General features: G+C 71.7%; 45 protein-coding genes (1 of these 45 running past the window's edge). 22 read left to right on the top strand and 23 right to left on the bottom strand.

Annotated elements, in window-relative coordinates; translation table 11 throughout:
* Positions 1-56 precede the first annotated feature (56 nt).
* The 5 genes from ACFWRT_RS07560 to afsQ1 all read right to left on the bottom strand — a co-directional run bounded on the left by ACFWRT_RS07560 (position 57) and on the right by afsQ1 (position 3,919).
* On the bottom strand, positions 57-272 hold the full coding sequence (locus tag ACFWRT_RS07560) for a PspC domain-containing protein (protein ID WP_380950515.1): 216 nt from the start codon (positions 270-272) through the stop codon (positions 57-59).
* A gap of 96 nt (positions 273-368) precedes the next feature.
* Complete coding sequence (locus ACFWRT_RS07555) at positions 369-941, bottom strand: VanZ family protein (RefSeq protein ID WP_380950514.1); 573 nt, start codon at positions 939-941, stop codon at positions 369-371.
* A gap of 124 nt (positions 942-1,065) precedes the next feature.
* The gene (locus ACFWRT_RS07550) at positions 1,066-1,701 is read right to left on the bottom strand and encodes a hypothetical protein (RefSeq protein ID WP_380950513.1); all 636 of its coding nucleotides are present in this window, start codon (positions 1,699-1,701) and stop codon (positions 1,066-1,068) included.
* A complete protein-coding gene (locus ACFWRT_RS07545; RefSeq protein ID WP_380950512.1) occupies positions 1,698-3,245 on the bottom strand; it encodes an ATP-binding protein in 1,548 nt (515 codons plus the stop codon). Before ACFWRT_RS07545 ends, ACFWRT_RS07550 begins: the two co-directional genes overlap by 4 nt.
* Positions 3,242-3,919 (bottom strand): two-component system response regulator AfsQ1, encoded by a 678-nt coding sequence (afsQ1, locus tag ACFWRT_RS07540; RefSeq protein WP_078533099.1) that lies wholly within the window; start codon positions 3,917-3,919, stop codon positions 3,242-3,244. Before afsQ1 ends, ACFWRT_RS07545 begins: the two co-directional genes overlap by 4 nt.
* Before the next feature lie 233 nt (positions 3,920-4,152).
* Here afsQ1 and ACFWRT_RS07535 point away from each other — a divergent pair, with 233 nt between their 5' ends.
* Together ACFWRT_RS07535 and ACFWRT_RS07530 are read left to right on the top strand one after the other, a co-directional pair.
* Positions 4,153-4,953: a SigE family RNA polymerase sigma factor gene (locus tag ACFWRT_RS07535; protein ID WP_380950511.1), complete on the top strand. Its 801-nt coding sequence runs from the start codon at positions 4,153-4,155 to the stop codon at positions 4,951-4,953.
* 208 nt (positions 4,954-5,161) lie between these two features.
* A complete protein-coding gene (locus tag ACFWRT_RS07530) occupies positions 5,162-5,296 on the top strand; it encodes a hypothetical protein (RefSeq protein WP_380950510.1) in 135 nt (44 codons plus the stop codon).
* A gap of 69 nt (positions 5,297-5,365) precedes the next feature.
* On the opposite strand, the gene ACFWRT_RS07525 is transcribed toward ACFWRT_RS07530, so the two are convergent.
* Positions 5,366-6,076 (bottom strand): uridine kinase, encoded by a 711-nt coding sequence (locus ACFWRT_RS07525; protein ID WP_380950509.1) that lies wholly within the window; start codon positions 6,074-6,076, stop codon positions 5,366-5,368.
* A 60-nt stretch (positions 6,077-6,136) separates the two neighbouring features.
* Between ACFWRT_RS07525 and ACFWRT_RS07520 the strand changes: the two genes are divergently transcribed.
* Complete coding sequence (locus tag ACFWRT_RS07520; protein WP_380950508.1) at positions 6,137-6,559, top strand: hypothetical protein; 423 nt, start codon at positions 6,137-6,139, stop codon at positions 6,557-6,559.
* A gap of 88 nt (positions 6,560-6,647) precedes the next feature.
* Here the strand turns inward: ACFWRT_RS07520 and ACFWRT_RS07515 are convergent, their stop codons facing one another.
* The 3 genes from ACFWRT_RS07515 to deoC are packed head-to-tail and all read right to left on the bottom strand — an operon-like array spanning position 6,648 to position 9,948.
* Positions 6,648-7,565: an aldehyde dehydrogenase family protein gene (locus tag ACFWRT_RS07515; RefSeq protein ID WP_380950507.1), complete on the bottom strand. Its 918-nt coding sequence runs from the start codon at positions 7,563-7,565 to the stop codon at positions 6,648-6,650.
* Entirely contained in the window at positions 7,555-8,994 is a 1,440-nt protein-coding gene (locus ACFWRT_RS07510) for an aldehyde dehydrogenase family protein (protein WP_380950506.1), read from the bottom strand. Before ACFWRT_RS07510 ends, ACFWRT_RS07515 begins: the two co-directional genes overlap by 11 nt.
* Positions 8,995-9,000: 6 nt before the next feature.
* Entirely contained in the window at positions 9,001-9,948 is a 948-nt protein-coding gene (gene deoC / locus ACFWRT_RS07505; protein ID WP_109167320.1) for a deoxyribose-phosphate aldolase, read from the bottom strand.
* Positions 9,949-10,183: 235 nt separating this feature from the next.
* Between deoC and ACFWRT_RS07500 the strand changes: the two genes are divergently transcribed.
* The gene (locus ACFWRT_RS07500; protein ID WP_380950505.1) at positions 10,184-10,840 is read left to right on the top strand and encodes a PH domain-containing protein; all 657 of its coding nucleotides are present in this window, start codon (positions 10,184-10,186) and stop codon (positions 10,838-10,840) included.
* Between the two features lie 76 nt (positions 10,841-10,916).
* Here the strand turns inward: ACFWRT_RS07500 and ACFWRT_RS07495 are convergent, their stop codons facing one another.
* The 3 genes from ACFWRT_RS07495 to ACFWRT_RS07485 form a co-directional block, all read right to left on the bottom strand.
* The gene (locus ACFWRT_RS07495; RefSeq protein ID WP_380950504.1) at positions 10,917-12,557 is read right to left on the bottom strand and encodes a phospho-sugar mutase; all 1,641 of its coding nucleotides are present in this window, start codon (positions 12,555-12,557) and stop codon (positions 10,917-10,919) included.
* Positions 12,558-12,842: 285 nt separating this feature from the next.
* Entirely contained in the window at positions 12,843-13,667 is an 825-nt protein-coding gene (locus ACFWRT_RS07490; RefSeq protein ID WP_380950503.1) for a purine-nucleoside phosphorylase, read from the bottom strand.
* 105 nt (positions 13,668-13,772) lie between these two features.
* Positions 13,773-14,210: a gamma-glutamylcyclotransferase gene (locus ACFWRT_RS07485; protein WP_015610940.1), complete on the bottom strand. Its 438-nt coding sequence runs from the start codon at positions 14,208-14,210 to the stop codon at positions 13,773-13,775.
* Positions 14,211-14,600: 390 nt separating this feature from the next.
* Here ACFWRT_RS07485 and ACFWRT_RS07480 point away from each other — a divergent pair, with 390 nt between their 5' ends.
* A complete protein-coding gene (locus ACFWRT_RS07480) occupies positions 14,601-16,040 on the top strand; it encodes an NAD(P)H-quinone dehydrogenase (RefSeq protein ID WP_380950538.1) in 1,440 nt (479 codons plus the stop codon).
* A gap of 219 nt (positions 16,041-16,259) precedes the next feature.
* Positions 16,260-17,237, top strand: coding sequence for a DeoR/GlpR family DNA-binding transcription regulator (locus ACFWRT_RS07475; RefSeq protein WP_380950502.1), 978 nt, complete (start codon positions 16,260-16,262; stop codon positions 17,235-17,237).
* A gap of 191 nt (positions 17,238-17,428) precedes the next feature.
* Here ACFWRT_RS07475 and ACFWRT_RS07470 read toward each other — a convergent pair whose 3' ends face one another.
* Both ACFWRT_RS07470 and ACFWRT_RS07465 read right to left on the bottom strand, forming a co-directional pair.
* On the bottom strand, positions 17,429-17,971 hold the full coding sequence (locus tag ACFWRT_RS07470; protein ID WP_463287805.1) for a TetR/AcrR family transcriptional regulator: 543 nt from the start codon (positions 17,969-17,971) through the stop codon (positions 17,429-17,431).
* A 218-nt stretch (positions 17,972-18,189) separates the two neighbouring features.
* Positions 18,190-19,944 carry an acetyl/propionyl/methylcrotonyl-CoA carboxylase subunit alpha gene (locus ACFWRT_RS07465; protein ID WP_380950500.1) on the bottom strand — a complete coding sequence of 585 codons (1,755 nt, stop codon included), beginning with the start codon at positions 19,942-19,944 and terminating at the stop codon, positions 18,190-18,192.
* Positions 19,945-20,790: 846 nt separating this feature from the next.
* Here ACFWRT_RS07465 and ACFWRT_RS07460 point away from each other — a divergent pair.
* Complete coding sequence (locus ACFWRT_RS07460) at positions 20,791-21,228, top strand: hypothetical protein (protein WP_380950537.1); 438 nt, start codon at positions 20,791-20,793, stop codon at positions 21,226-21,228.
* 30 nt (positions 21,229-21,258) lie between these two features.
* On the opposite strand, the gene ACFWRT_RS07455 is transcribed toward ACFWRT_RS07460, so the two are convergent.
* The 4 genes from ACFWRT_RS07455 to ACFWRT_RS07440 all read right to left on the bottom strand — a co-directional run bounded on the left by ACFWRT_RS07455 (position 21,259) and on the right by ACFWRT_RS07440 (position 24,039).
* On the bottom strand, positions 21,259-21,870 hold the full coding sequence (locus tag ACFWRT_RS07455) for a nucleoside triphosphate pyrophosphatase (protein WP_380950499.1): 612 nt from the start codon (positions 21,868-21,870) through the stop codon (positions 21,259-21,261).
* A 145-nt stretch (positions 21,871-22,015) separates the two neighbouring features.
* Positions 22,016-22,144 carry a morphogenic membrane protein MmpB gene (gene mmpB / locus ACFWRT_RS07450; RefSeq protein WP_356747198.1) on the bottom strand — a complete coding sequence of 43 codons (129 nt, stop codon included), beginning with the start codon at positions 22,142-22,144 and terminating at the stop codon, positions 22,016-22,018.
* A gap of 77 nt (positions 22,145-22,221) precedes the next feature.
* On the bottom strand, positions 22,222-22,428 hold the full coding sequence (locus tag ACFWRT_RS07445; RefSeq protein WP_015610948.1) for an acyl-CoA carboxylase epsilon subunit: 207 nt from the start codon (positions 22,426-22,428) through the stop codon (positions 22,222-22,224).
* A 30-nt stretch (positions 22,429-22,458) separates the two neighbouring features.
* Positions 22,459-24,039, bottom strand: a complete 1,581-nt coding sequence (locus ACFWRT_RS07440) for an acyl-CoA carboxylase subunit beta (RefSeq protein ID WP_317817885.1) — start codon at positions 24,037-24,039, stop codon at positions 22,459-22,461.
* Between the two features lie 247 nt (positions 24,040-24,286).
* Here ACFWRT_RS07440 and ACFWRT_RS07435 point away from each other — a divergent pair, with 247 nt between their 5' ends.
* The 5 genes from ACFWRT_RS07435 to hutH all read left to right on the top strand — a co-directional run bounded on the left by ACFWRT_RS07435 (position 24,287) and on the right by hutH (position 30,457).
* The gene (locus ACFWRT_RS07435) at positions 24,287-25,159 is read left to right on the top strand and encodes a biotin--[acetyl-CoA-carboxylase] ligase (protein WP_380950498.1); all 873 of its coding nucleotides are present in this window, start codon (positions 24,287-24,289) and stop codon (positions 25,157-25,159) included.
* Between the two features lie 248 nt (positions 25,160-25,407).
* On the top strand, positions 25,408-26,607 hold the full coding sequence (locus ACFWRT_RS07430) for an adenylate/guanylate cyclase domain-containing protein (RefSeq protein ID WP_030561533.1): 1,200 nt from the start codon (positions 25,408-25,410) through the stop codon (positions 26,605-26,607).
* Between the two features lie 137 nt (positions 26,608-26,744).
* Positions 26,745-27,557, top strand: coding sequence for an enoyl-CoA hydratase/isomerase family protein (locus ACFWRT_RS07425; protein WP_380950497.1), 813 nt, complete (start codon positions 26,745-26,747; stop codon positions 27,555-27,557).
* A 94-nt stretch (positions 27,558-27,651) separates the two neighbouring features.
* Positions 27,652-28,806, top strand: coding sequence for a GGDEF domain-containing protein (locus ACFWRT_RS07420; protein WP_317817881.1), 1,155 nt, complete (start codon positions 27,652-27,654; stop codon positions 28,804-28,806).
* A gap of 100 nt (positions 28,807-28,906) precedes the next feature.
* A complete protein-coding gene (gene hutH / locus ACFWRT_RS07415) occupies positions 28,907-30,457 on the top strand; it encodes a histidine ammonia-lyase (RefSeq protein ID WP_380950496.1) in 1,551 nt (516 codons plus the stop codon).
* Positions 30,458-30,605: 148 nt separating this feature from the next.
* Here hutH and ACFWRT_RS07410 read toward each other — a convergent pair whose 3' ends face one another.
* The gene (locus ACFWRT_RS07410; protein WP_380950495.1) at positions 30,606-30,926 is read right to left on the bottom strand and encodes a hypothetical protein; all 321 of its coding nucleotides are present in this window, start codon (positions 30,924-30,926) and stop codon (positions 30,606-30,608) included.
* A 153-nt stretch (positions 30,927-31,079) separates the two neighbouring features.
* Here ACFWRT_RS07410 and ACFWRT_RS07405 point away from each other — a divergent pair, with 153 nt between their 5' ends.
* Together ACFWRT_RS07405 and ACFWRT_RS07400 are read left to right on the top strand one after the other, a co-directional pair.
* Positions 31,080-31,484, top strand: coding sequence for a hypothetical protein (locus tag ACFWRT_RS07405; protein WP_380950536.1), 405 nt, complete (start codon positions 31,080-31,082; stop codon positions 31,482-31,484).
* A 236-nt stretch (positions 31,485-31,720) separates the two neighbouring features.
* Positions 31,721-32,992, top strand: a complete 1,272-nt coding sequence (locus ACFWRT_RS07400; RefSeq protein ID WP_380950494.1) for a L,D-transpeptidase — start codon at positions 31,721-31,723, stop codon at positions 32,990-32,992.
* A 96-nt stretch (positions 32,993-33,088) separates the two neighbouring features.
* Here the strand turns inward: ACFWRT_RS07400 and ACFWRT_RS07395 are convergent, their stop codons facing one another.
* Both ACFWRT_RS07395 and ACFWRT_RS07390 read right to left on the bottom strand, forming a co-directional pair.
* On the bottom strand, positions 33,089-33,661 hold the full coding sequence (locus ACFWRT_RS07395) for an ATP-binding protein (protein WP_380950493.1): 573 nt from the start codon (positions 33,659-33,661) through the stop codon (positions 33,089-33,091).
* Positions 33,658-33,954: a recombinase family protein gene (locus ACFWRT_RS07390; protein WP_380950492.1), complete on the bottom strand. Its 297-nt coding sequence runs from the start codon at positions 33,952-33,954 to the stop codon at positions 33,658-33,660. The genes ACFWRT_RS07395 and ACFWRT_RS07390 overlap by 4 nt, the downstream gene beginning before the upstream one ends.
* Before the next feature lie 242 nt (positions 33,955-34,196).
* On the opposite strand from ACFWRT_RS07390, the gene ACFWRT_RS07385 reads away from it, so the two are divergent.
* The 4 genes from ACFWRT_RS07385 (at position 34,197) to ACFWRT_RS07370 (ending at position 36,512) form a co-directional block, all read left to right on the top strand.
* Positions 34,197-35,081 carry a helix-turn-helix domain-containing protein gene (locus ACFWRT_RS07385; RefSeq protein WP_380950491.1) on the top strand — a complete coding sequence of 295 codons (885 nt, stop codon included), beginning with the start codon at positions 34,197-34,199 and terminating at the stop codon, positions 35,079-35,081.
* Complete coding sequence (locus tag ACFWRT_RS07380; protein WP_380950490.1) at positions 35,078-35,290, top strand: DUF397 domain-containing protein; 213 nt, start codon at positions 35,078-35,080, stop codon at positions 35,288-35,290. The genes ACFWRT_RS07385 and ACFWRT_RS07380 overlap by 4 nt, the downstream gene beginning before the upstream one ends.
* Before the next feature lie 119 nt (positions 35,291-35,409).
* On the top strand, positions 35,410-35,964 hold the full coding sequence (locus tag ACFWRT_RS07375; RefSeq protein ID WP_380950489.1) for a S1 RNA-binding domain-containing protein: 555 nt from the start codon (positions 35,410-35,412) through the stop codon (positions 35,962-35,964).
* A gap of 188 nt (positions 35,965-36,152) precedes the next feature.
* The gene (locus ACFWRT_RS07370) at positions 36,153-36,512 is read left to right on the top strand and encodes a DUF1330 domain-containing protein (RefSeq protein WP_380950488.1); all 360 of its coding nucleotides are present in this window, start codon (positions 36,153-36,155) and stop codon (positions 36,510-36,512) included.
* Positions 36,513-36,528: 16 nt separating this feature from the next.
* Here the strand turns inward: ACFWRT_RS07370 and ACFWRT_RS07365 are convergent, their stop codons facing one another.
* On the bottom strand, positions 36,529-37,008 hold the full coding sequence (locus ACFWRT_RS07365) for an RDD family protein (RefSeq protein WP_380950535.1): 480 nt from the start codon (positions 37,006-37,008) through the stop codon (positions 36,529-36,531).
* A gap of 228 nt (positions 37,009-37,236) precedes the next feature.
* Here ACFWRT_RS07365 and ACFWRT_RS07360 point away from each other — a divergent pair, with 228 nt between their 5' ends.
* The 4 genes from ACFWRT_RS07360 to ACFWRT_RS07345 all read left to right on the top strand — a co-directional run bounded on the left by ACFWRT_RS07360 (position 37,237) and on the right by ACFWRT_RS07345 (position 40,484).
* Positions 37,237-37,590 (top strand): hypothetical protein, encoded by a 354-nt coding sequence (locus tag ACFWRT_RS07360; protein WP_380950487.1) that lies wholly within the window; start codon positions 37,237-37,239, stop codon positions 37,588-37,590.
* A gap of 147 nt (positions 37,591-37,737) precedes the next feature.
* Entirely contained in the window at positions 37,738-39,141 is a 1,404-nt protein-coding gene (gene gdhA / locus ACFWRT_RS07355; protein WP_380950486.1) for an NADP-specific glutamate dehydrogenase, read from the top strand.
* A 159-nt stretch (positions 39,142-39,300) separates the two neighbouring features.
* On the top strand, positions 39,301-39,684 hold the full coding sequence (locus ACFWRT_RS07350) for a helix-turn-helix domain-containing protein (RefSeq protein ID WP_380950485.1): 384 nt from the start codon (positions 39,301-39,303) through the stop codon (positions 39,682-39,684).
* 38 nt (positions 39,685-39,722) lie between these two features.
* Positions 39,723-40,484 carry an isocitrate lyase/PEP mutase family protein gene (locus ACFWRT_RS07345; protein WP_380950484.1) on the top strand — a complete coding sequence of 254 codons (762 nt, stop codon included), beginning with the start codon at positions 39,723-39,725 and terminating at the stop codon, positions 40,482-40,484.
* A 42-nt stretch (positions 40,485-40,526) separates the two neighbouring features.
* Here ACFWRT_RS07345 and ACFWRT_RS07340 read toward each other — a convergent pair whose 3' ends face one another.
* Positions 40,527-40,823, bottom strand: the 3' portion of a protein-coding gene (locus ACFWRT_RS07340) for a VOC family protein (RefSeq protein WP_380950483.1). Its footprint extends 138 nt past the window's final position; only the last 297 of its 435 coding nucleotides appear in the window; the start codon falls outside the window, past its right edge; it ends in the stop codon at positions 40,527-40,529.

Here is a 40,823-nt window from a genome sequence, read left to right as displayed (position 1 = left end):
CCCGGATCCGGGTGTGCGCCCCACGGTCATGTACGGGACCGCCTCGGCCGGCCGTGTCACCAGGCCGTCGCGGACGAGGAGGACGAGGAGGACTTCTCCGAGGGCAGCAGCGCCCACAGGGCCAGATAGAGGAGGAACTGCGGGCCGGGCAGCAGACACGAGACGACGAAGATGACGCGCATCGTGGAGGCCGAGGTGCCGAAGCGCCGTGCCAGCCCCGCGCACACACCGCCGATCATGCGGCCTTCAGTGGGGCGGACCAGTGCGGCCATGGTGGGCTCCTTCGCGAACCGTAGCGGTGGGAGCGGCTCTTTGTTCTGCTCCCGATGTATCCATGGTGCATCCGCGAAGAGGGACAAAGCATCGCTCTACGGGGCGATGCCGACCCTGGTAATCGTCGGGGTCGAACCCCCAGGGGCCTCGTCCCGCAGAAGGGTCTCCTGCCGGTACCGGGGGAGGTCCCGTACGCCCGGCACCCCCCGGCGGCGCAGCCGCGCCCGGCACACCGGGACGACCAGCAGATGGGCCAGGACCACTCCGGCGGTGTTCAGCAGCACCGAGTCGATGTCGACCACCTGGCCCGGCACCCCGGTCTGGCCCAGCTCGATGGCGAGCGAGATCAGCGCCCCGGCCGCCACCGTCCGCAGCAGCGACACCCAGGGGGAGACGAAGATCCGGCCCCCTGCCATCGGCAGCAGCACCCCGAGCGGGGCCAGCAGGAGCAGCGCCCCGCCGATCCGGCGGGCGGCCTCGGCCGGGCCGAGCGCGAGGTCGGCCCTGATCGAGGCGAGCGGCTCGAAGTTGGCGGCCGTGATCCAGGGCACGTCCAGCGGGCGCAGCGTCAGCCACCCGACGAGCAGCAGATGCGCGAGGAGGAGAGTGACCCCCGCCGCGCGGAAGTGGATGACGGTCTGACCGTCCGAACCTTGACGCACGTCCACGAAGACGCCACGACCGGCAGGATCGGTTCCGTGACTTCTCCGGGGGCCTGCTGCGGCCCCTCAGCTCCGTGTGGCCCCCCAGCTCCGTGCGGGCCCTCAGTCCAGATCAGCTCCGTGCGGGCCCTCAGTCCAGATCGAGCACGTCCGGAGTCGTCCCGTCCTGCGGCCGCGCCTTCGTCTGCGAGGTGCAGAGATAGCCGCGCGGCGGGTACTCCCCGGGGCCGCCCAGGACCACCGAGCCCTTCGTGACCAGCGCCTCGTTCTCCGCGTACGTGCACACGAGCTGGGCCAGCGCCTCCTCCGACAGGTCCTCGGGCTGGCTGCTCAGCCGCAGGGTGCCCGCCGGGTCGCCGGCGCGCGAGGGCTCCACCCGCAGCCCCGCCGGGACCGCCGTGGAGAACCCGGCCCGGCGCTCGCTCTCGGGCGGCACCTGCCGCACCTGGTCCAGCAGGGCGCGGGCGGCCACCAGCGCGCCGGCCCCGGAGGCGCCCGCCGGTACCGGCCGGTCCACGGTCACCAGTTGCGAGGCGCACACCAGGTACACCGGCGCCGCCACGCTGTCCGGGGACCGGGTCGTGACATCCGCCGAGGGCAGCTTGCACGGCACCCGGGACGGCGCGGCCCCGGCGTCCACGGGCACGGACGTCGTCCGGATCCCGCACCCCGAGGCCAGCGCGGCGGCCGCCAGGACGGCGCCCAGTACGGCGACGGCACCACGCCGCCGCGCCGCACGCGGCATCGGCCGGAACGCACCGGTCATGGCGCCCCACCGTCCTCACTGTCGTCGTCCCCGCCCCGCCCGCTGCCGCCGTCCGCCCCGTCCTCGGCCGGCTCCGAGGCGCCGCGGGGCAGCCGGAGGACGAAGACCGCACCGCCGTCGGGCGAGTTGGCGGCCGTGATGTCACCCCCGTGGATGTGCGCGTTCTCCATCGCGATGGAGAGCCCGAGCCCGCTGCCCTCCGAACGCGGCCGGGAGGCGCTGGCCTTGTAGAAGCGGTCGAAGACGTGCGGCAGCACCTCCTCGGGGATGCCCGGGCCGTGGTCCCGTACCTCGATGACCAGCTCCTCGCCCTCGGTCCGCACCCGGACCCCCACCGGCGAACCCCCGTGCTTGAGGGCGTTGCCGATCAGGTTGGCCAGGATCACGTCCAGCCGGCGCGGGTCGAGGCGGACCATCATGCCGCGCTCCGCGTCCAGGTCCACCGCGTCCAGCCAGGCCCGGGCGTCGATGCACGCGGTGACCTGGTCGGCCACGTCCACGTCGTCCAGGACCAGGCGCGCGGTGCCCGCGTCGAAGCGGGTCACCTCCATCAGGTTCTCCACCAGGTCGTTCAGCCGCCGGGTCTCGCTCACCACGAGGTGCACGGCGGGCGCGATCATCGGGTCGAGGCTGTCCGCCTCGTCCTCCAGCACCTCGGCCACCGCCGTGATCGCGGTCAGCGGGGTGCGCAGCTCGTGCGACATGTCGGCGACGAACCGCCGGCTGGACTCCTCCCGCGCGCTCATGTCCGCGACCTTCTTCTCCAGCGAGCTCGCGGTCCGGTTGAACGTACGGGAGAGGTCGGCGAGTTCGTCCGTACCGGAGACGGTGAGCCGGGTGTCGAGCTTGCCCTCGCCGAGCTTGCGGGCCGCGTCACCGAGGCGCTGAACGGGCCGCAGCACCGTCGTGGCGGCCGCCTGCGCCAGCAGCGCCGAACCGATCAGCGCCAGGGTGGTGGCGATCCCCAGCGACCAGGCCAGCGAGTTGAGGTCCTGCCGCTCCTGGTCCAGGGACTTGAGCATGTACCCGGTCGGCCCGCCGCCGATGATCCGCGTACCGGCGACGAGGTACGGGGTGCCCGCGATGCTCGTACGCTGCCAGAACAGGTGGTACTCGTGCTCGTTGTCCGAGGTCAGCGGCTGCTTGCGGGCCACCTGCTGCTGCAACGAGTCCGGTACGTCGTCCAGGGTGAAGTCGTCCAGGTCGGAGAAGCCGGTGATCGGCTTGCCGCGCTCGCGCTCGTCCACCAGTAGCACGTTGTAGCCGGGACCGCCGGAGGCCATCTGCCCGGCGGCCCGCTGGAGGTCGTCCTTGGTGGGCCGCACCGGCAGCGCCGCAGCCGTGTCCTGCATCTGCCGCCGGAAGTCGTCGAGCGCGGTGTCCTGCGTACGGGTCAGCACCGCCTCGCGGTTGAGCCAGTACGCGATCCCCGAGGCGGAGACCGCGGCCGTCAGCGCCACCAGCGCGAACACCACGACCAGCCGCAGCCGCAGACTGGTCCAGCGCAGCCCCGCCCGCAGGGACCGCTTGGTCCTCTCCGTCACTGAGGCGAGTCCAGCCGGTAGCCCACGCCCCGCACCGTACGGATCAGGGTCGGCGAGGACGGCACGTCCTCCACCTTGGCGCGCAGCCGCTGGACACAGGCGTCCACCAGCCGGGAGTCGCCCAGGTAGTCGTGCTCCCACACCAGGCGCAGCAGTTGCTGGCGGGAGAGCGCCTGGCCGGGCCGGCGGCTCAGCTCCAGCAGGAGCCGCAGCTCGGTCGGCGTGAGCTGCAGGTCCTCACCGCCCTTGGTGACGGTCATGGCGGAGCGGTCGATGACCACGTTGCCGAAGGTCGCCGAGTCGGTCGACTCGCGCTCCCCGCGGCGCAGCACCGCCCGGATCCGGGCGTCCAGCACCCGGCCCTGGACGGGTTTGACCACATAGTCGTCCGCGCCGGACTCCAGTCCCACCACGACGTCGATGTCGTCGCTGCGCGCGGTCAGCAGAATGATCGGCAGTTGGTCGGTGCGCCGGATGCGCCGGCACACCTCGAAACCGTCGATCCCGGGCAGCATCACATCCAGCACGACCAGGTCGGGGCGCTGCTCACGCAGCAGCTCCAGGCCGTCCTCTCCCGTCGCCGCGGTGGCCACACGGTGGCCCTGGCGTGACAACGAGAGTTCGAGGGCCGTGCGGATGGCGTCGTCGTCCTCGATCAGCAACAGGAAAGGCACGAGCGTCATTCTGGCCCATGGGGGCGCTTCAGTTCGACCTGTGGCCCGGTCCCGTTGCCCGGACACGGCCGCGACCGCTGTCGGGCACGGCCGCAACTGCCCCTGTGACAGGCCTGTGACAGTCGGGGGACAGCGCCATGAAACTGCCCCGGCAAGCTCTTGGTCAGCAGGAAACGCAGGAAAACGCAGGGAACGAACGGACTTCACCGATCTCCACCGATAGGGGGCGCGAGATGAACGCACTGCACAGCACCAGTTCAAGCGCGGTTGTGACGCGTCTCCACGATGTCGGCCGGAGTGCGGAGAAGTCCGGTGCGGTGAACGCGATGAACGTACGGGGGTGCGTTCGGAGCGCCGGGCGTCAGCACCTGCCGTCACCGTCGACTGCGGAGCAGGCGCGCACGTCGTACATGACGGTGGTCGACGCCCCCACGGGGGAAAGCGCGGGGAACCACGGGGGAAGCGCGTACGGGGAGGTCACGGGGGACCGCACCCGGACGGAGACCGCGGAGGCCGAAGCGGCGTTCACGGCCTACGTCCAGGAGCGGCGGGCCTCCCTGTACGCCACCGCCTACCACCTGACCGGCGACCGCTTCGAGGCCGAGGACCTGCTCCAGAGCGCCCTCTTCTCGACCTACCGGGCGTGGGACCGGATCAGCGACAAGGCGGCGGTCGGCGGCTATCTGCGCCGCACCATGACCAACCTGCACATCAGCGCCTGGCGCCGGCGCAAGCTCAACGAATACCCGACCGAGGAGCTGCCGGAGACGGTGGGCGACACGGACGCGATGCGCGGCACGGAGCTGCGGGCGGTGCTCTGGCAGGCGCTCGCCCGGTTGCCCGAACTCCAGCGCACGATGCTGGTCCTGCGGTACTACGAGGGCCGCACCGACCCGGAGATCGCGTCGATCCTCGACATCAGTGTCGGCACGGTGAAGTCGAGCATCTGGCGGTCCCTCCGCCGGCTGCGCGAGGACGAGGTCCTCAGCTTCGGACGTGACGAGCAGGAGTCCTTCGGCGAGCTGGTGGCCTGAGGGGACGGGGGAAACAGGGGGAACGGGGGAAACGGGGAACGGCCGCTGCTTCGGGGGAGGCAGGGGCTGCGGGGGAGCAGTGAAACGGGTCCGAGGGGGCCTGGGGGAACACGGGGGAAACGGTCCGTCGCTTCGGGGGAGGCGCCGGCCACGGGGGAAACGCAGCGGGGTCGTACGGGCCGGGGGGTCCTGTACGGCCCCGTTCGCTGTGCGCGGCCAGGCTTCGATCCCGCGTACGGGTGGCGGCATCGCGGACACGGACAAACTCATCGACGGCTGGGCCGAGACCCGCGAAGCCAAGGGCGGCGACGCCGCCGAGAACGCGTACATCGCCCCCTCATGAAGGCCGCCGCCAAGAGTCATGAAGGCCGCCGCCAAGACCTTCGGCTGCACGGCCGGCTGACGACCGGCCCTACTCCGGCGCCCCCACCGTCGCCCGGCGGCACCGTCCCGCCGCCGCGGCGGCGAAGCGCCCCAGCGCCTCCTCCTTGCCGCACGGGTACGCCCCCAGCGCCGTCTGGCGGGCCACGATGCGCCGCTCGGCCCGCATCAGGCGCCAGCCGCGCCGGAGCAGGAACGGGACCGACTTGCGGCCCTCGCGCAGGTCCCGGACCAGGCGGCGGCGGAACGTGGTGGAGGGGCGGCCGCGCAGGCAGAGCGCGTCCGCCAGCAGGCCCAGTTCCTGGCAGCGGCCCACGATGTCCGCCGCGAAGATGCCCTCGGCCACGAAGAGCGGCGAGCGCTCGATGTGGAAGGCCTCCCGGCCCGTACGGGAGCTGGTGGCGATGTCGTACACCGGAACGTCCGTCCGGCCGGACCGGCACAGCTCGGCGATGGCCGCCACCGCCGCGTCCGCGTCCCAGGACGCGGCGGAGTCCCAGTCGATGTCCGCGGAGCCGGGCACCCGGGGCAGCGTCGGGTCGTCGTGCTCCTTGTAGAAGTCGTCCAGGCGCAGCACCGGGAGGCCGGTGCGGGCGGCCAGGACGGACTTGCCGGAGCCGGAGGGGCCCGCGAGCAGCACGACGCGGGTCGGGATCGGTTGGGAACGGGAACTCACAGAACAGAAGTGTGAGGCATTGACCCGCGCAGGGGACCACCCGGGCCTCCTGTTGGTATCCAGCATCACACCTCAACTACTCTGCGCGTACGGACGATTACCCGACCAGGTCGATCAGGTGGAAAAATGGCACTTCACGCACGCAAGCCCGAACGCCGCGCCCTGCTGCGCGCCGGTCTGACCGTGACCGCGCTGGGAGCGGCCCTGGGGGCCGGTGCGGGCTCCGCCCAGGCGGCCCCCACGCTGCCCCCGGTCGCCGAGATCCCCGAGCAGGGCACCGCGGCCGTCCAGGCCGTCACCGAGAGCGCCGGGCCCGCGGTGACCAGCGCGCTGGGTACCTCGCTGACCAACAGCATCCGGCCCATCACCGAACTCCAGCTCCACCCGCTGGCCAAGACCGGGGTGGACCCGCTGGACAACGCGGTCGGCACCCAGGTCGCCGACTTCCAGCCGGTGTCGACGGCGATCCTCACCGACCCCCTCACCAGCGGCGGCGCGATCGCCGACCTGCCGGTGGTGGGGACGGTGACCCGGCTCGTTACGGGCTGACGACGCCTTCCCGTACCACGAACGGGGCCGCCTCCAGCGTGTGGAGGCGGCCCCGTTCGCGTACGACGGCGTACGACGGCGAAGGACGTCAGTACGACGAGCCCGAGGCCCCCAGCGCACCCGTCGGGTGCCAGACCGTCTTGGTCTCCAGGAAGGCCGTCAGCCGGTGCGTGCCGGGCGCGGCCAGCCAGTCGGTGGAGGCGTCCGAGCCGTCCGCCTCGGCGGACAGCGGGCGCAGGACCCGCTTCAGGTTGTCCGCCGCCGCGATCTCCAGCTCCTTGGCCAGCTCGGCGCCGGCGCCGGTGAGGTCGATCGCGTTGACGTCCTGGTGGGCGGCGAGCGGGGCCGCCAGCTCCGCCGTGGCGCCGGACAGGATGTTGACCACGCCGCCGGGGACGTCGGAGGTGGCCAGCACCTCACCCAGCGAGAGCGCGGGCAGCGGGGCGTCCGCCGAGGCGATGACGACCGCCGTGTTGCCGGTCGCGATGGCCGGGGCGATCACCGAGACCAGGCCGAGGAGTGAGGACTTCTGCGGTGCGAGGACCGCGACCACGCCGGTCGGCTCGGGGGTGGAGAGGTTGAAGAAGGGGCCCGCGACCGGGTTGGCCCCGCCGGAGATCTGCCCGATCTTGTCGGTCCAGCCCGCGTACCAGACCCAGCGGTCGATCGCCGCGTCGACGACGGCCGCCGCCTTGGACTTCGACAGGCCCTCGGAGGCCGCGACCTCGCGGACGAACTGCTCCTTGCGGCCCTCCAGCATCTCGGCGACGCGGTAGAGGACCTGGCCGCGGTTGTACGCGGTCGCGCCCGACCAGCCGCCGAACGCCTTCCGCGCGGCCACGACCGCGTCCCGCGCGTCCTTACGGGAGGACTGCGGCACGTTGGCGAGCCACTGGCCCTTGGAGTCGGTCACCTCGTACACCCGGCCGCTCTCGGAGCGGGGGAACTTGCCCCCGACGTACAGCTTGTAGGTCTTGAAGACGCCAAGTCGGTTGTTATCGGACATCGAGGTACGCCTCCAGGCCGTGGCGGCCGCCCTCGCGGCCGTAGCCCGACTCCTTGTAGCCGCCGAAGGGCGACGTGGGGTCGAACTTGTTGAACGTGTTGGCCCAGACGACGCCCGCGCGGAGCTTGTTGGCCACCGCGAGAATGCGGGAGCCCTTCTCCGTCCAGATGCCGGCCGAGAGGCCGTACTGGCTGTTGTTGGCCTTGGCGACCGCCTCGTCCGGGGTGCGGAACGAGAGCACGGAGAGGACCGGGCCGAAGATCTCGTCACGGGCCACCGTGTGGGCCTGGGTGACGTTGGTGAAGAGGGTCGGCGCGAACCAGTAACCCGACGACGGCAGTTCGCAGGGGGCGCTCCAGCGCTCCGCGCCCTCCGCCTCGCCGGTCTCCACCAGGGCGGTGATCCGGGAGAGCTGCTCGGCGGAGTTGATCGCGCCGATGTCGGTGTTCTTGTCCAGCGGGTCGCCGAGGCGCAGCGTCGAGAGCCGGCGCTTCAGCGCGTCCAGCACCTCGTCCTGGACCGACTCCTGGACCAGCAGCCGGGAGCCCGCGCAGCAGACCTGGCCCTGGTTGAAGAAGATCCCGGTGACGATGCCCTCGACGGCCTGGTCGATCGGGGCGTCGTCGAAGACGATGTTGGCGCCCTTGCCGCCCAGCTCCAGCGTGACCTTCTTGTCCGTGCCCGCGACCGAGCGCGCGATGGCCTTGCCGACGGCGGTCGAACCGGTGAAGGCCACCTTGTCGACGTCCGGGTGCGTGACGAGGGCCTCGCCCGCGTCCCCGTAACCGGTCAGGATGTTGACGACACCCTTCGGCAGCCCTGCCTGGCGGCAGATGTCCGCGAAGAAGAGCGCGGAGAGCGGAGTCGTCTCGGCGGGCTTCAGCACCACCGTGTTGCCGGTGGCGAGCGCCGGAGCGATCTTCCACGCGAGCATCAGCAGCGGGAAGTTCCACGGGATGACCTGGCCGGCCACACCCAGCGGCCGGGGGTTGCTCCCGTACCCCGCGTGGTCCAGCTTGTCGGCCCAGCCCGCGTAGTAGAAGAAGTGCGCGGCGACCAGCGGGAGGTCCGCGTCGCGGGTCTCCTTGATCGGCTTGCCGTTGTCGAGGGTCTCCAGGACGGCCAGCTCACGGCTGCGCTCCTGGATGATCCGCGCGATCCGGAACAGGTACTTGGCGCGCTCGGAGCCGGGCAGCGCCGACCACTTCTCGAACGCCTTCCGTGCCGCCCTCACGGCCCGGTCCACGTCCGCCGCGCCCGCCTGGGCGACCTCGGAGAGCACCTCCTCGGTGCTCGGCGAAACGGTCTTGAAGACCTTGCCGTCGGCGGCCTCGGTGAACTCACCGTCGATGAACAGCCCGTAGGACGGGGCGATGTCGACGACGGAGCGGGACTCCGGCGCCGGTGCGTACTCGAATGCGGATGCCATGGCGTATCAGTCCACCGTCACGTAATCGGGGCCGGAGTAACGGCCGGTGCTGAGCTTCTGGCGCTGCATCAGCAGGTCGTTGAGGAGGCTGGAGGCGCCGAACCGGAACCAGTGGTTGTCCAGCCAGTCCTCACCCGCCGTCTCGTTCACCAGCACCAGGAACTTGACCGCGTCCTTGGTCGTGCGGATCCCGCCGGCCGGCTTCACACCGATCTGTACGCCGGTCTGCGCGCGGAAGTCGCGCACGGCCTCCAGCATGAGCAGCGTGTTGGCGGGGGTGGCGTTGGTGGCCACCTTGCCGGTCGAGGTCTTGATGAAGTCCGCGCCCGCCAGCATCCCGAGCCAGGAGGCGCGGCGGATGTTGTCGTACGTGGAGAGCTCACCGGTCTCGAAGATGACCTTGAGGCGGGCGGTCCCGCACTCGGCCTTCACGGCCACGATCTCCTCGTAGACCTTCAGGAACCGGCCGGAGAGAAAGGCTCCACGGTCGATCACCATGTCGATCTCATCGGCCCCGGCCGCCACGGCGTCGCGGACGTCCGCGAGCTTGACGTCCAGCGCGGCCCGGCCCGCCGGGAAGGCGGTCGCCACGGACGCCACCTTCACACCGGAACCGGCGAGCGCGGCGGTGGCGGTGGCCACCATGTCGGGGTAGACGCAGACCGCGGCGGTGCGCGGGGTCGTGCGGTCGAGCGGGTCGGGGTGGACGGCCTTGGCGGCGAGAGCCCGGACCTTGCCCGGGGTGTCCGCGCCTTCCAGCGTCGTCAGGTCGATCATCGAGATGGCGAGATCGATCGCGTACGCCTTGGCCGTCGTCTTGATCGAACGGGTTCCGAGGGCGGCGGCGCGCGCTTCGAGGCCGACGGCGTCGACGCCGGGCAGCCCGAAGAGGAAGCGGCGCAGCGCACTGTCGGACGCCGTCGCGTCGGAAAATGCGGGAGCAGTGGTGGGCATGGTCACCAGGGGAGCATATCTACGCGCGTAGCGACCTGTACAGGGGGCCGTGCCAACCGTGCGCATCGCCACACGTGCGGTCGGGGCAGGTGACCCGTCCGCCGGAGCAGGTGACCCGCGCCCGCCGGGGCAGGTGACCCGTCCGCCGGGGCAGGTGGCCCGCCCTCCGTGCCACGTGGCCTCTCCTCCGGGCCAGGTGGCCCCTCCTTCGGGTCCGTCAGGCAGAATCGCCCCCATGACGAGCCCCACACCCCCCGCAGAGCCGCAGTTCGCCGACCGGACCTACCGCTCGACATCCGCGCTGGTCTGCGGGGTGCTGCTCCTCGCCCTGGTCGTCGTGATGGCCGGGGACGCCCTGCTCCGGGGCGAGGGACAGGCGCCGTGGCTGGCCCTGGCCGCCCTGCTCACCGCCGTGCCGCTGATCGTGGCGTTCACCCTGCGGCCCGTCGTCTCCGTGAACGACGAGAGGATCCGCGTCCGCAACCCGTTCCGCACGATCCAGTTGCCCTGGACCGAGGTCGCCGACGTCCGGGCCGGCTACTCCTCCGAGCTGATCGCCGCCGGTGGCACCAAGTACCAGCTCTGGGCCGTGCCGGTCTCGCTCCGCGACCGCAAGCGCGCCTCGCGCGCGGCGGGCCGCGCCCCGCACAAGGACGCCTACGGCCGCTTCTCACCGGGCGCGGGCACGGGCTCCGCCGCCCACCAGCACAGCGTGCCGCCCGTCGCGGCCGCCGACCGGACGATCACGGAGCTGCGGGAGCTCGCCGAGAAAGCGGGCCCCCCGGCGGGCGAGGCCACCGGAAGCACGGGTTCGGTGCGCTGGGCGTACGAGGTGATCGCGCCGGCCGTCGTGGGGGTGGTGCTGTTCGTGGTGCTGGTGGCGGTCGGCTGAGGAGGCCGTACGTGTAGCGCGAAGGGACCGGCCCCCTCTGGAGGGGGCCGGTCCCTTCGTTTTACGTCCGTACGCCTCAGATCCCGGCGGCCGCCGCCAGGTCCCGCTTGATCCCGGCGAGCAGCTCCGCGCCCCGAGCCCGTGCGGCGGGCAGCCCGGCGGCGTCCGCCACCGGGACCACGACCTCCAGGTAGCACTTCAGCTTCGGCTCGGTGCCGCTCGGGCGGACAATCACCCGCGCGCCCTCCAACTGGTAGCGCAGCCCGTCGGTGGGCGGCAGCGCGGGCGTGCCCTGCGACAGGTCCTCGGCCGAGGTGACCGCGAGGCCGGCCAGGGCGGTCGGCGGCTGCTCGCGGAGCCGGGCCATGGCGTCGGCGATGACCGTGAGGTCCTCCACCCGCACCGAGAGCTGGTCGGTGGCGTGCAGCCCGTGGGCGAGCGCCAGGTCGTCCAGCAGGTCCAGCAGCGTACGGCCCTGCTCCTTGAGTACGGAGGCGAGCTCGGCGACGAGCAGGGCGGCGGTGATGCCGTCCTTGTCGCGGACGCCCTCGGGGTCGACGCAGTAGCCGAGCGCCTCCTCGTAGCCGTACCGCAGGCCGTCCACCCGGGCGATCCACTTGAAGCCGGTCAGGGTCTCCTCGTAGCCGAGGCCCGCCTTCTCGGCGATCCGGCCGAGCAGCGACGACGACACGATCGACTCCGCGAACACGCCGGAGACGCCCCGCTCGACCAGGTGCGCGGCGAGCAGCGCGCCCACCTCGTCGCCGCGCAGCATCCGCCAGCCGCCCTCGGTGGCGGTGTCGGGCACGGCGACGGCGCAGCGGTCCGCGTCCGGGTCATTGGCGATGATCAGGTCCGGCGCGGCCCGGCGTGCGGTGGCGAAGGCGAGATCCATCGCGCCGGGCTCCTCCGGGTTGGGGAAGGCCACGGTGGGGAACGCGGGGTCGGGTTCGGCCTGCTCGGTGACGAGGACCGGCTCCGGGAAACCGGCCCGCTCGAACGCGGCCGTCAGCACGGAGGTGCCGACGCCGTGCATCGCCGTGTAGACGGTGCGGGCGGTGCGGGGGCTGCCGGGGGCCAGGACGGCGTCCGTACGGGCGAGGTAGGCGTCCAGGACCTCCTCGCCGAGGGTCTCCCAGCCGCCCCCGGGGCGTACGACGTCCGCCAGCGGGCCGACGGCGGCGATGGCGGCGGCGATCTCGCCGTCGGCCGGGGGCACGATCTGCGAGCCGTCGCCGAGGTAGACCTTGTAACCGTTGTCGCGGGGCGGGTTGTGGCTGGCGGTGACCTCGACGCCGGCGACGGCACCCAGGTGCCTTATGGCGTACGCGAGTACGGGGGTGGGGAGCGGGCGGGGGAGGACGGCCGCGCGGAGTCCGGCGCCGGTCATCACGGCGGCGGTGTCGCGCGCGAAGTCCTCCGACTTGTAGCGGGCGTCGTAGCCGATGACGACGAGGCCGCCGGCCTGGCCCTGGGCCTTGAGGTACGCGGCGAGGCCCGCCGCCGCCCGGATCACCACGGACCGGTTCATCCGCATCGGGCCCGCCCCCAGCTCACCGCGCAGTCCGGCGGTGCCGAACTGGAGCGTGCCCGCGAAACGGGCGGCGAGCTCGGCGGTGTCGCCCGCCTCGATCAGCGCGGCCAGCTCGTCGCGCGTCTCGGGGTCGGGGTCCTCGGCCAGCCAGGTCCTGGCCTGCGCGATGAGGTCGTGCTGCACGGGGTCCGCCTTTCGGGGGTGTGCGGGTGGGGGCGTACGGGGGTGGGTGCGGGTGTCCGGCGGGTGCGGGTGCGGGTGCGGGTGGGCTCGGCCGGGTGCGGGCCGGTGGGGCGGGGGTGGGCCGGTGGGGCGGGGGTGGGCGCTGCGCGGGCTGTTCCCCACCCCGCCCCTTCCCGAAACCGGGGCTCCGCCCCGGACCCCGGTCCTCAAACGCCGGACGGGCTGGAGAGGAAGCCGGTCCGGGCTGGAGAGGAAGCCGGTCCGGGAGGCCGGTGAGGACGGGCCCTAGATGCGCTCCAGCACCCTCGCCAGCAGCGCGCCCATCCGCGTCGCCGAGTCGCGGCCCGCCTGGAGGACCTCCTCGTGGTTCAGGGGCTCGCCGGAGAGGCCCGCCGCCAGGTTGGTGACCAGGGAGAGGCCCAGCACCTCGGCGCCCGCCTCACGGGCCGCGATGGCCTCCAGGACGGTGGACATGCCGACCAGGTCGCCGCCCATGACCCGGACCATGTTGATCTCGGCCGGGGTCTCGTAGTGCGGGCCGGGGAACTGGACGTACACGCCCTCTTCGAGGGTGTCGTCGATCTCCTTGCACAGCGCGCGCAGGCGCGGCGAGTACAGGTCGGTCAGGTCGACGAAGTTGGCGCCGACGATCGGTGAGGTCGCCGTGAGGTTGAGGTGGTCGCTGATCAGCACCGGCTGTCCGGGGCGCATGCCCTCGCGCAGGCCGCCGCAGCCGTTGGTCAGGACGACCGTCTTGCAGCCCGCGGCCACCGCCGTACGGACTCCGTGGGCGACGGCGGCGACGCCGCGGCCCTCGTAGTAGTGCGTGCGGCCGAGGAAGACCAGGGCGCGCTTGTCGCCGATCTTGTACGAGCGGATGGTGCCGCCGTGGCCCTCGACCGCGGGCGCCGGGAAGCCGGGGAGCGCGGTGACGGGGAACTCGGCCTCCGGCTCGCCGAGTGCTTCGCCCGCGGGCGCCCAGCCGGAGCCCATGACCAGGGCGACGTCGTGGGTCTCGGCGCCGGTCAGCTCGCGCAGGCGGGCGGCGGCCCCGGCAGCGGCTGCGTACGGGTCGCCCTGGATGTTGTCCGGAATAACTGATGCGTTCACGCGGAAGAGCGTAACCGCTGAATGCCTACGCGCGTAGATGTACCGGTGCAAAGACTCGCCGCGTGGCTTTGTGGCTTCGCACGAAGAGAGGCCGCCGCGCCCCGCTCAGCAGGGGCGCTTGCGCAGGCCCATCACGTAGTCGTGCGGGGCGCCCGCGGATTCGGCCGCGTCCGCGATCTCGCCCAGGTAGCGCGCGGAGGGCAGGCCGCCCTCGTACCCGTTCAGCACGTACATCCAGGCCGGCTCCTCGCCGTCCAGGGTGTGCACGCGGACGCGCATGCGCCGGTAGATGTCGAGGCCGACGCCCTCCCAGCGGTCCATGGAGTCCTCGTCCATCGGCGCCAGGTCGTACAGCGCGACGAAGACCTGGGAGCGCGGCGCCTCGACCACGGTGGCCAGCGCCCCTTCCCAGCCCATCTGCTCCCCGCCGAAGGTCAGCCGCCAGCCGTTGAGCCAGCCGGTGCTGCGCATCGGGGAATGCGGGGCGCGGCGGGTCATGAGCCGCGCGTCGAGGTTGCCGGCGTACGCGGCGTAGAGCGACATGGGTCCGAGGGTACGGGAGGGGGGCGCGGGAGTGCCGGTTCCTGTGACGAAGGCCCCGGTCGGGGGAGTGCCGAGCGGGGGTTCGAAGGGGTGTGCGGGCGGCCCCGTCTACGTACGGACGGGACTTCCTTCCCGTACGGAAGGGGCTTCCTTCCCGTACGCCGGGAGGCTCTGCTTCCGTACGGCAGCGGCCTCCGCGCCCGTATCTTCAGAGCCTCCGCGCCCGTGCCTCCGGAGCCCCGGCTCCCGTATGGAGGGCCCCGGGGCGAATCCGCTTGGCGCGTGCGGGACAATGGAGTACGTACTGCATTCCCCCGGGGCGATCCCCCGGACCCCCGGCCGGGGCGGCAGACGGCCGTGGGGATGACACCCACGCGAGGCGGACTTTTCGTGACCCGGATCGTGATCATCGGCGGCGGCCCCGGCGGCTACGAGGCGGCTCTGGTGGGCGCCCAGCTCGGCGCGGAGGTGACCGTCGTCGACTGCGACGGCCTCGGCGGAGCCTCGGTACTCACCGACTGCGTGCCCTCCAAGACCCTGATCGCGACGGCCGAGGTGATGACGACCTTCGACTCCTCGTACGAGGAGCTGGGGATCATCGTCGCCGACGACACCCCGCACATAGAGCAGGCGGCGAGGGTGGTCGGGGTCGACCTCGGCAAGGTCAACCGACGGGTCAAGCGCCTGGCGCTCGCCCAGTCCCACGACATCACCGCCTCCGTCACCCGGGCCGGCGCCCGCGTGATGCGCGGCCGCGGCCGGCTCGACGGGCTCCAGGCCTCCGACGGCTCCCGCCAGGTCGTCGTCACCGCCGCCGACGGCACCGAGGAGCGGCTGGACGCGGACGCGGTGCTGATCGCGACCGGCGGCCACCCCCGCGAGATCCCGGACGCGCAGCCGGACGGCGAGCGCATCCTGAACTGGACCCAGGTCTACGACCTCGACGAGCTGCCCGAGGAGCTCATCGTGGTCGGCTCCGGGGTCACCGGCGCCGAGTTCGCCGGTGCCTACCAGGCGCTCGGCTCCCGCGTCACCCTCGTCTCCTCCCGCGACCGGGTGCTGCCGGGCGAGGACCCGGACGCCGCCGCCGTGCTGGAGGACGTCTTCCGGCGCCGCGGCATGAACGTGATGTCCCGCTCCCGCGCCCAGTCGGCCAAGCGCGTCGGCGACCGGGTCGAGGTGACGCTGGCCGACGGCCGGGTCATCACCGGCTCGCACTGCCTGATGGCGGTCGGCGCGATCCCCAACACCGCGGGCATGGGCCTGGAGGAGGCCGGCGTACGGCTGAAGGACTCCGGCCACATCCTGACCGACCGGGTCTCGCGCACCAGCGCCCCCGGCGTCTACGCGGCCGGCGACGTCACCGGGATCTTCGCGCTGGCCTCGGTGGCGGCGATGCAGGGCCGGATCGCGATGTACCACTTCCTCGGCGACGCGGTCGCCCCGCTCAACCTCAAGACGGTCTCCGCCAACGTCTTCACCGACCCGGAGATCGCCACCGTCGGCTACAGCCAGGCCGACGTGGACGCGGGCAAGATCGACGCCCGGGTGGTGAAGCTGCCGCTGCTGCGCAACCCGCGCGCCAAGATGCAGGGCATCCGCGACGGCTTCGTCAAGATCTTCTGCCGTCCCGGTACGGGGATCGTGGTCGGTGGCTGCGTCGTCGCGCCGCGCGCCAGCGAACTGATCCACCCGATCTCGCTCGCGGTCGACAACAACCTGACCGTGGAACAGATCGCAAAGGCGTTCACCGTGTACCCGTCGCTGTCCGGATCGATCGCGGAGGTGGCCCGGCAGCTCCACACCCGCAAGCTGACGGACGAGGGCTGACGCCGGGTCAAGTCCTGGTGGAAGCCTTGCGGTTGCCGGGGAATTCCGACATTCCCCGGCAACCCCCGTCACTCCGGACGAGGGTGATGACCGCTCAGTGATCACACCCGGACAAGAGTGAAAGCCTCTATATCACGTGCGGGTACGCCGGATGTACATCTTCCGTTATTCGGCGCAAACTGCTGAAAACTCACCGGCGGCCAGGTTACTGTCAGTTTCGTGTTCGCTGCAGAACGTCGTCAGTTGATCCTCGAAATGGTGCGTGCCAACGGGGCGGTATCGCTCCGTGAGCTCGCCCGCGTCGTCCAGACCTCCGAAGTGACCGTACGGCGGGACGTGCGGGCACTGGAGGCAGAAGGACTCCTCGACCGCCGGCACGGCGGTGCGGTCTTGCCGGGCGGTTTTACGCGGGAGTCCGGCTTTCCGCAGAAATCCCATCTCTCCACCGCGGAGAAGACGGCCATCGCCGACCTGGCGGCCTCGCTGGTCGGTGAGGGCGAGGCCATCGTGGTCGGCGCCGGTACGACCACGCAGGAGCTGGCCCGCCGGCTCGCGCGGGTCCCCGGTCTGACCGTGGTCACCAACTCGCTGCTGGTCGCCCAGGCGTTGGCCCATGCCAACCGGGTGGAGGTCGTCATGACCGGCGGCACCCTGCGCGGCAGCAACTACGCGCTGGTGGGCAGCGGGGCCGAGCAGTCCCTCCAGGGGCTGCGGGTCTCCCGGGCCTTCCTCTCCGGGAGCGGCCTCACGGCCGAGCGCGGCCTGTCCACCTCCAACATGCTCTCGGCCAGCGTGGACCGGGCCCTCGTGCAGGCCGCCGCGGAGGTGGTCGTCCTGGCGGACCACACGAAGCTGGGCGCCGACACGATGTTCCAGACGGTGCCCACGGAGCTGATCACCCGCCTGGTGACGGACGAGCCCCCGCTCCACGACGAGCGCGCGGCCGCCGAGCTCCAGGCCCTGGCGGACCAGGGCGTGGAGGTCACGGTGGCGGGCCCGGACGCGGACGCGTCGCCCGGCGAGGCTCCCCCCGGGGACCGCCGCCCTCGCCGCGACATGCCGTTGCCGGGCCAGCGCCGGACGACGGCGGGGCGCGCCGGAGGCCTGGGGCCGCAGCTACGGAGCGCGTCGCCGCTGTCGGACCAGGCGTCGTCGTCGGGCGAGCGGGCGAGGGTGGCGGACCTGCGGCGGCGGTAGGGCCCGGGCCCCGGTCGGGGGCGCTGCCCCCGAACCCCCGCTCCTCAAACGCCGGAGGGGCTGGATTGGGCGGCGCCGCATTTTCAGCCCCTCCGGCGCTTGAGGACGAAAGGGGGCGGGGCAGCGCTCCGGTTTCGGGAAGGGGCGGGGCGGGGAGAGGCCCCGCGCAGCGGGCCCCGGGGCCGGGGGGCCTACTTCAGCCCCCGCAACGTCAACCGCAGCAACCGCCCCGCCAGCTCCGGGTCATCCGGCGACTGCTCAGCGGCCAGCGCGATCGCGTTCGTCAGTTGCAGCAGATCGTCGATCGACACATCGCCCCGCACCGATCCGCTCTCCTGCGCCCGCCGCAACAGCCCCGCCCCCGCCTCCCGCAACGGCAGATGGCACGGGGCGAGCGCCGAAGTCTCGTCCTGCGAGGCCGACATGAGCGCGCGGGCCAGCCCGCGGTACTCACCCGCGTGGGCGACGATCGCACCCAGCCAGTCCACCAGCGCCTGGCACGGGGCCTCGGCGCCCGCGAGTTCGCGGGAGCGGTCCAGGAGTGAGCGCAGGGCGTCCTGGAAGACCGCGTTCATCAGGGCGTGCCGGTGGGGGAAGTGCCGGTAGAGGGTGCCGATGCCCACGCCCGCCTGCCGCGCGATGTCCTCCAGCGAGGCATCCGTACCGTGCTCGGCGAAGGCCGTGCGGGCCACGCCGACGAGGCGTTCGTGGTTCCGGCGGGCGTCCGCGCGCATCGGCCGCTCCGGCGGCCGTGCCGTGCCCGGTTCCATCGAGATCGGCCCTGCCATGGCTCCCGCCCTCCCTCGGCCCCATAGGGCTGTCGGGATCCAGGATGCCACTGCACGGGAAGGGGCCCGGAACCCGTACACGGAGGGGCCCGGAACCCGTACACGGAGGGGCCCGGCCCGCGTCCTGACGACGCCGGCCGGGCCCCTCGGTACGAACGGAGCCGTCAGTCCTTGATCTCGCAGATCAGGGCGCCGGAGGAGACGGAACCGCCGACCTCCGCCGTGAGCCCCTTGACCGTGCCGGAGCGGTGCGCGTTCAGCGGCTGCTCCATCTTCATGGCCTCCAGGACGACGACGAGGTCGCCCTCCTTGACCTCCTGGCCCTCCTCGACCGCGACCTTGACGATCGTGCCCTGCATGGGCGAGGCGAGGGAGTCGCCGGAGGCGGCGGAGCCGGCCTTCTTCGCCGCGCGGCGCTTCGGCTTGGCGCCGGCCGCGAGGCCCGTACGGGCCAGGCTCATGCCCAGCGAGGAGGGCAGCGAGACCTCCAGGCGCTTGCCGCCGACCTCGACGACCACGGTCTCGCGACCGGCCTCGTCGTCCGCGTCCGCCTCGGCGGGCGCGGCGAACGGCTTGATCTCGTTGACGAACTCCGTCTCGATCCAGCGGGTGTGGATGGTGAACGGGTCCGCGGTGAAGGCGGGGTCGGCGACGACGGCGCGGTGGAAGGGGATGGCGGTGGCCATGCCCTCGACCTGGAACTCCGCCAGCGCACGCGCGGCCCGCTGGAGGGCCTGCTCGCGGGTGGCGCCGGTGATGATCAGCTTGGCCAGGAGGGAGTCCCAGGCCGGGCCGATGACGGAGCCGGACTCGACGCCGGCGTCCAGGCGGACACCGGGACCGGTCGGCGGGGCGAACACCGTCACCGTGCCGGGGGCCGGGAGGAAGCCGCGGCCCGGGTCCTCGCCGTTGATGCGGAACTCGAAGGAGTGCCCGCGCACGGCCGGGTCGCCGTAACCGAGCTCCTCGCCGTCGGCGATGCGGAACATCTCGCGTACGAGGTCGATGCCGGTGACCTCTTCGGTGACGGGGTGCTCGACCTGGAGGCGGGTGTTGACCTCCAGGAACGAGATCGTCCCGTCGGCCCCGACGAGGAACTCCACCGTGCCCGCGCCGACGTAGCCGGCTTCCTTCAGGATCGCCTTGGACGCCGCGTACAGCTCCGCGTTCTGCGCCTCGGAGAGGAAGGGGGCCGGGGCCTCCTCCACCAGCTTCTGGTGGCGGCGCTGGAGCGAGCAGTCACGGGTCGAGACGACGACCACGTTGCCGTGGGTGTCGGCCAGGCACTGGGTCTCCACGTGGCGCGGCTTGTCGAGGTAGCGCTCGACGAAGCACTCGCCCCGCCCGAACGCGGCGACGGCCTCGCGGACGGCGGAGTCGTACAGCTCCGGGATCTCCTCCAGGGTGCGGGCGACCTTCAGCCCGCGCCCGCCACCGCCGAAGGCGGCCTTGATCGCGATGGGGAGGCCGTTCTGCTCGGCGAACGCCACGACCTCCGCCGAACCCGCGACCGGGTCGGGGGTGCCGGCCACCAGCGGGGCGCCGGCGCGCTGCGCGATGTGGCGCGCGGCGACCTTGTCACCCAGGTCGCGGATGGCGTGCGGCGGCGGGCCGATCCAGGTGAGCCCGGCGTCCAGGACGGCCTGGGCGAACTCGGCGTTCTCCGACAGGAACCCGTAGCCGGGGTGGATGGCGTCCGCCCCGGAGTCCGCGGCGGCCTGGAGCACCTTGGCCATGTCCAGGTAGCTGGCGGCCGGGGTGTCACCGCCCAACGCGAACGCCTCGTCGGCGGCCCGGACGTGCAACGCGTCCCGGTCCGGATCGGCGTAGACCGCGACACTCGCGATCCCCGCGTCCCGGCACGCCCGAGCAACGCGGACAGCGATTTCGCCACGGTTGGCGATGAGCACCTTGCGCACGATGACTCCCTCCTGGAAACAAGCTGAGTTTAGGGACTACCGACACGGCGCTACGACCCGTCCCCAATGGTGAGCTTGCCCACACGGAGTGTGATTCGAGGCTTGCCTCAGTAGGGAAATCCCTTGTGGCACCACGGTACGCCGGGTTCTACAACCGCACAGTAACTACCCGGTGTGGTGCAGGTCTCTGTCTGAGGGGTCAACGCCTTACGGCGTTTCTTTGTGGAGTCCCTACGAACGGCCGGGGGATTCTTTGCCCGGCGTACGGACCCCGCCGCACCAGGGGCCACTCCGGCAGTGGGCCCAACCGGCCACTCATCCGCGGATCGTCCACGTCCGCCGGCTCGGTCAGCCGGATGCCGAAAGCGTTCTCGACGAGCGACAGCACTCCATGGAGAGGAGCCGGTGCGCCGGGGACGAGCCCACGCCCAGGTCCAGGGGCCGTCGACGCCGGTGGTGACGACCGGTTCCTCGTCGTCGTAGAGGTCGTCGCCGAAGTCGTCCGCGAGATCGATGCCGTCGCGCGGGGCGAGGCTCTCCGGGGCGACGCCCATACGGGAGAGCAGCTCGGCAGGGCTCGTGTCCCGTACGAAGGTCAGGGTGTAGAGGGGGAAGTCGCCCACGCGGAACATCTCCAGGCCGCGCTCCGCAGGTGTGTCCGTCATGCGGCGGATGCTGTCACGCCCCTCTGACAGCACGACGGGCAGTGCGACGGCCAGTACGACGGGTAGTACGACGGGCAGTACGACGACCGGACCGGCGGCAGTGGACCCCTTGTCCGGAGGAATACCGGTGAGTAAGGTCCGCGACACGCACGTACCGCAAGTAACAGGGGGTGGCGCCTTGCTGCGCAGAACGGTGGCGATCGTGACCGCGCTCGTGCTGTTCGGGGAGGCGGTGGGCATCTTCGTGATCAACGCCGCCCTCGCCACGGTCACCGAGAACCAGAACATGTCCCTGGCCGGGATGGACCCGGAAGCCATGACCGCCGGGACCTGGGTGATGGGCGGGGTCTCCGCCGTGCTGCTCATCGGGTGCGGGCTGATCGCGCTGCTCGCCGGGGTCCGGGACCGGGCGCCGGGGCGGTTCGGGCGGATCGTGCTGATCGGCTGCGCGGTGGTGCACGGGGTGCTCGGGGCGGTGACCGTGGGGCTCGTGGGCTGGCCCGCGTTCGCCTTCATGATGATGGTGCTGGCGCTTCTGGTGTTCACCCTGCTCGGGTACGGGCCCGAGGGCCGTGGCGAGGACCGGGTGAGTGACGAGGCGGCCCCGGCGGCCGTCTGAGCCACCGCCGGGAGCGCCGGGAAGCTCCGCTCAGACCCACAACTCCGTGACCGAGACGCCCAGTTCGCCGAGCAGGCGGCGCAGCAGCGGCAGCGAGAGGCCGATCACGTTGCCGTGGTCGCCCTCGATGGAGTCGACGAACGGTGCCGACCGGCCGTCCAGCGTGAAGGCCCCGGCCACGTGCAGCGGCTCGCCCGACGCCACGTACGCGGCGACCTCGGCGTCGCTCGGCTCGCCGAACCGTACGACGGTGGACGCCGTCGCCGAGGTGTGGCGGCCCGAGGCGGTGTCGATCACGCTGTGGCCGGTCTGCAGGATGCCGGAGCGGCCGCGCATCGCCTTCCAGCGGGCGGTGGCCTCCTCGGCGTCGGCCGGCTTGCCGAGCGCCTCGCCGTCCAGTTCGAGGACCGAGTCGCAGCCGATGACCAGGGCCCCCGCCGCCTCGGGGCGCTCCGCGACGGCCGCCGCCTTGGCCCGGGCCAGGACCAGGGCCAGCTCGGCGGGGGTCGGGGCGGTCAGGGCGTCCTCGTCGACCCCGCTGACGATCACCTCGGGGGCGAAACCCGCCTGGCGCAGCAGGCCGAGGCGGGCGGGGGAGGCGGAGGCGAGGACGAGGCGGCGCTGATCAGTCATACCGGCCATCGTAGAAGGAGCCCGCGCTCTCGTAGGACCGTGAGCCCGCGCTCTCGTAGGACCGTGAGCCCGCGCCCTCGTAGGACCGTGAGCCCGTGCCCTCGAAGGACCGTGAGCCCGTGCCCTCGAAGGACCCTGCAGACCTTGTGAGGGCTCAGCGGGTGCCGAGCACGAACATCGCGACCAGCATCGCCAGCGCGAGCAGGAGACCCGCTCTGCGCATCATGTCCTGGGCGTCGCGCAGTTCCTTCGGCGGCTTGTTCTCGGGATCGGACCACAGCATGCTTCCGATCCTGCCCCCGCCGGGCGCCGATGCACCTGAGTACGGGTACTCAAGCGCGCCGGCGCCCGGCGGGGGCCTCAGGCCGGCCAGTACGTCCTGGCCCAGGCCCGCGGGCCCGGCTGCGGGCGGCCCGTACGGGCGATGCGGCCCGGGTCGGACCACTGCTCGGGCGGGACGGGCGCGCCGGACGACACGGCGGCGCTCGCCGCGGCGCGGGCCTGGACCACCGCCAGGGCGGCGGCCAGCTCCTCGGGGGTCGGGTTGCCCCGTACGACCCTGATCATGGGCAGACCTCTCTGCGGGAGGGCGGGCGGCTACAGCGGGATGTTGCCGTGCTTCTTCGGAGGGAGGGATTCCCGCTTCGTACGGAGCTGACGCAGGCCCTTCACGATGTGGGCCCGGGTGTCGGACGGCATGATCACCGCGTCGACGTAGCCGCGCTCGGCCGCCACGTACGGGTTGAGCAGCGCGTCCTCGTACGCCGTCATCAGCTCGGCGCGCGTGGCGTCCGGGTCCTCGGCGGCGGCGATGGTGCGGCGGTGCAGGATGTTCACCGCGCCCTGGGCGCCCATGACGGCGATCTGGGCGGTCGGCCAGGCCACGTTCAGGTCGGCCCCCAGGTGCTTGGAGCCCATCACGTCGTACGCGCCGCCGAACGCCTTGCGGGTGATGACGGTGATCAGCGGGACCGTAGCCTCCGCGTAGGCGTAGATCAGCTTGGCGCCGCGCCGGATGATGCCGCCGTACTCCTGGTCCACGCCCGGCAGGAAGCCCGGCACGTCGACGAAGGTGATGACCGGCACGTTGAACGCGTCGCAGGTCCGGACGAAGCGCGCCGCCTTCTCGCTCGCGTCGATGTCCAGGCAACCGGCGAACTGCATCGGCTGGTTGGCGACGATCCCGACCGGGTGGCCCTCCACCCGCCCGAAGCCGGTGATGATGTTCGGCGCGAACAGCGCCTGGGTCTCCAGGAACTCGGCGTCGTCCAGGACGTGCTCGATCGCGGTGTGCATGTCGTACGGCTGGTTCGCCGAGTCCGGGATGAGCGTGTCCAACTCCCGGTCCTCGTCCGTGGTGGCGAGGTCCGCCTCCTCCGGGAAGGCCGGGGCCTCGGAGAGGTTGTTCGAAGGGAGGTAGGAGAGAAGGGACTTGACGTACTCGATGGCGTCCTTCTCGTCGCCCGCCAGGTGGTGCGCCACCCCGGAGGTGGTGTTGTGCGTACGGGCTCCGCCCAGCTCCTCGAAGCCGACGTCCTCGCCCGTGACCGTCTTGATGACGTCGGGGCCGGTGATGAACATGTGCGAGGTCTGGTCGACCATCACCGTGAAGTCGGTGATCGCGGGGGAGTAGACGGCGCCGCCGGCGCACGGGCCGACGATCAGCGAGATCTGCGGGATCACCCCGGAGGCGTGCACGTTGCGGCGGAAGATCTCGGCGAACAGGCCGAGCGCGGCCACCCCCTCCTGGATGCGCGCGCCGCCGCCGTCGTTGATGCCGATGACCGGACAGCCGGTCTTCAGCGCGAAGTCCATGACCTTGACGATCTTCTCGCCGTAGACCTCGCCGAGCGAGCCGCCGAAGATGGTGAAGTCCTGCGAGTACACGCAGACCGGGCGGCCGTCGACCGTGCCGTACCCGGTGACGACGCCGTCGCCGTACGGGCGGTTCTTCTCGATGCCGAAGTTGGTGGAGCGGTGCCGGGCGAACTCGTCGAGCTCCACGAAGGAGCCCTCGTCCAGCAGCAGATCGACCCGCTCACGGGCCGTCAGCTTGCCCTTGGCGTGCTGCTTCTCGACCGCGCGGGCCGAACCCGCGTGCGTCGCCTCCTCGATACGGCGGCTCAGGTCCGCGAGCTTGCCCGCGGTGGTGTGGATGTCGCTCTGCGGCTCGGACATCGGGGGGCGGCTCCCTGCCTGGTCACGGGGACGGCGAACGGTGCCGGTCACGGGGGGACGGACCGGTCGCCTGTCCGACTCTGCGGCTACTGACTCGTAACTTCTGGTCACGCAACGCTCGTACGCCACGCTTGTACGTCACGTTCGTACGTCACGCGTGTACGTAACGCTCCGGCTACTGACTCGTAGGGTATCGGCGCGTCTCCGGAAAGGCAGTGCGTCCTTTGCCACACCTAGGGTGGCTTGCATGACACCACCGGATGCGCCACAGAACCGCTGGTCGGACCTGGACCGGCCGCCCCTGAACGTCACCGCGCTGCGCCGCGGGCTGCTGCGGCCCGAGTCGCTCTGGAGCGAGCTGGAGGTCGTGGAGACCACCGGATCGACCAACTCCGACCTCGCGGAGCGGGCCCGCTCCGGTGACCTGGCCGAGGGCGCGGTCCTGGTCGCCGAGGAGCAGACCGCCGGGCGCGGCCGGCTGGAGCGGAGCTGGACCGCGCCGCCCCGCTCCGGGCTGTTCTTCTCGGTGTACCTGGAGCCCGGCGACGACGTACCCGTGGAGCGGTGGGGGTGGGTGCCGCTGCTCGCCGGGGTGGCCGCCGCGACCGGCCTCGCCAAGGCGGCGGGCGTCGACACGGCACTCAAGTGGCCCAACGACCTGCTGGTCACCGTGGAAGGGGAGGAGCGCAAGGCCGGCGGCATCCTCGGGGAGTTCGCCGGGAACGGCATCGTCGTCGGCCTCGGCATCAACGTCTCGCTGCGCGCCGACGAGCTGCCCGCCCCCACCGCCGGCTCCCTGGCGCTCGCCGGAGCCGTCTCCACCGACCGGGAGACCCTGCTGCGGGCCGTCCTGCGCTCGCTGGAGCACTGGTACGTGGAGTGGCGGGCCGCGGGCGGAGACGCGGCCGCGAGCGGGCTCCAGGCGGCGTACGCGGCCGGGTGCGCGACCCTGGACCGGACCGTACGGGCCGAGCTGCCGGGCGGGAACTCCCTGGTCGGGCAGGCCGTGGCGATCGACGGCGACGGGCGCCTCGTGCTCTCCACCGACGACGGGCTCCAGCAGCCGGTGTCGGCCGGGGACATCGTGCACCTGCGGGGCGCGGCGGGCGGGCTGACCTGAGAGCGGGCGGGCTGACCTGAGCGCGGGCGGCGAGAGGGCCCGCCGTACGCCGGATCCACCCGATGGCCGTACCGGTGGATACCGCGTAACCGGTAGATGTCACGCGCGACGCACCCGTATCGGGCAACCAAGGACGTGAGCTAGGGCACACCTGCCGTATTGTTGAGGCGATCCAGCGACAGATCACTGTTGGGGCGATCAGCGACAGATCGGCAGGCAGTGCGCAGGGAACGGGCAGGAGGCGGCTGGTGACCGTCGGCGACACGACGTCCGGCGCGGGCGAGGAGCCCCCGTCGGACTCCTCGGTCCATGCCACCCCGCATCACGAGGTCGACCACACGGCCGAACCGACCGACGACCCCCTCGCGATCCGCCTCGAAGCGCTGATCCTGGGGGCCGACCGCCGCTACACCCCCTTCCAGGCCGCCCGCACCGCCGGGGTCTCCATGGACCTGGCCTCCCGGTTCTGGCGGGCCATGGGGTTCGCCGACATCGGCCAGGCCAAGGCGCTCACCGAGGCCGACGTGCTGGCCCTGCGCCGACTCGCCGGGCTGGTGGAGGCGGGGCTGCTCAGCGAGCCGATGGCGATCCAGGTGGCCCGCTCCACCGGGCAGACCACCGCACGGCTGGCGGAGTGGCAGATCGACTCGTTCCTGGAGGGGCTCACCGAGCCGCCCGAGCCGGGGATGACCCGGACGGAAGTCACGTATCCGCTGGTCGAGCTGTTGCTGCCGGAGCTCCAGGAGTTCCTCGTCTACGTGTGGCGGCGCCAGTTGGCCGCCGCGACCGGGCGGGTCGTGCAGGCGGCGGACGACGACGAGATGGTCGACCGGCGCCTCGCCGTCGGCTTCGCGGACCTCGTCGGCTTCACCCGGCTGACCCGGCGCCTTGAGGAGGAGGAGCTCGGCGAACTGGTCGAGTCCTTCGAGACGACCGCCGCCGACCTGGTCGCCGCGCACGGCGGCCGGCTCATCAAGACCCTCGGTGACGAAGTCCTCTTCGCCGCCGACGACGCGGGTACGGCGTCCGAGATAGCGCTCCGGCTGATCGAGGCCATGTCCCAGGACGAGGCGATGCCCGCCCTGCGCGTCGGGATCGCCTTCGGCACGGTCACCACGCGGATGGGCGATGTCTTCGGCACCACGGTGAACCTTGCCAGCCGGCTCACCTCCATAGCTCCGAAGGACGCCGTCCTCGTGGACGGGGCGTTCGCCAAGGAGCTGGTCCGGCACGGGGACGCCCCGGAGTCGGAGGCCCAGGCTGCCGAGGAGGTCGCGGCCGCCGCCGAGCGGGCCCGGCTGGCCGAGAAGGAGGGCCGCGAGGTGGTCGAGGAGCCGCCGCTGCCGACGTACCGCTTCGGGCTCCAGCCGATGTGGCAGCGGCCGGTGCGCGGGCTGGGTGTGGTGGAGCCGTGGCTGCTGGCGCGGCGGGGGAAGACGGGCTCCTGAGCCTGACCTCCAGGTGTTCGGGCTCGGTTTGCCCTGTCGGTTTCCCGTGCGCCCTGTCTAGGATCCCTGTCGATAACGCGCGTTAACAACGCCCGTTGACCGGCGTTCACCGGCAGTCGACCGACAGGGGTGCAGTCATGACCGTCACGTCCGAGCAGCGGTTCGGGGAGTTCGTCGCCGTACGGCGGCACGCGGGCCAGGAGCACGTGGCCGAGCTGGTCCTCGACCGGCCCAAGGCCATGAACGCCGTCTCCACCGACATGGCCCGCTCCATCGCCGCCGCCTGTGAGGCGCTCGGCGCCGACCGGGACGTCCGCGTCACCGTCCTCACCTCCAGCCATGAGCGGGCCTTCTGCGTGGGCGCCGACCTCAAGGAGCGGAACTCCTTCACCGATGCCGAGCTGGTACGCCAGCGGCCCACCGCCCGGGCCGCCTACACCGGCGTCCTGGAGCTGCCGATGCCGACGATCGCCGCCGTGCACGGCTTCGCCCTCGGCGGCGGCTTCGAGCTGGCCCTCGCCTGCGACGTGATCGTCGCCGACGCCACCGCCGTGGTCGGGCTGCCCGAGGTATCCGTGGGTGTCATCCCCGGCGGCGGCGGTACGCAGTTGCTGCCGCGCCGGGTGGGGGCGGCCCGCGCCGCCGAGCTGGTCTTCACCGCGCGGCGGGTGGAGGCGGCCGAGGCGCGGGAGCTGGGCCTGGTGGACGAGCTGGTGGCGGCGGGGCAGGACCGGGAGGAGGCCCTCGCGCTGGGCGCCCGGATGGCCGCCAACTCGCCGGTCGGGCTGCGGGCGGCCAAGAAGGCGCTCCGGCTGGGGCACGGGCTCGACCTGCGGGCGGGCCTGGAGGTGGAGGACGCGGCCTGGCGGTCGGTGGCCTTCTCCGGGGACCGGGCGGAGGGCGTGGCCGCCTTCAACGAGAAGCGGAGCCCGCGGTGGCCGGGTGAGTGAGGCCGCCGTCTCCCAGGCCGCCCGCCGCGTGACGCCGGAAATTAGTTGCGCATCAAACTGATCAAAAAGGAACAAATCTACATAAGCTGGATAAATGGGTGAAGACGATGCTCGGCTGCGGGCCGTGGTTTCGCTGGCGCAGACGATGGCCGCGGCCTACACGCCGCGCGACTCGTGGCGAGCGGCCGCGCTGGGGGCCTGCGAGGCGCTGGGCGGCAGCTTCGCCGCACTCTCGGTGTGGGAGCGGGGCCGGGGCAGGCTGCGGGTCCTGGTCAACGCGGGGCAGCGGGCCGAGGGGGAGGAGGAGTTCCCCGAGGAGGAGGCCTACCCGGTCCACGAGTTCCCGGAGATCACCGAGTTCCTGCACGAGCGCTGGGCCGGCGGCGGTGAGCCCGACGCCTGGGTGGAGACCGCCGACGGCCTGCCCGGCGCGGGCGGCCCGGCGCGCGGCGCCCGCCCGTACTGCCACCAGCGGGTGGCGGCGCTGCGCCGGCGGGGCCGGGGCTGCTGCGTGGTCGCGCCGATCGTGCTGCACGGGCGGGCCTGGGGCGAGCTGTACGTGGCGCGGCAGGCCGGGAAGCCGGTGTTCGACCGGGACGACGCCAACTTCGCCACCGTGCTCGCCGCCGTCGTGGCCTCCGGGATCGCCCAGACCGAACGGCTGGAGGAGGTCCGCAAACTGGCCTTCACCGACCCGCTGACCGGCCTCGCCAACCGCCGGGCCGTCGACATCCGGCTCGACGAGGCGGTCGAGGCGCACCGCACGGCGGGGGTCGTCGTCAGCCTCGTCGTCTGCGACCTCAACGGCCTGAAAGCGGTGAACGACACCCACGGCCACGCGGTCGGTGACCGTCTGCTGGAACGTTTCGGCTCGGTGCTCTCCCTCTGCGGCGCGATGCTCCCGGACGCGCTGGCCGCCCGCCTCGGCGGCGACGAGTTCTGCCTGGTGGCGGACGGGCCCGAGGCGGACGACGTGGTCGGCGTGGCCACCGAGCTGTGCGACCGGGCGGCGGTGATCGAGCTGGGCAACGGGGTCGCCTGCGGGGTCGCGTCGACCGGCGATCCGATCGGCCCGGTGCGCTCGGCCCGCCGGCTGTTCCGGCTGGCGGACGCGGCCCAGTACCGGGCCAAGGCCGCCCGCTCGCTGCGGCCGGTGGTGGCCGGGCGGGACGGCGAGGTCATCCGGCTCGCGGACTCCCCGCCGAAGTCGGCGCACGACCGTCGCAGGCTGCGCGGCAACCGCCCGTGATCGTACGGACGAGGCGGCACGGGTCCCTCTGCGAGGCGGTAAGGGTCCCAGCGCGGAACCACTAGTGACATAGCGGGTTTCAATCCGTACGCTGCTGAATATGGATATGCACACTGTCGTGGTGGGGACGTCCGGAACCACCGCCGAGGACGTCGTCGCCGTGGCCCGCCACGGCGCCCGGGTGGAGCTCTCCACCGCCGCCGTGGACGCGCTCGCCGCCTCCCGCCTCATCGTGGACGCGCTCGCAGCGAAGCCCGAGCCGGTCTACGGCGTCTCCACCGGCTTCGGCGCCCTCGCCAGCCGCCACATCAGCACCGAGCTGCGCGCGCAGCTCCAGCGCAACATCGTCCGCTCGCACGCGGCGGGCATGGGCCCCCGCGTGGAGCGCGAGGTCGTGCGCGCCCTGATGTTCCTCCGGCTCAAGACGGTCGCCTCCGGCCACACCGGCGTACGCCCCGAGGTCGCGCAGACCATGGCGAACGTGCTGAACGCGGGGATCACGCCCGTCGTCCACGAGTACGGCTCGCTCGGCTGCTCCGGCGACCTCGCGCCGCTCTCCCACTGCGCGCTCACCCTGATGGGCGAGGGCGACGCGGAGGGCCCCGACGGCACGGTCCGCCCGGCGGGCGAGCTGCTCGCCGCGCACGGCATCACCCCGGTGGAGCTGCGCGAGAAGGAGGGCCTGGCCCTCCTCAACGGCACCGACGGGATGCTCGGCATGCTGGTCATGGCCCTCGCCGACCTCCGTACCCTCTACACCTCCGCCGACATCACCGCCGCCCTCTCCCTGGAGGCGCTGCTCGGCACGGACAAGGTCCTCGCCCCCGAACTGCACGCCATCCGCCCGCACCCCGGTCAGGGCGTCAGCGCGGACAACATGCTGAGGGTGCTGGCCGGTTCGGGCCTGACGGGCCATCACCAGGACGACGCGCCCCGGGTCCAGGACGCCTACTCCGTACGCTGCGCGCCCCAGGTCAACGGCGCCGGCCGCGACACCCTGGACTACGCGGCCGTGGTCGCGGGCCGCGAACTGGCCTCGTCCGTGGACAACCCGGTGGTCCTGCCCGACGGACGCGTCGAGTCCAACGGCAACTTCCACGGCGCGCCCGTCGCGTACGTCCTGGACTTCCTTGCGATCGTCGCCGCCGACCTCGGCTCGATCTGCGAGCGCCGCACCGACCGGCTCCTCGACAAGAACCGCTCGCACGGCCTGCCGCCGTTCCTCGCGGACGACGCCGGGGTCGACTCGGGCCTGATGATCGCCCAGTACACGCAGGCCGCCCTGGTCAGCGAGATGAAGCGACTGGCCGTTCCCGCCTCCGCCGACTCCATCCCGTCCTCCGCGATGCAGGAGGACCACGTCTCGATGGGCTGGTCCGCCGCGCGCAAGCTCCGTACCGCCGTGGACAACCTGGCCCGGATCGTCGCCGTGGAGCTGTACGCGGCGACCCGGGCGGTGGAGATCCGGGCCGCCGAGGGGCTGGTCCCGGCCGCCGCCTCGCAGGCCGCCGTGGCCGCGCTGCGGGCGGCGGGCGCGCAGGGCCCGGGCCCGGACCGCTTCCTGGCGCCGGACCTGGCCGCCGCGGACACGTTCGTACGGGCGGGGGCTCTGGTGGCGGCGGTGGAGCCGGTCACGGGGCCGCTGGCCTGAGGGGCCGGTCCCGTACGCGTACGCCTGAGGGGGCCTGAGGGGCCACTCCCGTACGTGTACGCCTGAGGGGGCCTGAGGTGCCGTCCCGTACGCGTACGAAGGGGCTGCCGCACCGGGGGGTGTGGCAGCCCTTTTCGCGGGTACGGGATCAGAGCGCCGGGCGGGCTGCGCCCCCGGAACGGCGTACGGAGTAAGTCACGAAGCCGGCGCCGAGGCCCAGCAGCGCCGTGCCGCCGATCAGATACGGGGTGGTGTCCACCCCGGGCCCGGTTGCGGCCAGTTGGGGCGCGGGTTCGGCCTCTTCGGCGACCGGCGCCGCACCCTGACCGGACGCGGGGCCGGACGCGGTGGTCATGCCGCCCTCCGAGGCGGTTTCGACGGTCGCGTTGGCCGACGGGACGAACCAGAGAGCGGCCAGCAGCGTTCCCGCGGCGGTGGCGGTCAGGAGCGTGCGACGAGTGACGGACACAGTTTCGATCCCCTTGCGACAACCATGAGTTAGCCCCGTGGGCCGATGCTAAGCAAAGCAGCGGGTCGGAGGAAAGTCGTGGCCGCGATGAGCCATACGCTCCGCAGTATGAGCACAGAAGAGACATCCAGGTTCGTTCGCGTACGAGTGGAAATGGTGCTGGAGGTCACCGACCTCGACGCCCTCACCGGCACCGCCCTCGAATCCATCGCCGCCGAGTACGGGGAACCGGTATCGGGTATCACCGAGAGCGACACCGCCGAGGAGCGGATGCATGCCGAGGCCACCGTCCGGGCAGACGGAGCAGAGGCCCTCGCCTCGCTGATCGATCCGTTCGACCTGGTCAGCGAGGTGCCCGGGGTCGAGCTCGCGCAGGCCTCCTGGAGTAGCGAGAGCGTCGAGTACGACCCCGACGCGGAGGACTGGGACGACGACGAGGACGACGAGGACGGCCCGTTCGTGGCCGAGATCGAGGACGACGAGGAGGGGTACGGCGACGCGGTCGCGCACAATGGGAGGAACGACGGCGAGGACGGTGACCTCGCGCAGCGGGTCTGACGTGTGAGAACACCGGCCCCGGCCCCGCTTCACCGCGGACCGGGGCCGTGCTGTGCGGCAGTCCCGTATCCGGTCCCGACAGCGGGAACCACCGCCGGCGCAGCCGCGTCGATGAGTGGTGTTCCCCACATCCCTGGCGGATGTGGAACGGAGCGCCCGTTCGGGGTGTTCTTGGAACATTGACGGGGATTCGCCGCCTGGCAGCCCCGTCCGGGGATTTTGGGGAATCGGCAACGATGGAGAAGCGTGTGATGACGGACAGCAAGCGGCGCAGGGGCCTCGCGGCCGCGTCCGCACTGCTCGGCGGCGTGCTGGTGCTTTCGGCCTGTACCGACGACGGCGGCGGCGAGAAGAAGGCGGGCGCCGGCAGCTCGGAGTCCTCGCAGGCGCAGGAGGTGGACAAGGCTGCGGCCGAGGACGCGTCCGAGGCGCAGATAGCGATCAAGCCCGAGAACGGTGCCACCAACGCGAGCATCAACAACGCCGCCCAGGTCTCCGTCACCAAGGGCAAGCTGACCGAGGTCGTCATGACCACGGCGGACGGCAAGGCCGTCGAGGGCACGCTGGCGGCTGACGGCTCAAGCTGGAAGCCCGCCGGACAGCTCGAACGCTCCACCACGTACAAGATCGACGCCACGGCGGAGGACGCGAAGGGCCGCAAGGCCCACGAGAACAGCTCCTTCACCACTGTCTCGCCCGACAACAGCTTCATCGGGAACTTCACCCCCGAGGACGGCTCCACCGTCGGCGTCGGGATGCCCGTCTCGATCAACTTCAACAAGGCGATCACGGACAAGAAGGCCGTCCAGGACGGCATCACCGTGACCTCCAGCAGCGGCCAGGAGGTCGTCGGCCACTGGTTCAACGGCCAGCGCCTGGACTTCCGCCCGGAGGAGTACTGGCAGGGCGGCTCGACCGTCACCCTGAAGCTGGCGCTGGACGGCGTCGAGGGTGCGGACGGCGTCGTCGGCGTCCAGCAGAAGACCGTGACGTTCAAGGTCGGCCGCAACCAGGTCTCGACGGTCGACGCGAAGACCAAGATGATGACGGTCACCCGCGACGGCAAGACGGTCAAGACCATCCCGATCTCCGCGGGCGCGCCCGAGAACCCCACGTACAACGGTGAGATGGTGATCTCCGAGAAGCACAAGGAGACCCGGATGAACGGCGCCACCGTCGGCTTCACCGATGACGACGGCAAGGGCGAGTACGACATCAAGGACGTGCCGCACGCGATGCGCCTGTCCACCTCGGGCACCTTCATCCACGGCAACTACTGGGGCAAGGGCATCTTCGGCAAGGCCAACACCAGCCACGGCTGCGTGGGCCTCGCCGACGTGAAGGGCGCCAACGACCCCAACGCCCCCGGCGCCTGGTTCTACGACAACTCCATGGTCGGCGACGTGGTCATCGTCAAGAACTCCCCGGACAAGACGATCACCCCGGACAACGGCCTCAACGGCTGGAACATGGGCTGGTCCCAGTGGAAGGCCGGCTCCGCCGCCTGATCTCCTGACCCCTGCTCCACCCCCGTCCCCATCTGAAGGCGGCGGCACCTCGGAACGCTCCGGGGGGCTGCCGCCTTCGGCGTGTCCGGGGGCCTGCTACAACGCCGCATCCAGCCCCGCCCGGACGCGGCGGAGGAGCGCGGCATCGGGCCCCGGCGGGGCACCGGCCGACCTGCTCCCGCGACGCTCACCCCTCTCCGGCCGCTGCGGCAAGGCCGGCCGGACCGCCACCTGGGCCCACACCGCCTTCCCGCCCGTGACGCGGTAGGAGCCCCAGCGTGCCGCCAGCTCCTGTACGAGAACGAGCCCGCGCCCGCCCTCGGCGTCATCGCCGAAGCGCTGGAGCCGGGGCGGCTCGTCCGACACGTCCCACACCTCGACGACGACGCTGTCCGGTAAGCCGACGAGCCGGACGTGGACGAGGCCGAGCCGCTCCAACTCCTCCCATGCAGGCGGCTCCGGGAGCACCCCGGTGACGGTGATGGCGTTGGTGACCAGCTCCGAGGCGACGAGAAGGACGTCGTCCTCGATGAGGGCGGCCTGCCACTTGGAGAGGGCGAACCTCAGGAAATGGCGTGAGGCCGAGACGGCCGACTGTGCGGCGACAAGGGAGAGTTGGTCGACGAAGCGCACCTGCTGGGGCCGGTACGGCGGGGCCTGGCACGTCATGAGCCGTCGTCCAGGCTGATGACCTCCGTGCCGCCGGTGGCGTAGGAGAGGTGCGTGAGCATGGCGTCCTGGAGCGACCGGTTCAGCGCCAACTCCCGGTAGGACGAGACGATGACGTGCTTGGCCTCGGCGTGCCGGACGGCCGCCACCAACTCCGTGAACGCGGAGTGCGCCCCCGGGACGTACTCGTAGAACACGGTCGCCAGATGGAAGCCGTTCTTCTCGGCGTACGAGGAGAGGCTGTCCTGCTTCTGCTTCGCCTCCTCGTCGCTCATGTCGTCGGGCACACGCATGTAGCCAAAGATCAGCGGGTTCATCGTGCTTCGATCCCCTTGCCTTACCGGCGATCACGCGGAGTGGTCGCGGCGGTCCTGTGGGTAACCGAGTGAAGCACTCTGAGACATCGTTGTGCAAGACTACATTTCGAGTAATCAATTCGAATTTCTCGAACTTTTATACGGCATTGCGGATTAGAACTCCTGAGGACTACGTTTCGGGTGCAAGACGTATTCGCATTGAAGGAAGGTGGCCGCCTGTGAGTGGCGCAACGACTGGTTCGACCGTTCCCCGACGCCAACTCGGGAGGCACCTCCGAGACTTACGCAACGCCTCGCGCCTGACGGTGCGCGCCGCCGCCAAGGAGTTGGAGTGGTCGGAGCCGAAGATCTGGCGCATCGAGACCGGGCAGGTGTCGCTTCGCAGCCTTGACGTCGAGGCCATGTGCCGGACGTACGGGGCGGACCCTGAGCTGACCAAGGGGCTGATGGGCCTTGCCAAGGAGACGAAGAACCGGGGTTGGTGGCACGCCTATGGCGATGTGATCCCAGAGACATTCGATCTCTACATCGGGCTCGAAGAGGCCGCCGAACGTCTGTCTTGGTATGAGTCCGAGCTGGTTCCCGGCCTGTTCCAGACCCCGGATTACGCCCGTGCGCTCATCAAGCGGTCAAATCCCGAGCGGGACGACGCCGAAGTTGAGCGGCGCGTACACGTCCGAGTGACGCGCCAGGCGCTGCTCACCCGGGTTACGGCCCCACCCGTCGTGGACGTTGCTCTCAACGAAGCCATCCTCCGCCGTCCGATCGGCGGCAACAAGGTCATGGCCGAGCAACTGGAACATCTGGTTCACTTGAATGAGTTGGAGAACATCTCCATCCGCGTTGTCCCGTATGCCGCTGGTCTGCACGAAGGGCTGATGTCCGGCCCCTTCGTCACGCTGCGCTTCCCGGTCAACGGCGACAGCTCGTACGGGGAGCCGCCCACGGTGTACGTCGAGGGCTTCACCGGGGCGCTCTACCTCGACAAACCCAACGAGATCGAACGCTACGACAGTGCGTTCACGTCCATCTGGGGCTCGGCGCTTGACGAAGCGGGCAGCACGAGCCTTCTCAAGCAAGCAGTGAGGGAGCTAAGCAAGTGAACAGTGCCGACCTGGCAGGTGCGGTCTGGCGCAAGAGCAGCCGCAGCAATGGTGATGCCAACTGCGTGGAGGTCGCCTTCCTCGGCGACGGCCGCGTGGCCATGCGTGACAGCAAGGACCAGGGCAACGGCCCGGCTCTCGTCTTCACCGGCGGTGAGTGGGCGGCGTTCGAAGGCGGCGTCGTGGACGGCGAGTTCAAGCGCTCGTAGGGCAAGCCCTGCAGGTGGTCGCAATGGTGCCCGGCCGGCCGTCCCGGCCGGGCGCCGGTGTACCCGTGGGTCCGTCAAGGGCCTGGGCGGCCCGCAGTCTCGTGTGCCAGGGTGGCGAAATGGATTGGCAGTCTGAGGGCCCGGAACTCTGGGCCTTTTTGGCGTCCTTGCACCGCGGCGACATCCTGTCCGGCACCGTCGCGGCGATCGAGCGGTTCGGGGTCTTCGTGGCCCTGGACGACGGGCCTGCCCATCCCCTCTTCCCCGGTGTCGGGTTCATCGTCGTTCCCGAACTGTCCTGGCGGCACATCGATGCTCCCACTGACGTCGTTCAGGTGGGCCAGCGTGTCTCGTGCGAGTTCCTCCAGTTCGACACCTACAACGCGGAGGCCAGACTGTCCTTGAGGGCCCTGGAGCCCGACCCCCTCCAGGCTTTCGCCGACCGCACAGCGGTGGGCCAGGAACTCCGCGGGACGGTGGAGAAGGTGCTTCCCTTCGCCATCATCGTGGACCTCGGGGACGGGATCGCCGGGCTTGTCTCCGTCGGAGAAGCCCACGGCCGGCCTGCGATGAGCCCGGTTGAGGACTTCGAGGTCGGAGAGGCGATCGCCGTCGTCGTCAGGAAGATCGATCCGCCGACCCGCCGGGTTCTCCTCTCCAGACCGTCGATGTGAGCATGGGGCGGGGTGCTCTGAGTGATACCGAGCGGGAACGGCTCCGCCCGTTGCCGCCGGTCGGCGGCTCGCCCAGCCGTCCAGGCCCACCGCCATGACCTCCGGGGTAATCGACGCCCTCCATCCCGACCGGCAGCATCGGAGGCGTACCGAGGGACCACGCCACGCCCACCCCGGAGGACCGGACCATGACCGCGTACGCCATTGCCCACCTGCGCCCCACCGACGGCCCCGTCCACGACGAGGTGCTCAGCTACATCGAGCGCATCCAGGCCACCATGGAGCCCTACGGCGGCCGCTTCCTGATCCATGGGGCCGAGGTGGAGGTGGTGGAGGGGGAGTGGCCCGGGGCGCTGGTCCTGGTGGCCTTTCCCGGGGTCGAGGAGGTCCGCGCCTGGTACGCGTCGCCCGCCTACCAGGAGATCCTGCCGCTGCGCACCCGGCACATCGACGGTGACCTGGTGATCCTCCCGGGCGTCGGGCCGGAGTACGACGCGTCGGCGACGGCCGCGGCGATGCGGGCGGCGCGGGAGCGGGTGGCGGGGTAGCGCGTCGGCCCGCCCCTCAACCCGTACGCCCCTCCGCCGCCTCCCGGTAGTACCGCAGGTCGCTGCGGTGGACCTGGCGGACCCCCGCCAGGTCCGTGTCGGGTGTGGTGCGGGGGCAGCCGCCCAGGCGCTCCCGGGGTGGTGGCTCGGCGGTCGTCGTGCGGCGGAGGTGGTGCCAGGGCTGGAGGGGGAGCCAGAGCAGGCCGTACAGCCAGCGCAGGACCAGGCGGCGGAACTCCGGGCGGCCCGCGTCGGGCAGGCGGATCACCCGTACGCCCATGATCAGCTTTCCGGCGCTCGCCCGTACGGCCATGGTCAGCAGCACCTGGTTGGCGAAGGACAGCACGGTCAGTTGGCCGATGAGCACCGCGGCCGTCCTGCCTGCCCCCGCCGGGCCCAGGCAGGAGTGCACCAGCAGGCCGACGACCAGCAGGCACAGGTAGCAGTCGAGGCCGACCGCCAGGTAGCGGCGCGTCTCGCCCGTGCCCTTGGGGATACGAGGCTGCTGCGCCTTCTCAGGCGTGCGGCTGGTTCCGTACAACAACCTTGGCTGATAAGGAGATTGCGCTCTCCGATGCCCCCGCGGCTTCGTCATGGGGAGCATCATGACTGATCGTCAGGCAGGGTGTCGTGGTTCCTGACGGGTAACCTCCCCGCCCCCGTCGGCCTTCACCAACCCCTTACCGTGACGGGAACAGACGCACGAGTACGCACGGGGGCAGCGATGGGATTCGACGGCACCACATGGAGGCTGCGGCGCGGCACGGAACTCGTCGGGGAGATCGCCGTCGACGATCTCGACTTCCCCTGGCTGCACGGCCGGTTCCTCCCCGGTCCGGCCTACGACGCCGGGACCCGCGAGCTCTTCGAGCGGGAACTCGCCCTCATGGAACGGCTGGACGAGGACGAGAGCGACGAGAGCGCGGAGGCGTGGGAGAGGGTCTGCTGCGAGGTGAACGGCACGTTCGTCCTGACCGGTCCGGAGGGGAAGGACGTCGCCGAGTTCCTGCTGCACATCCAGGGGGACCGGGCCTGGTTCCGGTGGAGCGACACCGCGTTCTCCGAGGAGGGGATGTAGGGGGCTCCGGACGCCCGGCGCGGCCAGCATGTGGATGGGTGTCGAAGATCATCGGGTGACGCGGGACAATCGGGGCGTACGATGCCGGCGCCCTCCGGGACGGGGGCGCCGACGCGCACGAGCCGACCCACGGAAGGTCTTGATCAGATGTCGCTCACCCCTGACGCCGCCCGCGATTCCGCCCGCGACTCCGTTCGTACGCACGAGGCCGCCCACCGGGTCATCGAGCCGCTCTACGCCGAGATCCTGCGGCGCAACCAGGGCGAGAAGGAGTTCCACCAGGCGGTCCGTGAGGTCCTGGAGACGCTCGGTCCCGTGCTGACGCAGCGCCCCGAGTTCGTGGACGCCCGCATCATCGAGCGCATATGCGAGCCGGAGCGCCAGCTCATCTTCCGGGTGCCGTGGGCCGACGACTCCGGCGACATCCACGTCAATCGCGGCTTCCGGGTCGAGTTCTCCAGCTCGCTCGGCCCCTACAAGGGCGGCCTGCGCTTCCACCCCTCCGTCAACCTCGGCATCGTGAAGTTCCTCGGCTTCGAGCAGATCTTCAAGAACGCCCTCACCGGCATGCCCATCGGCGGCGGCAAGGGCGGCGCGGACTTCGACCCCAAGGGCCGCTCCGACGCCGAGATCATGCGGTTCTGCCAGTCCTTCATGACCGAGCTCCACCGCCACCTGGGCGAGTACACCGACGTCCCCGCCGGCGACATCGGCGTGGGCGGCCGTGAGATCGGCTACCTCTTCGGCCAGTACAAGCGGATCACCAACCGGTACGAGTCCGGCGTCCTCACCGGCAAGGGCCTCGGCTGGGGCGGCGCCCAGGCCCGCACGGAGGCCACCGGCTACGGCACGGTCCTGTTCACCGCCGAGATGCTGCGCAGCCGGGGCGAGTCGCTGGAGGGCCAGACCGTCGCGGTCTCCGGCTCCGGCAACGTGGCCATCTACGCCGTCGAGAAGGCCCAGCAGCTCGGTGCGACCGTCATCACCTGCTCGGACTCCGGCGGCTACGTCGTCGACGAGAAGGGCATCGACCTCGCCCTCCTCAAGGAGGTCAAGGAGGCGGGCCGGGGCCGGGTCTCCGAGTACGCCGAGCGCCGCGGCGCCCACGCCCGGTTCGTTCCCGGTACGGGGGTGTGGTCGGTCCCCGTGGACGTCGCCCTGCCCTGTGCCACCCAGAACGAGCTCCACGAGGCCGACGCGCTGGAACTCGTACGCAACGGGGTCAAGGCGGTCGCGGAGGGTGCCAACATGCCCACCACGCCGGAAGCGGTCGACGTCTTCCAGCGGGCGGGCGTCGCCTTCGCCCCGGGCAAGGCGGCCAACGCGGGCGGGGTCGCGACGAGCGCCCTGGAGATGCAGCAGAACGCCTCCCGGGACTCCTGGACCTTCGCCCACACCGAGGAGCGCCTCGCCGAGATCATGCGCCACATCCACGACTCCTGCTACACGACCGCCGAGCGGTACGGCAGCCCGGGCAACTACGTGGTGGGCGCGAACATCGCGGGGTTCGAGCTGGTGGCGGACGCGATGCTGGCGCAGGGGCTGATCTGACGCAGGACGTGCGAGGGACGCCGGCCCGTGCGGGAACACCCGCCGGGCCGGTGCCATTCCCGCGTGGCCGCCTGTCACGTAACTTCGCCCTCAGCAGATCCGCCCGGAGCGCAACGCCCGGGCCGTGCCTGCCGGGCACCCTGCTCCTAGGCTGGAGCGGTGACCTTCCGAGTGACGAACCAAGCCCGCATCGTCCCGCTGCACCCGTTCCCGCCCGGGCCCGCTCCGGCCCGGGAGCCGCTCTGGCGTGACCTCGTCGGGGACGTACTGCGGCGTGAACGGCTGTCCCAGGAGCGGACGTTGAAGGACGTGGCCGACGCGGCGCGGATCTCGATGGCCTACCTCTCCGAGGTGGAGCGCGGCCGCAAGGAGGCCTCGTCCGAGGTGCTGGCGGCCGCCGCGCGGGCGCTCGGGCTGAGCCTGGCCGATGTCCTCGCGCTGGCCCAGGGGGAGTTGATCCGGCTCTCCGGGGCACGGTCTCGGGCCATCGGTCAGCCCAACCGCCCGGCGGGCTCCATGGGCACCGTACGGCTGGCCGCCTGAACGGGTGATCGGGCCGATCCGGGGGTACGGTCCACGGCATGGACTCTCGCACCACAGTTGAGCGCGCCCAGCGCCTCAAGCAACTGCACTCCGACCACCAGCCGCTCGTGCTGCCGACCGTCTGGGACGCCTGGTCGGCCCGGACGGCGGCCGCCGCCGGGTTCTCCGCGCTGACGGTCGGCAGCCATCCGCTCGCCGACTCCCGAGGGGCCGAGGACCAGGAGGGGCAGACCTTCGAGGAGGTGCTCGCCGCCGTCCGGCCGATCATCGCTGCCGTCGACATCCCCGTCTCCGTGGACCTGGAGGCCGGGTACGGGCAGAAGCCCGCAGATCTCATCGCCGGACTCATCGAGGTCGGCGGTGTCGGCCTCAACATCGAGGACACCGTCCACTCCGAGGGCGGGCGGGTGCGCACCACGCAGGAGCACGCGAGCTACATCGCGGGCCTGCGCGCGGCGGCCGACGACGCGGGCGTCCCGGTCTGGATCAACGGACGCACCGACCTCTTCGCGCACGCGGAGGACGCCGCCGCCGTCCTCGACGAGGCGATCGAGCGGCTGCGGGCCCTGGAGCAGGCCGGCGCGGACAGCGTCTACCCGGTGAAGATCCAGGACAACGACGAGCTGCTCGCGGCGGTGACGGCCGCCGTCTCCGTACCCGTCAACTCCACGGCCCACCCGGTCAAGCACGACCTTGAGCGCTTCCGCCGCCTCGGCGTCGGCCGGATCACCTACGGGCCGCTGCTCCAGATGGCGTTGACGGACGCGATGAAGGACATGCTCAGCCCCTGGGCGCCGTAGGCCTCAGGCCGTCCCGCCGCCGTCGGCGGGACGGCCCACGCCTCAGTCGAGGCAGAACTCGTTGCCCTCGATGTCCTGCATCACGATGCACGACTCGTTCTCCTCGTCGGCGACCATCACGCGCTCGCACACCGCGCCGAGCGCCACCAGCCGGTCGCGCTCGGCCTCCAGCGTGGCGAGCCGCTCCGCCCCCACCAGCCCGATGCCGGCCCGCACGTCGAGGTGGACCCGGTTCTTGACGACCTTGCCCTCCGGAACGCGCTGGAAGTACAGGCGCGGGCCGACCCCCGACGGATCGGCGCAGGCGAACGACCTGTCCTGATCCTCCGGAGGCAGCGA

The organism is Streptomyces cyaneofuscatus (genome assembly GCF_042718795.1).
GTDB classification, from domain to species: domain Bacteria; phylum Actinomycetota; class Actinomycetes; order Streptomycetales; family Streptomycetaceae; genus Streptomyces; species Streptomyces cyaneofuscatus_A.
Note: the sequence above shows the minus strand (reverse complement) of the source record. Positions and strands in the feature narration are given on the sequence as shown.

Coding starts and splice junctions, on each gene's coding strand:
- ACFWRT_RS07560 (WP_380950515.1), bottom strand. CDS start 272: ATGGCCGCACTGGTCCGCCCCACTGAAGGCCGCATGATCGGCGGTGTG.
- ACFWRT_RS07550 (WP_380950513.1), bottom strand. CDS start 1,701: ATGACCGGTGCGTTCCGGCCGATGCCGCGTGCGGCGCGGCGGCGTGGT.
- ACFWRT_RS07535 (WP_380950511.1), top strand. CDS start 4,153: ATGAACGCACTGCACAGCACCAGTTCAAGCGCGGTTGTGACGCGTCTC.
- ACFWRT_RS07525 (WP_380950509.1), bottom strand. CDS start 6,076: ATGCTGGATACCAACAGGAGGCCCGGGTGGTCCCCTGCGCGGGTCAAT.
- ACFWRT_RS07520 (WP_380950508.1), top strand. CDS start 6,137: ATGGCACTTCACGCACGCAAGCCCGAACGCCGCGCCCTGCTGCGCGCC.
- ACFWRT_RS07515 (WP_380950507.1), bottom strand. CDS start 7,565: ATGTCCGATAACAACCGACTTGGCGTCTTCAAGACCTACAAGCTGTAC.
- ACFWRT_RS07510 (WP_380950506.1), bottom strand. CDS start 8,994: ATGGCATCCGCATTCGAGTACGCACCGGCGCCGGAGTCCCGCTCCGTC.
- deoC (WP_109167320.1), bottom strand. CDS start 9,948: ATGCCCACCACTGCTCCCGCATTTTCCGACGCGACGGCGTCCGACAGT.
- ACFWRT_RS07500 (WP_380950505.1), top strand. CDS start 10,184: ATGACGAGCCCCACACCCCCCGCAGAGCCGCAGTTCGCCGACCGGACC.
- ACFWRT_RS07485 (WP_015610940.1), bottom strand. CDS start 14,210: ATGTCGCTCTACGCCGCGTACGCCGGCAACCTCGACGCGCGGCTCATG.
- ACFWRT_RS07470 (WP_463287805.1), bottom strand. CDS start 17,971: ATGCGCGCGGACGCCCGCCGGAACCACGAACGCCTCGTCGGCGTGGCC.
- ACFWRT_RS07455 (WP_380950499.1), bottom strand. CDS start 21,870: ATGGCCGGTATGACTGATCAGCGCCGCCTCGTCCTCGCCTCCGCCTCC.
- mmpB (WP_356747198.1), bottom strand. CDS start 22,144: ATGCTGTGGTCCGATCCCGAGAACAAGCCGCCGAAGGAACTGCGCGAC.
- ACFWRT_RS07445 (WP_015610948.1), bottom strand. CDS start 22,428: ATGATCAGGGTCGTACGGGGCAACCCGACCCCCGAGGAGCTGGCCGCC.
- ACFWRT_RS07440 (WP_317817885.1), bottom strand. CDS start 24,039: ATGTCCGAGCCGCAGAGCGACATCCACACCACCGCGGGCAAGCTCGCG.
- ACFWRT_RS07435 (WP_380950498.1), top strand. CDS start 24,287: ATGACACCACCGGATGCGCCACAGAACCGCTGGTCGGACCTGGACCGG.
- ACFWRT_RS07425 (WP_380950497.1), top strand. CDS start 26,745: ATGACCGTCACGTCCGAGCAGCGGTTCGGGGAGTTCGTCGCCGTACGG.
- ACFWRT_RS07420 (WP_317817881.1), top strand. CDS start 27,652: ATGGGTGAAGACGATGCTCGGCTGCGGGCCGTGGTTTCGCTGGCGCAG.
- hutH (WP_380950496.1), top strand. CDS start 28,907: ATGGATATGCACACTGTCGTGGTGGGGACGTCCGGAACCACCGCCGAG.
- ACFWRT_RS07405 (WP_380950536.1), top strand. CDS start 31,080: ATGGTGCTGGAGGTCACCGACCTCGACGCCCTCACCGGCACCGCCCTC.
- ACFWRT_RS07400 (WP_380950494.1), top strand. CDS start 31,721: ATGGAGAAGCGTGTGATGACGGACAGCAAGCGGCGCAGGGGCCTCGCG.
- ACFWRT_RS07395 (WP_380950493.1), bottom strand. CDS start 33,661: ATGACGTGCCAGGCCCCGCCGTACCGGCCCCAGCAGGTGCGCTTCGTC.
- ACFWRT_RS07390 (WP_380950492.1), bottom strand. CDS start 33,954: ATGCGTGTGCCCGACGACATGAGCGACGAGGAGGCGAAGCAGAAGCAG.
- ACFWRT_RS07375 (WP_380950489.1), top strand. CDS start 35,410: ATGGATTGGCAGTCTGAGGGCCCGGAACTCTGGGCCTTTTTGGCGTCC.
- ACFWRT_RS07370 (WP_380950488.1), top strand. CDS start 36,153: ATGACCGCGTACGCCATTGCCCACCTGCGCCCCACCGACGGCCCCGTC.
- ACFWRT_RS07360 (WP_380950487.1), top strand. CDS start 37,237: ATGGGATTCGACGGCACCACATGGAGGCTGCGGCGCGGCACGGAACTC.
- gdhA (WP_380950486.1), top strand. CDS start 37,738: ATGTCGCTCACCCCTGACGCCGCCCGCGATTCCGCCCGCGACTCCGTT.
- ACFWRT_RS07345 (WP_380950484.1), top strand. CDS start 39,723: ATGGACTCTCGCACCACAGTTGAGCGCGCCCAGCGCCTCAAGCAACTG.